Below are 57,671 nucleotides of genomic sequence, written 5' to 3'. Positions count from 1 at the left end.
CATTGAATTTAGTGACGGTTGTACCTACGTCTTTTACGGCTCCAACCACACTATTTAAACTATCGGATTTCTCCTTAATATCGTCAGCTAGAGCGTTTGTTTTTTGTAAAAGAATCGTGGTTTCTGCTGTAACACCCTCCAACTGTTTTTCTAATCCAGATAATGTCTTCGAAACGTTTGTAAGTGTAACCTGAAATGATTTGAGTGTTGTCGATAAAAATATGACAAGTACAAAAAACGCAATCGCTATCAAGGCTACGCTTAAGTATAAAATAATTTGCATCGTGCACCTCCGCCTTAATCCTATCAATATGTATTACCCATCAAGTATAGATATAAACCTCGCTAATTATCTTATACTACTTCCATAAAATTGTCTTCATTTCCTGCCGCTTCTAATAAAAATTTAATCTCGGATTGGGAGCAGAATTTTATTTTTCAACTTTCGGCCTTTATTCGGTTACAATATGTGTGTACTTACTTAATTCTGTTGGAGGCGTAAAAATATGAAAGATCCACGTATTGAGAAACTGGCAAAAAATCTAATTAATTACTCGGTACAGCTTCAGAAGGGAGAAAAAGTTTTAATTGAAAACTTTGGACTTCAGCGTGAACTTGTGACTGCCCTCGTGAAGGAAGCCTATCTAGCAGGGGGATACCCTTTTGTGCTCTTAAAGGACCACCAAGTGGATCGCTCTCTTTTATTAGGTGCACAGGAAGAGCAATTTAACATGATGGCAGAATTTGAAGCAAATGTGATGAGCAAAATGGATGCATACATAGGTCTTCGTTCGGGTGATAACATCAGTGAACAATCAGATGTTCCTGATGATAAAATGAAAGTCCATGGAAATACCATTGGTAAAAAGGTTCATCGTGACATCCGTGTTCCTAAAACCAAATGGGTTGTTCTTAGATATCCTACTTCGTCCATGGCCCAATTAGCAAAGATGAGTACGGAAGCATTTGAAAACTTTTACTTTGATGTTTGTAACCTTGATTATGGAAAAATGGATAAAGCAATGGATAGTCTTAAGGAGCTTATGGATCGTACTGACAAAGTACGAATTACTGGTCCAGGAACGGATCTAAGCTTTTCCATTAAGGATATCCCAGCCATTAAATGTGCAGGACGGTTAAACATTCCTGATGGTGAAGTTTATACTGCGCCTGTTAAGGACTCCGTTAATGGGGTTATCACTTATAACACTCCATCTCCGTATCAAGGTTTTACATTTGAAAATGTGAAGCTGACTTTTAAAGATGGGAAAATTGTAGAAGCTGAGTCTAACGATTCTAGCCGTATCAATAAAATATTTGATACGGATGAAGGGGCCCGCTATATTGGGGAATTTGCCATTGGGGTAAATCCTTTTATCCTCAATCCAATGCAAGATATCTTGTTTGATGAAAAGATTGCTGGCAGCTTCCATTTTACACCTGGACAATGCTATGATGATGCCTTTAATGGAAACCATTCAAATATCCACTGGGATATGGTTAATATCCAACGTCCTGAGTATGGCGGTGGGGAGATGTATTTTGATGAGGTATTAATCCGCAAAGATGGTCTGTTCGTTATTCCTGAATTAGAAGTGTTAAATCCTGAAAACCTTAAATAAAAGAAAGGATGCCAACATTTGCTGGCATCCTTCTTTTTATTTAGTTAATTGTTTTTCGTAAGATTCTTGGAATTTTTGAATATCTCCAGCGCCCATGAAAATAATTACACTGTTTTCATGTTCATTTAGTACGGATGTATTTTCTTCGGTAATTATTTCGGAACCTTCAATTCGGTCCTGGAGATCCTTGATTGATAGTTTTCCATGATTTTCACGAGCAGAGCCGAAGATCTCACACAAATAGGCTTTGTCCGCCTCACGTAAACTTTTCGCAAAGTCTTCTAAGAACGCTTGAGTGCGTGAAAAAGTATGTGGCTGGAAGACCGCCACAATTTTCCGATCCGGATATTTTTGCTTTGCTGCATCGATAGTTGCTTTAATTTCAGTTGGATGATGGGCGTAATCATCAATTAAAATCTGTGTCCCAATTCTTTTTTCGGAAAATCTTCTTTTTACACCTTGGAAGGTAGTTAATTGGTCCTTGACTATCTCTACATTTGTTTCTTCATAATGGCACAATCCAATAACAGCAAGTGCGTTTAACACACTATGATCACCAAAGGTTGGGATGGAAAAATTATCATAGAATGTATTGCGAATAAATACATCAAAGCTCGTTCCACTTGTTGTTTTAACAATATTTTTGGCTTGATAGTCATTCTCCTCGCCAAAACCATAAAACAAGACAGGGACCTTTGCTTGGATTTTTTGAAGCTGTTCATCATCGCCATAAGCGAATATTCCTTTTTTCACCTGAATGGCCATCTCTTGAAATGCCGAAAAGACATCATCAATATTAGCAAAGTAATCGGGATGATCAAAATCGATATTTGTCATAATCGCATAGTCAGGAAAATAAGACAAGAAGTGCCTTCTGTATTCACAGGCTTCAAATACAAAGTATTCCGAGCCCTCTTTACCTTTACCTGTTCCGTCACCAATTAAAAACGAGGTAGGTTTAGCCCCTTCAATCACATGGGCGAGTAAACCTGTTGTAGACGTCTTACCATGCGCACCGGTGACCGCAACACTAGTAAAGTTCTGCATAAAGTCACCCAAAAACCGATGATATCGCACAATAGGGAGACCTAGCTTCATCGCCTCTTGAATTTCCTCATGGGTATCTGGAAAAGCATTTCCTGCAATAATCGTCATTCCTGGCTTGATATTCTCCTTTTGAAAGGGAAGGATCGTTATCCCTGATTGTTCAAGGGCCAGTTGTGTAAAAAAGCGCTTTTCGACATCGGAGCCTTGCACTTTAAATTTCATATCATGTAGAACTTGTGCGAGTGCACTCATTCCAGACCCCTTTATACCTACAAAATGGTAAATAGTCATAGAAGAACCTCCAACAACGTCTATCTGTATAACAGTATATGACATCTGTCTGTATTTGCTAATAAGAAAAACTGAGTGCTATTGCACCCTAAAAAATTCAGTTACTTGTAAAAACATATTTAATAATTATAACATTGTTCATCCTGAAAAACTATTTGCGGACCTAAAATCTTTACGGCCGCACTAGTCAGTCCACTATATATTATTTGTTCCTGTCATTAAAGAATACTATAGATTAATTATTTACACTAGCATCTTGAATTGACTCTAAATCGGCTAAGGTAATTAAAACCTCACGTGCCTTGCTTCCATTTGCGCTGGTAATATACCCATGGGTCTCAAGCATATCCATTAACCTTGCCGCTCGGTTGTATCCTATTTTAAACCGCCTTTGCAGGCTTGAAGTGGAAGCACCGCCTTGGTCAATAATAAATTCACAGGCTTCATAAAAAAGTTCATCTTCATTTTCGGTTACTTGTGCCTTTTTTAATAGTTCTTCTTGCTCGAACAAGTACTCTGGCTCCCGCTGCTCTCTCACATGACCCACCACTAGATCAATCTCTTCATCCGATACAAACGTTCCTTGCAGACGGACGGGTTTAGAGGAGCCGTTTTCTAAAAATAACATATCGCCGCGTCCTAGCAACTTTTCAGCACCGCTAATATCAATAATCGTCCGCGAATCGACCTGAGAAGAAACAGAGAAGGCGACTCGTGTCGGAATATTGGCTTTAATTAATCCAGTTATCACATCCACCGAAGGTCTTTGTGTTGCCACGATGAGATGTATACCGCAGGCTCTAGCCTTTTGAGCAATCCTGCAAATTGCTTCTTCCACATCTGCTGGGGACATCATCATTAAATCGGCTAACTCATCAATGACAATAACAATGAATGGAAGTTTATCTGAATACTGTTTATGTTTTATAGCCAATTCATTAAAGCGGTTAATGTCACGAACGCCTGTATGGGCGAATAGTTCGTAGCGTCTTTCCATTTCATCTACAGCCCATTTTAATGCAGCTGTTGCCGCCTTTACATCTGTTATAACTGGACTAACAAGATGTGGAATACGGTTATATGGAGCAAGTTCCACCATTTTTGGATCAATCAGCAAAAGCTTTACATCTTCTGGGCTCGCCTTAAATAGCAAGCTAACCAAAATCGTGTTAATACAAACGCTCTTTCCTGACCCGGTCGCTCCTGCGATCAATCCGTGGGGCATCTTCTTTAAGTCAGTTACAATCGGTTTTCCGGCAATATCAAGGCCAAGTACCGCTGTTAATGGTGACGTAGATTCTTTAAAGATGCTGCTTTGAATAATTTCGTTAATGAATACAGGTCGCGACTTTTGGTTTGGAACTTCGATCCCAATGGTATGTTTTCCGGGAATAGGTGCTTCAATCCGAATATCTCTTGCGGCAAGGCTTAACTTGATATCATCACTTAAGTTAGTTATTTTATTTACCTTTACACCCGGCTCCGGCTGAACTTCAAAGCGGGTGACGGAAGGACCTTGTGTCACATTTACAACACTTGCACCTACATTAAAGTTTTGTAAGGTTTCGTTTAAAATCTCCTCTTGCTCTAGTAACCATTTGGTATCATTCACCACCGTAACAGGAGGGTTAAGTAAACTATCTGTTGGGAATACATAATAGCCATCATCCGTAGGTGTCAGACTTTCTTTTTCCTTGATTGGGAAGAGGTCAATTACTTGACTAACCTTCTCTGCCTGCTTATTCTCAGTGGGGACCTCAGACGGCTGTTCGAGCCCTCTTTTTCGTTTTCGCTCTTCCCATTTCTGTTTATCTTGTTTTAACATCATCACATTAAATGGCAAATTAGATCGCTTCGGTGCGGGCGGTTCAGATAAAGCCTCAACTACTTCCGCTTCCTCGATGGATTCTGTTGAAACTGCAATTAATTCTTTTACTTCCTCTATTGAATCTTCTTCCTGTGTTACTTCCTCTTCAACTTCAACCAATTCTATCTGAATTTCTGCCATTGGAATTGGAACAATCTCTTCGATCGTGTGTTCCAGCAGTTCAGATGAAGGCTTTTCTTCGTTAAGGCCCACTTGTTCTACTTGATTAATTTCTAACCAAGTTGTTTCCACCTCTAGCTCTTCATCGTTTACAAATGGTACAGTTTTCTCCGTTTTGGTCGTCGTTTCTTTTGAAACAACTAAACTATCAAACCGATTTTCAACATCATCGTTTAAAAAATGGCTTAATTCATGCTCGACTATGATATCCGTATTCTTAGGCCGCTGATTAAATCCAAAAACAGGCGAAGGAATTTCTGTTGGCTGGAAGGGACCCCTCTTTTTAGACAGCGGCTCTTGTTTGCTTTTAGGCACTTCCTTTTTGACTGTTTGAACCACAGACTTTTCCGTCATTTTTCTTTTTTCCGGAAGCCGCTCTGTTCGTTTTTGACGCAATGTTTCTTCCTTCACTTTCTGAGTTACCTTAGGAATGGGTGTATAAGAAGGACGATTGCTTCCCTTTGGGTATTGATAGGATATTTTTGTATCCAAATCCTTTAGATTTTCATATTTGTTTAGTAACGGCGGACCTTCATGTTTATGTATAATATAACTGTCAAATTCTTCATCATCTTCCTCTTTTTTTAATCTTTGAAAAAAGTTTTGGAACCAGCTCAAAACTATCACTCTTTCTACTTTCAACTTTCAATATCACTCTATTTTATCAGTTTTTCATATTTTTTCGACATATTTCTTTGAAATGAGTCAAAATACATAAAGACTAAATATCGTGCAATGAAAAAAGATCACCTTTCTTGATGTGATCCTTCTTCTATTTTAATTATTTATTTTTTCCTAAAATAAAAATAGGTTCTAATTCACCATTTTCATATAAAAATGAAAGGGCAGTGATTGGTACATGACCGTTTGCGAAAAAGCTCATTGCCATTTGCGCTAGAACATCGTAGCCTCTGTCATTTCGAATATCAGCGATAATTAATACATCCTGATGTGGAACAGCAAGTACCATCGTACCAGTAATTTGCTTCTCCATTTCATTTAAGAATCCCTTATTTAGGATCCTGCTTGCATCGTATCCATCATTTGTATTGAGGAAGTAAAAACTATTGCCAGCCACTTGGTCTTCTTTTAAAGGAGTCGAAAGGGATCTTACATTAAATAAGGCAATTTCCTTAATCCTTTTAGCTTCCCAGCCCTCTTTAGCCATGATACGTGAGTCAATTAGCCGATACGTACTGCCTTGATCATACGCATAATAAATTTTTGTTTCCGCTGTGTGGTCGTCAACTAAGAATGGCACACTCTCTTCTGCTTCTGATGGGAAAGAAGTGGAGCGGATAACGGGAAAGATTTTTTTCTCATGATTGGTTAATTGAATGTCGTCCTCCATCGCACGGAGCCCTTCTTCGATATAATAAACGACTTCATCAATGGCTTTTTCCTTTTCACTATGCCATTTGGCAATAATCCCAGGTAATGCTACTGTTATACCTTTACCGGACACTTTACTTTCAAATCGAAGTTGGTCCTTCTCACGGTCATAAGTTATTAAACGATCTTTTCTAGCCAAGCGCTGTTCTAATTCACTTTTCATTTTTCTGCTATCCATTTTCATCTTTTAATCCCTCCATTTTAGGAGCTGCACAGCTTATTTTACAATAAAAACCCTCCATCTCAAAAGGTGATGGAGGGTTTCGGACTTTTTTATTTCAAACCCGAAATAAAACCTTCAATTTCTTCTTGCGTTTTTCGGTCCTTACTTACGAATCGACCCAGCTCTTTCCCATTTTCAAAGGCAATAAAGCTCGGGATCCCAAAGACGTCCAATTGCTGACATATATCAATAAACTGATCACGGTCTACATGAATGAATGTATACTCATTAAATTTGGATTCTACTTCCGGTAGAACCGGCTCAATCACGCGACAATCGGGGCACCAGCCTGCAGAAAACATGAAGATCGTTTTCCCATGATCGCGCAGCTGTTCAAATTGTTCAACTGATTCTAAATTCTTCAAATTCAACGCCTCCATTTGAATATATGACCTTTTTCGTAACATCTTCACAAATCATATCAGTCCTGCAGCATTTCAGTCCAATTATTTGCTCCTTTGATATTGTCCCACTAAAAGGTTCATAACATGAGTAAACATTTCAGAACGATTCACTATTCCATTTGTAAAAATCCCGACTGCACCTTCTTGTTTCCTTACATTTTCCTTTTTCGCATAATCTTCCATAACCGGTCCGAGTTCTTCACCTGCCCTTAATCGAATGGCTATTTCTTCAGGCAGAGGGAGTCTTGCTCCACCTGCAATAATCGGCTCCCTCCCAATTGATACAAGAGCCCCCCAGTTACAAATAAGCAAACCGTAACTCGTTTCCTGGACGCCTCCCTCAAGTCCAATCCCAATATCCCCATTTCCCTGCTTTAAGGCAGTTGCCGCTCGATTAATGGCTCCTCTAATCGTTTCTTCGTCGGAAAAAGGCTGCTCGCTGACACCCGATGGGATATCTAAGGAAACAAACTCATCTTCATGAGAAAAACTGTTTTTTACTGCAGTAATTTTAGCTGGGTTCTTTGAACCAATGATAATTTTCATTCTAGTAACTCCTTTAGACATAGTAAAAGGAGGCATATTGTAAAATGCCCCCCATTAAATTCAGCTGTTGGCTTTAATGGAATCGACCGTTGTTTGGTCACAAGCCTTGACTAGTTTAACAATTAACTCTTTAGCCGCTGCATAATCATCAACATGAACAATGGAGGCATGCGTATGAATATACCGAGAACAAATACCAACGACAGCACTTGGAACGCCCTCATTTGATTGATGGACACGACCGGCATCTGTTCCACCCTGTGAAACAAAATATTGGTAACGGATATTATGTGTTTCCGCTGTATCTAGTACAAACTCTCTCATCCCGCGATGGGTGACCATAGACCGGTCAAGGATCCTGAGCAAGGCCCCTTTGCCTAATTGGCCAAACTCTTGTTTATCTCCTGTCATATCATTGGCAGGACTTGCATCCAGTGCAAAAAAGAGGTCAGGTTTAATCATATTGGCGGCAGTTTGGGCACCACGTAAGCCTACTTCTTCTTGCACCGTTGCACCTGAATAGAGGGTATTTGGCAAGGTTTCGTCTTTAAGTTCTTGAAGCAATTCAATCGCTAAACCACAGCCGTAGCGATTATCCCATGCTTTAGCTAATATTTTTTTCGGATTAGCCATTGGAGTAAATGGACAAATAGGCAAAATCGCCTGTCCTGGCCTAATCCCAATTCGTTTTGCATCTTCACGGTCATCTGCGCCGATATCGATCAGCATATTTTTAATTTCCATTGGTTTGTTGCGTTTTGCATCGTCCAATAGATGTGGTGGAATGGAACCAACGACACCAATCACCGGACCATTATTTGTCATTACTTGAACCCGCTGGGCAAGAATAACCTGACTCCACCATCCGCCAAGCGGTTGAAAACGAAGCATTCCATTATCCGTTATAGAAGTAACCATGAAGCCCACTTCATCCATATGACCGGCCACCATAACAGTTGGACCAGTCACCGTACCTCTTTTCACCCCAAAGATGCTGCCAAGATTGTCTTGAACAATTTCATCTGAGTATTGTGACAGTTGTTCTCTCATGAATTTTCTTACTAAGTGTTCATTTCCAGAGGCACCTGGAAGCTCTGTTAACGTTTGAAAAAGCTTTAAGGTTTGTTCATTCATTTTTTTGAGGCTCCTTTGGATTTCTTTGGTAGTTTATGTAGATATTTTTATATTACAGAACTTCGATTTCTCTTTCCAACAATTGAATTTAATATTTGTCATATTATGTTCCTCATGGCAAATACGATATACTAAAGAAGAGAATTCCTGATAGTAATCTTTTCCAAATTTATTTTTTTGGAGGTCTTGTTATGAATTGGAAGTCGTTTTTCCTCGGTGCAGCAGTTGGTATTATCGGTGGATTTGCTGCTAAAGAAATGGTTAACTGTAAGACCCCTGTTTCACCTGAAAAAGTATTAGAGCAAGTCAAAAAACAATTTAATCAGAATGGGCCGATTAGCGGGTCATGGATACATATGGAAGCAGAGCCGTATGAAAAGCAGCAGATTAATTATCGTGTTTACAAAGGTGGTATTTCTAAAAACAACAATGGCACAAACGAACAATTTGAATTCATTGCAGATGCCCGAACGGGAACACTTTTGGACGTGCGTAATTTATCTAGTGTTTCTTAGTCAAAATAGCCGTTCCTTAAAAGGATACGGCTATTTTTCTTTATCTTTCCCTTTTTATGCTCTCCACTATTTGCTTTCCGTCAGCGTCCCACTTCACTGCCCGGTAATAGGCATCATGATAAAAGCTAAACCATGCATTTTTTTCAAAGCCGTATGGCAGCCATTTTTCCTTTGCCGCTATTGAGGTCATTGGGTAATCATCATAGGCCATTACCCATAATACCGGTTGGTGGGCATGTGTTGCCATCAGATCTGCCATATGAATTAACATTTCCCCCTCGTCCTCTACGACAAGGATAGAATGTCCATCACTATGGCCCCCCGTATGGACCATTGTAATCGCCCCTAAATTCCAGTTTTCCTTGAAAGGAACCACCTGTGATTCAATGGCTTCCCAGTTTTCTTTCCAGTATGTATTTTTCGAACGAATATTGGGGTTACGCATTTCGTCCCATTCTACTTGTGAGGTAATAATTTGTGCATTGGGAAATGCGGAAACATATTGATCATTTTCAAACTTGGTTAGGCCGCCGGCATGGTCAAAGTGCATATGGGTCATCAGGATGTAATCGATCTCCTCTGCTTTTAACCCTAATTTTATTAATGATTCATCAAGCTCCGATTCCTTGGTGACTCCAAAATTTCTTAATTGCTTTTCCGATAACTTTCCTTTTCCAATACCGGTTTCTACTAAGAAATTCTTTCCATCCATTTGAAGTAACATGGGATCTGTTGGCAATTCAATTTGATTTTTCTCATTGGGTGGATATTTCTTGGACCATAACCCTTTTGGCACAACCCCAAACATGGCACCACCGTCTAAATTGGTTACCCCTCCAGATAACCACGTCAATGATACGCCGCCTATTTTTAATGTTTCCAACTTTCCATCCCCCTTTGTACCTTTTTCTATATATTAACATTGACTAACTATTTAGAGAAACGAAAAAGGACAGTTCAAAATTGAACTGTCCCTAAAATTTAGTTTTGATACTTTACTTCACAACGATAAATGCGACTTCCTTTTTCTGAAAATTTCTCTTCATACTCTGTCATGATGTTACCTTCATAATCACTTTTATGAAGATCTAGACTAATGTACTTTAATAATAAACCGTACTCCGAAAAGCTCATTAAAGAATTTTCAAATAACCCTTGGTTGTCGGTTTTGAAATGGATTTCTCCACCATCAACCATAATATCCTCATAAAGCTTCAAGAAATCCTTATATGTTAATCTTCTTTTTCTATGACGATATTTTGGCCATGGGTCAGAAAAGTTTAAATAGACCTGATCCACATCATTCTTTGTAAAGTATTTTGCTAAATCATTTGCATCTACGTTAAGAAGCCTGAGGTTCGGTAAATCGGCTTCAATTAAGCGGTCCAATGCTGTAATGATGACACTGTCGTATATTTCAATCCCAATATAATTAATCCCCGGATTTGCTTTCGCCATTTCCGTAATAAATTGACCTTTTCCTGTGCCCACTTCAATATGAAGTGGATGATCGTTTTCAAATACTTCATGCCATTTTCCTTTATATTGTTCTGGATTGGCAACTATATATTGTGGATGCTGTTCTATTTTTTCCTTTGCCCAAGGTTTATGTCTGACTCTCATTTATGACACTCCTAAAAATAATATTGTTTACTACATATCATGCACCATTTGTCCTTACAAGTTTAACTATGTGGAAATAAGATGATGCATAAACAAAAAAAGAATTCACAACCTAACAGTGTGAATTCTTGTTTTTAAATAACACTTGAGAGGGTGTACATTCATGCCATTAAGTCATGATGACCAAGTTACATTATTAAAAGATATATTAAACAATCATCAAACAGATTGCTGCGGGTCCGTTTCAGAATGTGAACAACTGGAACGCTTAGTGAAATCCCTAATGGTTAATACACAGGTTGATCAAAATGTTAAAAACATCTTACAGGAAGTATATCAGTACAGCCAACATGGGGTTGGCACAGCAGATTTAGATCAACATATCTTATCAAACCAAGAAAATTTATCCAATTGGGTTAGCGATATTGGTCAGTTTTCTTAACTAGAGAATTCCATCTAAGAACTTTATCCATTTGTTCATTTCTTCTAAGCGATTTTTATTTTTATACCATTGGATAGAAGAAAGAGTTTGAATGGTCACATACCATTTCATGCGCAGTTTTAGGTTGTCTGTAAGCTTTTTTCCGTAAAGCTTAAGCCAATCCTGCCAATTTTCTTCTGGAATATACCAATAAAGGAGCAGCCCTAGGTCAATGGCGGGGTCGGCAATCATTGCCCCGTCCCAATCAATCAAGTACAACTGGTTGTCTTCTGCAAGCAGCCAGTTGTTATGGTTGACATCACCATGACAAACCACCTTTTCATCGCAATAAACATTTAAAGCTTCTTTTTTTAAAAAGTTCATTGCTTTTTGCGATTCAGGCATTAGGAGTACCTCTTCATCTAACTCGTTTGCAACTCTTTGCAATAACGGCTCAGGATGCATTGGAGAGCTCTCCAATCGACTTAACATTCCTAGCATTGGCTCGGAGCAATGAATTTTCTTAAGCAGTCTCGCCACGAGTTCTTGGTTCATTTCAGACGGCTTTAACTCTCTGCCGGGAAGCCACTGCTGTGCAGTTATGACGTCTCCACTTTCCAACCGTTTTGTCCAAACAAGCTTTGGGACGATGCCTTCTGCTGAGAGTACAGCAAGGAACGGAGAAGAATTCCGCTTTAAAAAAAGCCTTTGGTCTTTATATTTCGCATAAAAGGCTTCACCTGTTTTGCCTCCAGCAGGGGTAATTTCCCATTCTTGTCCTAGTATATGATCCAAAATTGCTCACCTTCAATTTATGCCGTTCTAATGGGCTTATTCCCCTTATTTCTAAGAGGTAAAACCTGCGCTGCCGGAAGGTCCTATATTACCACAGTTTCATTAACAGCTTTTTATTTTTTTAGAAATAAAAAAAAGCTATTGAAACCATTGCACACAATAGCCATCTTAATAAATTTTATCTCGGATTACCTTTTTTCGTCAAGTAAATCTGAAGAAACTATTTTTTTAGCAAAACATTTATGGAAACTGGCTCCATCAAAACTTTGCCACCATGCAAAATCTTTTTGGAGGAAATTTCAGCTTGTTCATGGTCAGCTAAAACAGCCCAGTCCCCTTCTGGTATCGAAATCGCTCGCTTCTTTGACGAAGGATTAATTAATAAGATTACATCATCTTCCCTTTTAAACAAATACCCCAACACCGGTGCAGCTAATGGTAATTGTCGTATATTTGCACGGATTTCAGCAGAAGTTCTCATTCGGAAAGAAGAAAGAGATTTACGGATTTGAATAAGTCCTTTAATATATTTTACGTTTTCTTTATATATTATCTTTCTATCCCAATCAAGTTGATTGATTGGATCAGGAGAACGATAACTATTTCCATCACCCTTTTTTGTTCGCAAAAACTCTTGGCCGCTGTGGAGAAATGGAATTCCTTGTGATAATAAGACAATACTCGTTGCGAGACGATGATATTTTATTCGTAAAGAATCCTCTGCATCAGGGAGACAAGCAATAAGTTTATCCCACATTGTATGATTATCATGGCACTCAACATAGTTCACTGATTGGAAGGGTTCATTAAAAAGGGCCACCCCCTGTTTCGTAAAACCGATACTGCCCGTTATAACCTCATTAGCGGCCTCAAAGTAGTGCTCATTTCCTAAGGCAAAACCTTTATCAAACAAGTTAAATGAACTACCTTTTATACAATCACGATATTTATCATTGAATTGAGCTATTTGTGGCATTTTTGCCTGATTTGCTATTGTTGCTTTCTGCTCAACTGGAAGAGGTGTGTTGAGACTCCAGCCTTCACCGATGATGATTGTTCCTTTTGACAGGCTGTCGCACACTTTCCTTACTTCGTTCATGGTCTCTACATCCAATATCCCCATCAAATCAAAGCGAAAACCATCGATATGATATTCCTCCAGCCAATAACGAATCGAATCAACAATATATTTTCTGACCATTTTTCGTTCTGATGCAATGTCATTCCCAACCCCAGTACCATTGGAAGGGAGTCCAATTTCGTTATGACGGAAATAATAACCCGGGACCACCTTTTCAAAGGAGGAATTCTCACGGATGTAAACATGATTATAAACCACATCCATAATCACTCGAAGTCCAAGACTATGAACGTGATCAATTAACTGTTTTAACTCCATGATTCTTGAATAAGGATCGGCAGGATTCGTTGAATAGCTTCCTTCAGGAGCATTGAAATGGAGAGGATTATATCCCCAATTATATTCACTATTTGGTTGCAGTTCATCGACACCAGCAAAATCATGGAAGGGGAGGAATTCTATATGGGTAATACCAAGGTCTTTTATATAAGATAATCCTGTAGGTTCATCGTCGATCCCTTTTGTATTTAGCTCGCCCGCACCTAGATAAAGTCCTTTATTCTTTACACCACTTTTAGGGTGAATCGTTAAGTCTCTAATATGTGTTTCATAAATGATTGCATCTACGGCATTTTCAATAGCGGGTAAGTTTGGACGCAGCCTATGTGTTTTCTCAAGCCTCACAATCACTCCAAGCTCGCCATTGACCGACACCGCCTTAGCATAAGGATCTGTAGCCTCTCGCCATTCTTGATTTACTAGGATGAGGAAACTATATTGATAGAATTCTAATTCACGGTTGACAGTAACAGACCATATGCCGCGATCCTCTCGTTTCATTTTTACAATTTCTGAAAAGCTGCTATTAGCAGGACGTAACTTTAATTTAACTTGGGTGGCGGTGGGGGCCCATAGCTTAAAACAGGTTTGGCCAGCATGAAAGGTCACACCAAGGTCATTACCGTCATAATAGAATTTCTCGTCAAAGGCGTCTGTTCGAATCACTGCACCAATATGCAGGTCTGTTTTCCCGCCATGTTCATCAATAATCACATATTGTTTTTCAAAGGAATAATCCTTTGAAAATTCACAAATATATTTCATATTATTATCTATTTGTCTCTTCTCGATGATTTTCAAGGGATGTTCTTGAAAATCACTAGAAATCAAGAAAGCGGATGACAAACCGTGATGATAGGAAAGTGGAAGAAGAATCGTAATGATCTTCATCTCATCTAGATAGGCAAAGAAATTTCGGTTAGTAGCAATCATTCGAGTCCCTCTCTTTCAACTCCACTTCTTCCGGACGTTTTATTCTCGACATCACTTCCAAAGCTCTTGCTTGAAGATGTATATTCAAAGGAGTAAATCCAATATGCTCCCCATCTGCGTGAACAAAAAGGGCTGAACGGGATTGGATAGAAACATCCTTTCCTGTATAAGTTTTCACTTCTTTAAAATAGATGTGCTTCCCCCAAAACACACTGATAAAAACGAGTAACAGCTTCCACCTTGATAATCGTTGAACAACGGTTATATCAAAAAGTCCATCATCAGGCTCGGCCACAGGGGCAATTTTCATACCACCGCCATAATATGGTTGATTGGAAACCGTTACAAACCATGTTTGTTCAAATATATGCTTTTCTCCGTCAATTGATAAATCAATTGTTGAGGTTTTATAAGTAAATAATTTTTTTAATAAAAAATAAACATAAACCAGCCTGCCCAACGAAAGTTTATTGAGTAATGCCTTCATCCGGGATTGATTAACTTCATAAGAAATAAGTGCATCAAACCCAGCACCCATATTGTTAATAAAATAGTGCTGATTCGAATCATCCATGGTAATTTTCCCTATATCAATAGGCAGACCCTTATGTTTCGCGAGGCGGAGAATCACTGCTAATGCTTCCACGGGGTCGACAGGAATTTGAAATCCTCTGGAAAAATCATTTCCAGACCCACCAGGGATAAATCCCAATGTAATATTATTATCCTTCACTGCTCCATTCACCACTTCATGCATCGTTCCATCTCCGCCAACAGCGATGATCATCTTTTGCTCAGGGTTCTTTAACGTAATTTGGCTGGCAAGGATATTGGCATGGCCTGGATATTCGGTAAAGAATGCAAGGTAGGAAACCTGTTCAACTTTGAGTTGCTGTTCCATCCGTTCCCAAATCTTAAAGCAGTGGCCATTTCCAGCTTTTGGATTAATAATAAAGTAAATTTGTTTCATATTACCAACCCTTATTTTAATTTTATGTTTTTGTGTAATTTAAAGGAAATACTTTTAGGGCTTCATACTTGGGTGTTTTGTTAAGGTTTGTCCGATATAATACTACTTCACTTGCTTCAAATGAGAGAGGGTTAGGCTGAAGATCTTCCCATAAATCAAGCATTTCCTTTTGGAAAGGATGGACCCCGCCCCACTTTCTAGCAAGTGTTATATGAGGTCGAAAGGGTCTGGTTTCAAGTTGAAACCCTGCATTCTCACAAGCAAAAAACACCTTTTTTCTGATGGCTTGTAATTGTTTGCTTTCATCGGTATCGGCCCAAAAAACACGAGGAGAATCAGCACTTCCGAAAAATCCAAGTTTGTTGATTTTCAGGGTGAAAGCTTTCTCATCTTTAAGGGCATCCTTAACATTATTTTCTGCAAGTGCAAGTTTATCAGGTGGAGCACTGCCTAGAAATGCTAGGGTTATATGCAAATCTTGATAATGAACCCAGCGGCTAAATGGGATTCGTTCCTTTATTTTTTCCATATGTTCTTGCATCGTTAATTTTGATTGTTCTGGTATTCTTACGGCAAAGAAAAAATGAGATCGATGTTCCATTGTTATCTTCCTTTCTTTAGTTAATTTTAGTCTATTTTGTCCTAAATGTATCTATTAGCAAACAGGCAATTACCCGATATTTTTTACATAGAGCATAAATTTATTTATTATTAGATAGGAAACTATAATTTTAGAACTTACTTCAAGGTATTGAAAGGAAGGTCCCTATGAAAGTAGTCAACAATATCGCTGAATTAATTGGGGATACACCATTAGTGAAACTAAATCGATTAGCACCAAAGGACGGGGCCTCGGTTTATTTAAAACTGGAGTACTTTAATCCCAGCAAGAGCGTTAAAGACCGGGCAGCTTTTAATATGATTATCGAAGCAGAAAAGGCTGGAAAATTAACAGCAGGTTCAACGATTATTGAGCCGACCAGTGGAAATACAGGGATTGGCCTTGCCATGAATGCTGCTGCTCGCGGCTATAAATCGATTATCGTGATGCCCGATACGATGACACAAGAACGAATCAGCATCCTAAGGGCATACGGGGCTGAGGTTGTCCTTACACCTGGGGCTGAAAAAATGCCAGGAGCCATCCAAAAAGCACTTGAATTAGCAAGTGAGATTCCAAATAGTTTTGTCCCCATGCAATTTGAAAATCACGCAAATTCAGATGCGCACCGATTCACTACTGCTGTTGAAATTATCAAAGCGATGAAGGAAATCGGTAAACCGCTGGCAGCTTTTGTCGCAACAGCTGGAACTGGAGGAACCATCACTGGCACAGGGGAAACATTAAAAGAGCATTATGAAAATTTAACGGTCCATGTTGTCGAACCGAAAGGCTCTCCTGTTTTATCAGGCGGAAAACCAGGTAAACACAAGCTGGTTGGGACAAGCCCAGGTTTTATCCCAGTTATTCTTAATCAAAATGTCTATGATGAAATCCATCAAATCAATGATGAAGATGCCTATGATATCGCACGTCGGTTGGCTGTCGAAGAAGGAATTCTAGTAGGACCATCCTCTGGCGGTGCTTGCTTCGCCGCATTAGAAGTTGCCAAACGTTTAACTCCAGATGATGTGGTCGTTTGTATTGCATGTGATACGGGGGAACGATACTTATCCAGTGATTTGTTTCAATATTAATTAGAAAAGACGTGGACACTCCTGTGTTCACGTCTCAGATTGTCGAGATAGGGTATTTTTCTCGGCAATTTTTTATTCTCAGCATTTAATTATTCATTGTACCTGCTAATGGGCCTGTTGATTTGCGCGGAAGGCACGCAGACTCCTGCGGGAGTACGGGGCAGGGGAGACCCCGCAGGTGCTTCAGCGCCGAGGAGGCTCCCCGGCACGCCCGCGGAAAGCGAAGTGCCTGGAGCTCAAATCAACAGACATGTTGCAAAGCCTATATATTAATAATATTATAATAAATTAACGCGGTGAATGGTTAAAGTTATTGTAGAAAATAAGAGGCTGTCGAAAGTTTCTCGACAGCCTGAGACGTGGACACTCCTGTGTTCACGTCTTTTTTCTAATTAAGGGTTTTATCTTTAAGTGCTCCGCATTGTTTTTCAATTTCTTGCTCAAATGCTTCTTGCAGCCTTCGTGTAACAGTGCCTGGTAAACCATCCGCAACTCTCTTACCATCCACTTCAATAATCGGCATCACCTCTGAAGTAGTACTTGATAGGAATACTTCATCAGCATTGGCCAATTCATCAAGTGTAAATGTTCGTTCCTTCACCACAATATTATTACTAGTACAAATCTGCAATATTACATCCTTTGTAATCCCTTTTAAAATTAGATTATCCGACGGATGCGTAATAACAACACCATTTTTGACAATATAGATATTCGACGAACTTCCTTCCGTAACATTGCCGTTGCGATGTTGGACCGCCTCAAAGCAACCTTCAACAGCCGCTTTTTGTTTTGCTAATAGATTGCCAAGCAAATTCAAACTTTTTATGTCACAACGCAGCCAACGAATATCTTCTGTTACGATTGTTTTTACTCCCTTCTTTAAACTTTCCAAAGGTCTGAGCGCTTCCTTTGTATAAGCTACAAGGCTGGGAGTTATATTTTCCGCCGGAAACGCATGATTACGGGGTGCGACTCCTCTCGTAATTTGCATATATATGGTCCCTAACTGAAGATTATTTTTTGCAACAAGTTCTTCTAGCAATTTCGTTAATTGCTCCATAGTATAAGGAAGTACAATCCCAATACTATCCAAGCTTTTCACAAAACGATTCATGTGTTCAGTTCCTGTGAACATTTTTCCGTTGTAGACACGGATAACTTCGTATACACCATCACCAAATTGATAACCGCGATCTTCCACATCAACCTTTGCTTCTGAACGCTCAATAATTTCCCCATTCAAGATTGCAAATTTCATTCTCCTATATCCCCTTTTTATTTGTTATTCATTCATGGCCAATTCAAAATAAATCCTGTGTGTCCGTAATCAGGGACTGTTTTCTTTTTTCTTTTTTCAACTTCACTCATCCAATCAATCTTCGTCAGATGTAAATCCCCCTATCGTTGATGAATTCACTTCCACCATAACAATATCATTATTGTAAATATTTTATCAATTTTGCTTCAATAAACGTTGTTTTTTTATTATACAAAAAATAAATCAACCAATTTAACTAAAAATTCAAATAATTAGTCATAATCCATACATTATCGCCCATAACCTATAGTAAGAGTATGGTAAGGGAGGGCGATAATCCGAACAATTTTTGTAAATTTTAGATGTTTATTTTGTAAATTTAAGTATATTGGTGGAAATTTTTTGATTTTGTGGTTACAATAAAGTTAGATGTAAGACATCTAAGTATCCACATTAATCATCCACGAAAAGGAGATGTCTGCGCGGAAAAGAAAACTACATATTCTTGAAGAGGAATCTTCAAATAGGCTGTCGGTAGCAGGGTATTGCCATGGGTTTGAAAAAAGGATAGGGAGTGGTTCTTTGAAACCTTCAACTAACCGGATGTTAAACCGCATCAAATGTATCTACATGTTTATCCGCAATAACGGCACTGTTTCTACGCAAGAACTTGTAGAGGAATTTGGTATCACTCCTCGCACCATACAACGAGATTTAAATGTCTTAGCCTATAATGACTTGGTAATTAGCCCAAGCCGTGGAAAATGGACGACAACAAAAAAGAGAGTAAAAATGTCTTCTTAATAAAAAAATAAATTAGCATAATTTCATAAAAAAGCACGCGAGCCCATCTCGCGTGCTTTTTGTTTGTCTAAAATCAATGGTGCTCATGTACTTGGTTCGTGATTTTTTGATATTCCTGTTCACTTAGGATCCCTAGTTTTCTAAAAACATAGGAATAAATGAAAATCCTCCGTTGCAATCGAGGGGTTACGAACATATTAATCATCTCCTGCCTTAATTAATTATATTCGCCATTTCAAACAATGTTTCCTTCAACCAAAAAAAATTCTTATGGATAATATTTTAACCCCATAGCAAGAACACGCTGGGAGGGAGCTGAGCCACTATACTTGTGTAGAAACAGTAATATGGGTTGATCTAAAATCTTCAACACTAATTGACAGTTTTCAATAGTATGGTAGTATATTAATATCAAAAAATACTTTAGCGCTTAAAAGCGTCTAAGCAAAAAAGATAAGTGGGTAGGAATAACATGAAAAATAATCATCAGAACTTACAAAAAGGATTATTACCGAGGCATGTCCAGTTTATAGCCTTAGCTGGTATGATTGGTACGGGGATTTTTAAAGGGAGCTCCGACACTTTGGCGATTGCAGGACCGAGTGTTGTAATTGCCTATTTAATTGGCGGCCTTTTACTATTTATCATAATGGCTGCCTTAGGGGAAATGGCGCTTGCTTTTCCAAATTTAAATGTACAGCATTTAGTAAACAAAGCATTTGGATTCCAAGTTTCGTATATCGTGGGATGGCTTTACTGGATCAACTGGATTCTTGTTACGGTTGTTGAATTATTAGCAGCGGGAAGTTTCCTACAATTTTGGTTTCCTACAATACCATTATGGGTGTTAAGTTTCCTTTGCGCAGTTATAATCGTAGGAATTAATTTAACTCAAGTAAAAAATTATGGGGAACTTGAATTTTGGTTTGCTGGAATTAAAATCATAGCGCTGATAGCGTTTATCATTTTAGGCTTTTCACTCCTATTAGGAATTATTCCAAGCTCGATACAGGATCCGCTCGCTAACTACACAGCACACGGCGGATTTTTCCCGCACGGAATGGGTGGAACTTTCAGCGCCTTTTTAGTTGTCATGTTTTCGTATGGTGGTGCGGAGTTAATTGGGGTCGCTGTTACCGAGACAAAGGATGCTGAGCGAGTATTGCCAAAGATTATTAAAGGAGCAGTTTGGCGTGTTATTATTTTTTATATATTACCAATTCTAATCATTTGTGGACTCATGCCTTGGGACAAGGTTACGGGTGCAGACAGTCCCTTCGTTCAAGTCCTCAGTACAACAGGGTTGCCTGGAGCAGCACATATTATGAATTTTGTCCTGCTGACAGCCGTACTGTCCGCTGCAAATTCAGGTATTTATGCGACATCCAGAACGCTGTTTTCTATGGCACAAAGTGGCGTTGCGCCTAGGGGGTTAGCAAAACTCTCTGCAAAGGGAATTCCATTAACAGGAATAATGGTTACAAGTATATGTATACTAGCAGGTGTTTACCTAGCCTATCTAACACCTAGTGAGGTAATCGGCTATCTCATGACCATTCCAGGGTTTACAGTCATGCTAATCTGGATTAGTATTTGTGCAGCACAGTTAAAATTAAGACCACTTTACAAAAATCAACCGGCATTTAACGTAAAATGGTTTCCATATACGACCATCTTCGCCATTGTATCTTTAAGTATTATCTTTATTGGATTTGTGTTTAATCCAAATAATCTAATTGGTACAACCGTTAGCTTGGTAACCATTGGCTTGTTAATCATCCTCTCATTTCTTGTTAGAAAAAATGGTTTGAATGAAATTACCGCTTAATAGATACAGAAAAGGCTCTCAATTTACTTGTTGGCCTTTTTTGCTTTTTCAAAGAGAAAGCTTTGAAAAGTACTCGATCACATACTGACGAAATTCTTGTCCCGCCTCAGATAAATAACGCCTCTTTGACCAGCCTAACCCAATGGTCCTTTGGCATTTTGGTTCAATGATTCTCAGTTTGTTTGGAAAGGGATTCGTATGATGGAGCCACGAAATTTCTGGAATAAAAGCAATCCCTAAACCTTGTTTAACTAAATCCCCTATCACCCCCGGCTCATCTCCTTCAAAAGCAATGTTTGGAACAAATCCTGCCTTACGACAAAATTCATCTGTTAAGTTTCTAAATCCGAAACCAGCATTCATACCGATAATAGGCTCGTCCTTTACTTCATTAAGAAAAATTTCTTTTCTCCTTGATAAACGATGTTCTGGGGGAACAATTAAGTAGATTTCTTCAGTCATTAGCGGTTCCCAGACGATATCCGTCCCCTCAATAGGCACGGATGAAATACCAAAATCAATCTCCGCCTTTTCCAGCCGGCTTTTCATTGAGGAGGTTGACTCTAGGACTTGTTGAAATTTAATTTCGGGAAAAAGCTTTAAAAAAGAACTCAATAACTCAGGAAGGACCCTTGGAATACTGACCGCTAAAGTAATTTGCGTTTGCCTTTGATGAGCTCTTTCAGCAATTTCTCTTTTCCCTTCATTTAATTCTAAAAATATCCGATTCACTCGATCTAAAAACAGTTTTCCGTAGTCGTTTAACCGGAGCTGTCGATTTTTCCGATCAAATAATGGAACACCCAAATCTTCCTCTAATCGTGCTATGGTCTTACTTAAAGAGGGTTGGGCAATTTGAAGTTCTTCTGCGGCTTTGGTCATATGCTCAAGTCTGGCAACTGTTTGAAAATACTGTAATTGTAAAAACTCCATCAATTAAGCCCCCTTATCAATAGCTTGAAAGCTACTAAATGATAACTAATTATATATTATACAATATACGTAAAAGTATTTATCATTGTGGTTATGTAAAAAACTTAAATGTAAAGGGGTCATTATGAAAGGAATTCACTTAGTATTTAGGGATTTAAAGATGATGTGGCATCATAAGCACGGAAGGATCGCCTTAGTGTTCCTATTAATCGTTCCGTTAATTTATTCTGGTTTCTTTCTTGCTGGTTACTGGAATCCCTATGGACGGTTAGATCAACTTCCTGTCGCTGTCGTCAATCTAGATCATGGATCGATGATGGATAACAAGTCGATTGAGGCAGGTCAGGAATTTGTCAAAAACTTAAAAGAAAACAAGGATCTCAAATTCTATTTCCTCTCTGCAAAGAACGCAAACCAAGGATTGAAAGACGGGAAATATTATATGGTTTTGACGATTCCAAAAGATTTTTCACAAAAAGTTAGTACATTAATGGATGAACATCCCGAGCAGGCAAAACTAAATTTTAAAATAAATCCAGGAAAAAACTTTGTTGCCTCACAAATTAGTACGACCGCAACGGAAGAAATGAAGACAAAAATAGCAGCTAGCATCACGAAATCCTACGCAGATGGCGTATTTTCAAAGTTTGTTGAATTAGCAGACGGCTTACGTGATGCCGGCGATGGTGCGTCAAAAATTAATCAAGGAACAATCGATGCTAAGAATGGAATGATCCAGCTGTCAGATGGTGTCGACCGCTTAAATGATGGTGCAAAAAAGTTAGAGGATGGGAGTCAGCGGCTTTCAAACGGTCAACAAAAATTGACTCATGGGCTTGCCGGTTTAAAAGAGGGCTCACTAGCACTTTCTAATGGCATGGAAAAGCTTTCTGAAGGTCATGCAAGTGTAGAAGTTGGGATTGAACAATTAACGGAAGGCATGCAATCTTTGGCTTTGAATAGTGAAAGGTTATCTCAAGGTCAAGCAGGGGTGAAACACACGACAGATGAATTATCGAAAACAGTAGAACTATTTTTACAAAATCACCCTGATATGAAAAATGATCCTACCTTCCAACAAATTGCTGCCATGTCAACCGGCCTATCAAAAGCAGCTGATTCATTGAGAAGTGGTCAAGTCCAACTTGCTCAAGGGGCAAACAAATTAGTTCAAGGACAAACAAAAGTCCAAGATGGTATGACAAAGCTTGGCGATAAAATGGATGATGCTGCCACCGGGGCAAACAAATTATCTGAGGGAACCGTACAATTTTCCAATGGTTTCGTTCAATGGAAAAATGGTTTTTCCTCTTTAAATAATGGAATAGTTGATTTAGCAAACGGTGGAAGTAAATTAAATAACGGCACCAATCAGTTAGTAGATGGTTTGGATCAATTGAGCGTTGGTTCAGACGAGTTAGCCACAAAATTAAATGATGCTGCTATGCAAACGTCTAGTATCCATAATAATAACCAATTAACCTCGATGTTCTCAGAACCAGTCAAATTAGTAGAATCGGATTTATCCGAGGTTCCGAATTATGGGACTGGAATTACCCCCTATTTTCTATCTTTAGCATTTTATGTAGGTGGAATAATGGCAGCTAACATCCTTCCATTAGGACGCAGACAAGATCTTAAGGTTAATGGAACAGAGCATTTTATTAATAAACTCGGACTTAAGTACTTAATCGCATTAATACAAGTGTTATTTGTCGATTTGGTAGTCCTTTTCGGATTCAAAGTACATGTGGTAAGTGTTCCCTTGTTTATTGTATCCAGTGTCATTGTCTCCTTAACCTTCATGACGGTCATCCTTATGTTAGTGACATTGTTTGGTGTTGCAGGGAAATTTATGGCTGTCACACTATTGGTTTTACAATTAGCTACATGTGGTGGAACATTCCCGGGTGAATTAAGTAATCCTATCCTAAGCAAGATCGGTAATGTTTTACCAATGGCCCATTCATTACGGAGCTTTCAAGATGTTATCTCCCTAGGGGATTGGGCCCAACTACAACAGCAAATACTAATCTTACTTTTCTACCTAGTAATTGCGGGGGGGATTGGATGGGTGACAAGTCATCTGCAACATTCCAAGATTGCCGTGGAGACCTCTCATTAAAAACTAAAAAAGTGATACCCAATATTTACATGGGTATCACTTTTTTAATCATTTTTGTCATCTGACTTTTCAATTGCCGGATGGAGATGTTTGATTTCCTTCACATCCGACTCAACAAATAGTCTAAGTGCTGAGAGCTTATTTTCCCAGAATAACTCAAAATATTGGAGCCAATCCTTTAGTTCGTTTAAGGGCTCCGGCTCCAGCTTGTACCTTGTTTCCCTGCCGGCTTTCCGTTCCTTAACCAGCCCGGCATCAGCTAATACACGTAAATGCTTGGACACAGCGGTTCGGCTTATCGGAAAGTGTTCACTTATCGCCGTGACAGGCATCTCTTCCTTGCTAAGAAGTTTTAACAGCTTTCGCCTTGTTGGATCAGCGATGGCTTGAAAAACATCATGCTTTGCCGATGAAGCCGCCATTTATGCCTCAACATATGCTTGCAATTTTTTCACAAGACCTGCCCAGCCCTGATTCATGTTATCGCGGATCGGAGTATGCGGAGCACCGAATTCTGTAACTTTGTTAGCGTCCCAGCCACCATGGATAAGAGTTAACTCTGTTTTATCATCCAGTTCTTTTAATTCAAAAGTTAGTGTCCAATCTTTTCCCCAATTATATGAAAGTTTGTTAGGCGGATCGACATGTGTTACCTTACATGGCGACATACCAAATTGCGCTGCATTTAAGTGAAATTCATGACCTTCAACTGGTTGAAGGTCATTAGGCATGAACCACGCACCCAGACCTTCTGCTGTAGCTACTGCATCCCATACTTTAGCAATTGGAGCATTGTAAACGACTGTATACTTTATATCTTCTAATGTTGCCTGTGACTCATTTCCCATGTTAATTGCCTCCTCGAATTGTGCTGCGATTATTACTTCATTACGAAACCATTTGGTTTCACATCAAGACTATATAACACCATTTGGTTGCACGTCAAGCATTTCTTTTTTAAAAGAAAAACGGTGACTTCACATTAAGTAAAGTCACCGTAATTTTCATTCAATATACTTTCATCCCATAATTATTACAAATCAATATATAGGATAAGCAGTAAAAATATGCTACTTTTAATATTAATCAATCTGCTAACTTTCATTATTATCATAAAAATTGGGGTAATAAATATGATAAATACTCAATATTTACGAAGAATTAATCTGAAAAGAGATGAAATTCCTTCTTTTAATAAATATCCCTTTAACCTGCCCAGTTTACGAGGCTTAGACGAACTAGCTTTTCATCCGAATGTTACTTTCCTGATTGGGGAGAACGGCATGGGTAAATCCACCCTGCTTGAAGCGATTGCGGTTGCTCTTGGTTTTAATCCAGAAGGCGGCTCTTTTAATTTCAATTTTTCAACTTATGATTCACATTCTCCTCTTGCAGACTATCTCAAAGTAATAAAGGGTATCGAAAAACCTAAGGATGGATTTTTCCTGCGGGCAGAAAGTTTTTATAATGTTGCTTCTAATATTGAGGATCTGGATAAAGGAGGCGGCGGGAGAAGGGTCATTGAATCATTCGGAGGTGTTTCCCTGCATGAACAGTCGCATGGTGAGGCCTTCTTTGCCACGTTTCTTCATCGGTTTGGCGGTAATGGGATATACATTTTAGATGAACCAGAAGCAGCCCTCTCCCCACTGCGGCAGATGTCGATGCTGACAAGGATTCATGATTTGGTGAAAGAGAACTCCCAATTTATTATTGCTACCCATTCGCCAATCATCATGGCTTATCCTAATGCAAAAATCTTTGAATTTACAGAAGAAGGAATTATTGAAAATACACTTGAGGAAACGAATCATTATCGGATCATGAAACAATTTTTTGATGATAAAAATAGAATGCTGCATCATCTGTTAGATGATTAAAAATTTGACTTTGAAAGGCTGGTTTCTCAATCACCATTCGTTTCGGTCACGTAGACACCTTCTACGTTACCCTATCCTTGGTTAGACCCCTGGTTTGGTCACGTAGACGCCTTCTATGTGACCCTATCCTTAGTTAGACACCTGGTTCGGTCACGTAGACACCTCCTACGTTACCCTATCCTTGATTAGACCCCTGGTTCGGTCACGTAGACGCCTTCTATGTGACCCTATTCTTGCTTCAACCACTGTTTCGGTCACGTAGACACCTCCTACGTGACCCTATCCTTAGTTAGACACCTGGTTCGGTCACGTAGACACTCCTACGTGACCCATTATGGACTCTGTTCCAGTAAGATAGATCCTTAATTAATGACTTTTCCTTCGGCTCCATTACTATTGGATAATATTTTTCCCATAAAAGATTTCATCCATCTCAATCTTTAATCGCTCCGTGATTTCAATATGTTCATCAGGTGAAAGCTTATCTTTTGTATATCCAAACAAATAGTTATTTAAATCGAATTCACGCAGCTTGCATTTTGTGTGAAAAATATGTTCCTGATAGACATTAACGTCAATCATATCGAATAATTCGCCGACATCTTCAGGGATGTAATTCTGAATCGAATTTATTTCATGATCAATAAAGAGCTTATGCCCTATCTTATCCCTTGTAAAGCCGCGGACCCGATAATCAATTGTCATCACATCTGTTTCAAATGATCGAATTAAATAATGAAGGGCCTTAAGGGGCGAAATTTCCCCGCATGTCGAAACATCAATATCTGCCCGAAATGTGCTTATTCCTTCATCAGGGTGGAATTCCGGATATGTATGAACCGTGATATGACTCTTATCTAACTGAATCACCACCGATTCCGGCAGCGGTCCCGGAGATTCCTCAAAGGATTCAGACGGGGCATTCGCAACTGGGCCCTCTGATACCAATAGAGTCACGCTCGCCCCGGCTGGTTCAAAGTCCTGACTCGCCACATTTAACACATGGGCACCGATTATATCTGATACATGGGTTAAAATTTTTTGCAGCCTGTCTGCACTGTATTGTTCATCTATATACTTCAGATAGGCTTCACGTTCTTCCCTCGTTTTTGTAAAACAAATATCATACATATTAAAGCTTAACGATTTCGTCAAGTTATTAAAGCCGTGTAACTCAATAGCCTGCTCGTGTGTAAGTCTCATGACAGTTCCCCCTTAAAATTAAGGTATCCTTTGCAAGTAAATATTATTAAGATACCCAGAGTTCTACCTAGTTACTAATTTTTAAAAAAAGTTTCCCTTTCTTAATTATAATTATTATCATTTAATATTTACTTTTAAATAATATGTGATATAATTAATTCAGATAAGAAATTAGGAGGAATGCTAAAATGACCGTTGAACAAGTAATCAACCAATAAATTGCAAACTGGAATATACTATATACTAAATTACATCGTTTTCACTGGTATGTGAAAGGTCCTCACTTCTTTACCTTACATGCCAAATTTGAAGAATTATATGAGGAAGCAGCAGCGACAATTGATGAGTTTGCTGAGCAATTATTAACTATTGGCGGCAGTCCCATTTCTACCCTTAAAGAATATCTTCAACTTGCAACCATTGAAGAAACCAGTGAAACATTAACTGCTGAAGAAATGGTTCAGACAATTGTCCATGACTTTTCCTTAATTATTGATGAATTAAAAGCTGGGATGGAAGTTGCTGAACAAAACAATGACGAGGTAACCAGTGATATGTTTTTAGGCTTACTCGGTAAACTCAATAAACATAACTGGATGTTACAATCTTTCCTACAGGCTTAATTGAAAATAAACGTTATATCTAGGACAAGCTGATTGCTTGTCCTTTTTTTCATGCGATTGAGTTTAATTTTTCCAAAATGGAAGGTCTTTGCTATTATTAAATCAAGTATAGATTAAATAAATTATGGGAAGTGAAACCCCTAATGAAGTTGTTAACACCTATCTTGACAGTCATTTTCTCTTTTTCTACACTATTAACTGCTTGTGATTCGGAACAGATTCATCCAAGTAATAATGTACAGCAAAAGCAAAATGGCCTACAGCCTAAGGAAATAAACCAATCCTATTTAAAAAAGCTCGATAATATTAAGGATTTGGCTCAAAAAGGAATGGTGAAGGATTGTCCATTTAATGCGCTTGATCGCACAATCGAACAAGTTAACTCTGAATGGGGTGAACCCGACAAGGTTGATCAGGCAGGTTCTGGCACCTATGCCACCTATGACAATAAAAATATCGTTTTAGGCTATAACAAGGCAGGAGAAATTTTCGACGTTCGTTCCTATGATGCTGACCTCAAAGAAATTACAGACAAGATGGTGATCAGATCATTCGGGCAGCCTACGGAAATACGAGACAATAATAATGAAAATATTTATGTTTATGAATTGAATCAGGAAATTCAGCTTAAGTTGATTTTTCCGAAAAGTAGTAATGTGATTGATCATATTTCTGTTTTTAACCCAAAAAGATCTACCATCACAGCATCAAATAACGAATACATCCTTGATATAAAAGGAAACTCCAATCAGTTATCAGAATCAGCTTGGGCTTCGATGCAAAAATGGCGGAAAGATATCGTCCTCTTTGCTAAAAACCAAGAGGGTGTTTATATTAATGGCCCTGATAAAAAACAGGTGGCCCTAACGTTTGATGATGGACCTGATGAAGTAATCACACCGGCAATCATTGAGATTTTGGCAAACCACCATGTAAAAGGAAACTTCTTTTTTATTGGCAGTAAGGTTAATAAGCATCCTGATGTTGTAAAGGATGCCTTTAAAAATGGAAACCTAGTCTTAAGCCATAGCTTTAATCATGTGGAATTAACCAAATTAGGCAAAAGCGCTACTAGACTCGAAATTGATCAAGCTGGGAAAGCAATTAAATCAGTTATTGGCAAGGAGCCGGCTATTCTTCGTACACCATATGGAGATACAAATGTACAGGTGGCAGAGGTTGCAAAACAAGAGGGCTATTCCATTGTCCTCTGGTCCATTGATACCCTGGATTGGTCCCAAATGGATTCAAAAAATATCATTCGCAATGTGATCGATAATCTTCGAAACGGTGACATTATCTTAATGCACTCCGATTCCGATAAGAGTGAGACCAAAAAAGCCTTACCACTCCTGATAGAAGAATTGCAAAAAAGAAATGTTGAAATTGTCGATTTAGAAACAATGTTGAATGTGAAGGCCTATCAATAATCAACCAATAAATGAGAATATGGATTCGCTGATTGAACTTATTAAAGGCAAGAAAATTTCATATTCACGCTTTAATAACGTTATTTCATAGCGAAATTTTTATTAAAAGGAAAAAGCAGCTATTTTTTTAGCTGCTTTTTCCTTTTTAAGATTATTTCACTTGATATTCTCGCAATAATTCTACTTCTTCGTCTGTCAGTTCCCGATATTCACCTAACTCCAGTGTCTCATCCAACGGCAAGGGGCCCATTGAAATCCGTTGGAGATAAACCACTCTTTTACCAACAGCTTCAAACATTCTTTTCACTTGATGAAATTTACCTTCCGTGATGGTTAGCTCAATGTCAGAACGGATACCGGATTTTATTATTTTCAACTCACCTGGCTTTGTTTCGTAGCCATCATCTAAGGTAACTCCATTAGCAAACGCCACCACATCTTCTTCCGTCACTTCACCATCGATGACAGCAAAATACGTTTTCGGAACATGCTTTTTCGGTGAAAGTAATCGATGTGCCAACTGACCGTCATTGGTGATCAGTAGTAAACCTTCTGTGTCCTTATCCAATCTGCCAACAGGAAACGGTTCATAGACCTGATCCTCAAGTTCTAATAAATCGATAACCGTTTCAGTAGAGCTATCTTCTGTCGCTGATAAGACCCCTTGAGGCTTGTTCATAATTAGATAGATAAATTCTTTATATTCAATAACCTCACCATTTAAAGTCACGGTTTGTTTGGTCGTATCCACATGCTGTTTTGCATCCTTGACTACCACATCATCAACCTTGACCGCACTACTTTTTAAAAGCTGCTTCACTTCTTTCCGGCTGCCATAGCCAAGATTAGCTAGCATTTTATCAATTCTCAACTGTCCCATCTCCTTTTTAAGAAGATTTTTAAAATCTTAACCTTAGTTTTTGCTTGATTCGATCGACCCTGTCACCAAATAAACGGTTCACTAGTCCTGATTTCAGGCCGAAGTAAAAATAGATGACGGCGCCCACTCCGGCACTTATCACGATAAGCAAGACGGATTGACCCTTTGATGCAGGAGAAAGGAATAGTAATAGTAATTTATAAACAATTTCTGTTCCTGCCCACATCAATCCTGCGAAGATGATAATTAATAAACTCCTCCGCCATACCAGCCGGAAACGATAGCCGGAGAATGTCTTAATCACAATTAAATTAATGACAATCGCTGCCGTATAACCAAGCGCGGTGGCGAGAACGGCCCCTCTTGTTTCAAACATTTTAATTAATGGAATGTTTAGCGCAAATTTTATTAATAAACCCACAAGCAAGCTTAAGATGGTAAAGCGCTGTTCGTTAATTCCCTGCAATATGGCTGCTGTGACAGAATAGAGTGAAAAAAGAATCGCAACAGGTGCATAGGCGCCTAATACTTGTGTCCCAAGATTATCATGCTCATAAAAAGCTGTGTAAACCGGTTCGGCCAATAACGAAAGACCGATAGCAGCCGGTAATGTTAAATAGAGCAAAACTTGAAAGGTTTGGTTTAATTGCCGGTCCATGTTTTTCTGATCATTCTCTACAAATGCCTTTGTAATACTCGGTATGAGTGTTAAAGAAAATGCCGTTGCAAGTGATACAGGAATGATGACAATTTTATGTGACTCGAAATTTAATATACCAAAGGCCGCATCAGCCACCTGCTTTGCATTGCCCATTGCGGACATCGCCCGGTTAAAGGTAATTTGATCGATAAATTGAAATAACGGATTGGCAATCCCGACAAAAACGAAGGGCGCTGCGTATAAAAGAATTTCTTTATAGATTTCCTTTAAAGAAATTTGGCTGGTCCCTTTATCATGTTCAAGTAGCTCGTCCAAATAGGGTTTTCTTTTATACCAATACCAAAATAAAACAACTAATCCTCCGATAGCACCGACAAATGCTGCAAAGGTGGCAACGCTAACTGCCGAAACAATAGTGCCATGTAAAAATTTCAGAACAACATAGGCTCCTGCAAGTGTAAAAATAATTCGTACGATTTGTTCAACAACCTGTGAAACAGCCGAAGGTCCCATTGATTGATGTCCCTGAAAGTAACCTCTGATTAAGCTCATAATTGGCACAACGATCAATGCAAAACTAACAGCCCGAATAACCGTCGTAACATTGGCCAGTTGTCCTTTACCAGGATGACTTAATTCAGCTAACATAGGTGCAGCGGAATACATCACTAAGAATGCCACAACCCCAGTCAACAACATAACCACTAGTCCCGATTTAAACAGCTTTCGGCCAACGGCATACTCTTCAAGTGCATTATATTTTGCAATGAATTTTGAAACAGCCAGCGGTACACCCGCCGTTGCAATACTAATAAAAATGGTATATGGGACATATGAAAATGAATAAAGCTGCGTCCCGTGTTTCCCAACAATTTGATAAAACGGAATAACATAAATTAATCCGATAACCTTAGATAGTATTGTTCCAAACGTTAAAATAAATGTTCCTCTTAAAAGCTTTGACTGCATAGAATCCCTTCCTACCCGAAGAAATACGTGCGCTTCTTCACAAATAATTCGACTTTTTTTGCACACTATTAGTAGTTTACAACTTCTTTCTCTCAGACGCTACTAACTTCCAAGTTAAATTTATGAAAAAAGGGCACATTCGTTTTATTTTGATGATAAATGTTTATAATGGAGTGACGGATTAAAGTAAAGTTGGTGGAAATATGGATTATGATGTAATTGTCATCGGCGGCGGACCTTCTGGGTTAATGGCGGCCATTGCAGCTGGTGAAAAAGGCGCAAAAGTACTATTAATTGATAAAGGAGACAAACTCGGCAGAAAGTTGGCTATTTCTGGAGGTGGTCGCTGTAATGTGACCAATCGCCTGCCAATCGAGGAAATCATCAAGCACCTGCCGGGGAACGGTAAGTTTTTATATAGTGCCTTTTCAATCTTTAGTAATGAAGATATTATAAAGTTCTTTGAAAAATTAGGTATCGAATTAAAGGAAGAGGATCACGGGCGGATGTTCCCCGTTTCCAATAAGGCTCAATCTGTCGTTGACGCCCTACTAAATCAGTTAGAAAAGCTTCGTGTCAGGATTTTCAAAAATAGCCCTGTAGAGGACCTTTTCTATGAAAATGGAACCGTTTCTGCCGTCTTGTTGAAAGATGGGCAAAAATTATCAGCTAAATCGATCGTGATTGCCGTTGGGGGAAAATCAGTTCCACATACCGGTTCAACTGGTGATGGGTATGCCTGGGCGAAGAAAGCCGGTCATACGATTACGGATTTATTTCCAACTGAAGTCCCTGTCACCTCGAGCGAACCATTTATTAAAAATAAAGCCCTACAAGGTTTATCACTAAGAGACATTGACTTAAGTGTTTTGAATCCGAAAGGTAAGCCGATTATCTCGCACCGCATGGATATGATTTTTACCCATTTTGGAATCAGCGGACCTGCCGTGCTGCGCTGCAGTCAGTTCGTAGTCAAAGCTATGAAAAAGTGGAATTTAAAAGAAGTAACCATAAGCCTTGATGCCTTACCAGACAAAAAAGAGGAAGAAGTTTTTCAAGAAATTCTTGCACTTGTTAAAAGTGAGCCTAAGAAAAGCATTAAAAATACACTAAAAGGGCTAGTCCCTGAACGATATCTTCTTTTTCTATTAGAACATAATGGGATTGACCCATCTGAGCAAGGCGGCACGATTTCCAATGAAAAAATTCGTAGTTTTTCAAAGAGCTGCAAGCAATTCCTGATAAAAGTAAATGGCACCTTGCCTCTTGAAAAAGCTTTTGTCACTGGCGGCGGTGTGTCTGTTAAAGAAATCGAGCCACAAACGATGGGTTCAAAATTAATGAACGGTTTATATTTTTGCGGTGAAATCCTTGATGTACATGGTTATACAGGCGGGTATAATATTACCTCTGCCCTTGTAACTGGAAGATTAGCTGGTACCAATGCAGCCCTGTCTGCAAAAAACAAAAAGGTCTGACTATTTGTCAGGCCTTGTAAATTATCATCGCGGAAAAACAATAAATCTGCTCCTCTTCTTCTTCCTCCGGCATTGCTGCCACATTATATTTAATATCGAGCAGGCTTGTTTCATCTATCCCTCTTAAAAACCGATTCATTTCCTTTTCTAAATCCTTCTCATGCTCCCGATCAAACAATTTAACCTGTATCACTTTTCTCTCTCCCTCTCTTTTTTACTATCATTATTAACAACTTATCTGAATTTTAAAAATAAGCAGACTGAAAAATTAAGGTTATTTTAAGATTCAACTTGTAAACTCCTTTTGAGAAAGACAGTTTCACCTATAGAAAGGAGCATTAAAAATGGATAAAAAACAAAAAATCTCTTGGGGCGTTAGTTTTGGGAGTTTGGCATTAGTAGCTGGAATGGTATCCTATCTTGGTCTATCAAATGGCGATCAAGCGGGCAATCAAGTCTCACTTACTCAAGGGCAATCCTCAAATAATAATTCTAATCAGCAATCACAGGATAGCTTTAATACACAACAACGTACTGACCATGGCAGCGGTTTTGATCAATCCTTTGATGACAGTAACTCATCGCAATACAATCAAAATGATAATTCTAGTAATCAGTACTCGAATAATAATGATCAATTCAATGGAAACAGTAATCAACAGGATCAATTTTCAAATGGCGGCGGACCTGAAATGGGACATCAAGGCGGCTTTGACACGACTACAGGTGGAACCTGATGTTTACCTACCAGTTCCCCTCCATGAGTACTATTGTGAAAATCTCTATTAATCATGAGTTATTTGCCAACGATATGATGCCCATCTACAAGCTATTTGAATTGATAGAGGATACGTGCAGCCGTTTCCGCTCCGATAGTGAACTATCAGGATTAAATCAACAAGTTGAAAAAGAAGTCATCGTTAGCAATGAGATGTTTTCAATCTTATCAGACGCTCTTCGATTTTTTGAAGAAACGGAAGGTATTTTTAATCCTAGCATTCTATCGACGCTTGAAAACCACGGCTATTCAAAATCGATTGAAATGATAAAGGGGAAAGAGTTAGCAGTAACTCCCCCTTCATCAATGGCTGCGATAAGTTCGCAACCTTTTATACTAAATGAAAGTAAGCGGTCCGTAACCCTATTATCAAAAATCGATCTTGGGGGAATGGCCAAAGGCTGGGTGATTGATCGTGCCGCACTGCTTTTAGATAGGTTGAGCTATGGCTTTATCAACGTGGGTGGTGATATCCGCATTTTCGGCACGTTGCCACGGCCATTAAATATCGGGATCGAGAGTCCATTTGCCGAACCAACGATGATTTCTTCGATTCAGGTTCAAAATGGGGCGCTTGCGACGTCCACAACCATGAAAAGAACATGGCGGATCAATGGAGAGTGGACGCATCATTTGATTGATACTCGAACAGGAAAACCTAGTAAAAGTAAGATTGTATCGGCAACAGTGACAGCCCCTACTGCTTTGGAAGCTGACGTTTGGGCAAAAACGGTTCTTTTACTTGGTAAACAGGCTGGTCAAGAGTGGATAAATAGAAAAGGTGTCCAGGCTGTGTTAATTACTAAAGACGGAGATATTTGGGGAGGAGGAGAGTAACTTGGAAATGTTTGAATGGTATATGATCCGCGCTACAGGTTTGGTAGCTTACCTTTTACTTTACTTGTCTGTCATCATTGGACTATACTCTCAAGTTCAGAAAAAGCGAAAACAAAAGGTCACTTCTTCCCTATTTTTGCATGAATCACTGTCTAATTGGGCCCTTTATCTTGTGGGTGGCCACGTTGGATTTTTACTAATCGATTCATATATCTCGTTACAATGGGTAGAGATACTCATTCCGTTTAATACGGACTATAAGCCCTTGCCAATGGCGCTTGGCGCACTATCCCTTTATTTCTTAATTATGACGATCGTTACCTCTAAAGCACGAAAAAAAATAGGCTATCAAAAATGGCGGAAATTACATGCATTGAATCCGATTCTATATATATTCGTTACGATACATGGTTTATTGATTGGTACAGATATTCAAGGAGCCGTACTTGCTGCAGTCAATATCCTGCCGATTATCCTTTTAGGAGGTATGTTGATGAAAGAAAAACCTAAGGTTGGGATTACTCACTAACAAAGAAAAGGGCTTATTTTCATAAAAAAAAAAACCGATTCCATCGTGGAATCGGTTATTCTGTATATTCTGTTTCTCCAGTCCATGCGAGCATGCCGCCAACCATATTTCTTACCTTATAGCCCTGTTCCTGTAGATAATAGCAAACATTCCCACTGCGGGCACTTGAGCGGCAAATAAAAATATATTCCTTATCCTTGTCAAAATAGTCGAGATTAGCAGGAATGTCGCCCATGCGAATATGCTTAGCCCCTGGTACCATCCCGAATACTACTTCTTCATTTTCCCTTACGTCTACAAGCTCAAGTTTTTCCCCTGCCTCAAGCTTCTTTTCTAATTCTTCTGGTGTAATCGTTTGAATTTCTTCCATCTAGTCCATCCCCTTCAGGAAAACAGCCCCAAGAAAGGGGCCGTTCTTTTAATTTGCTACAATATTAACAAGCTTTCCTGGAACTGTAATTACCTTGCGAATTGTTTTTCCTTCAATTTGTTCCTTTATATGCGCATCTTCCATCGCAATGCCTTCAAGTGACTCTTTGCTTGCATCTGTTGGTACCATAAGTTTTGTCTTTACTTTACCATTTACCTGGATGACAATTTCAACTTCTTCATCCACTAGTTTTGCCTCATCATATGCAGGCCATGCTTCGTAAGTTATCGTTTCACTGTGTCCCAACTTCTCCCAAAGCTCCTCAGCGATATGCGGGCAAACAGGTGCAAGCAATTTAACGAATCCTTCAATATACTCTTTTGGAAGTACAGTTGCCTTATAGGCTTCATTAATGAATACCATCATTTGTGAAATGGCCGTGTTAAACCTCAAACCTTCATAATCCTCAGTCACTTTTTTCACGGTTTGATGATACACTTTTTCCAAACTAGAGGTTTCTTCATTTGCTTGAATCCTTGGATTTAATTCTCCATTTTCCTCAACCAATAAACGCCAGATCCGATCTAAGAAGCGGCGGGAACCATCCAACCCATTGGTCGACCAAGCAATCGATGCATCAAGCGGTCCCATGAACATTTCATACAAGCGAAGGGTATCAGCACCGTGGCTGCCAACGATATCATCAGGGTTTACTACATTCCCTTTTGATTTACTCATTTTTTCATTTCCTTCGCCTAAAATCATTCCTTGGTTAAATAGCTTTTGGAATGGTTCTTTGGTAGGAACCACACCGATATCATACAAGAATTTGTGCCAGAAACGCGCATAAAGTAAATGTAATACCGCATGTTCGGCACCGCCAATGTAGATATCAACAGGAAGCCAATGATTTAACTTTTCCTGTGAAGCAAGTGCTTGATCATTTTTCGGATCAATATAACGTAAATAATACCAGCAGCTGCCTGCCCATTGCGGCATTGTGTTCGTTTCGCGGCGTCCCTTTTTACCTGTTTCCGGATCCACAACATTCACGAAATCAGAAATAACTGCAAGTGGTGATTCTCCTGTCCCTGAAGGACGAATTTCAGTGGTTTTTGGTAACATCAGTGGAAGCTGGTCTTCCGGAACTGCTGTCATTGAACCATCTTCCCAATGGATAATCGGAATTGGTTCACCCCAATAACGTTGACGGCTGAACAACCAATCTCTTAGGCGGAAGGTTACTTTCTTCGTTCCTATCCCTTTTTCTTCTAACCAAGCAATCATTTTTTGAATGCCTTCCGTTTTATCCAAGCCATTTAAAAATTCAGAGTTAATATGTTCACCATCGCCTGTGTAGGCTTCTTTGTCAATATCACCACCAGCGACAACTGCTTTAATAGGAAGGTTAAATTCTTTTGCGAATTCATAGTCACGCTCGTCGTGTGCAGGAACCGCCATAATCGCACCAGTTCCATAGCTTACTAACACATAATCAGCAATCCAAATTGGCATTTTCTCTCCATTGGCAGGATTGATGGCATAGGCGCCAGTAAATACGCCTGTTTTCTCTTTGGCAAGATCCGTACGTTCTAAATCGCTCTTCGTTTTAACTTTGTCTAAATAGGCGTCAACCGCAGCACGCTGTTCAGCTGTTGTTATTTTTTCAACAAAGGAATGTTCAGGTGCAAGCACGGCATACGTAGCACCAAATAAAGTATCAGGGCGAGTAGTGAAGACAGTGAATGTCTCCTCATGTCCTTCGATTGAGAAGGTAACTTCCGCACCTTCTGAACGGCCGATCCAGTTGCGCTGCATTTCCTTCAAGCTTTCAGGCCAATCAAGTTCTTCAAGGTCTTCCAGTAAACGGTCACCGTATGCGGTGATTCTTAACATCCACTGCTTCATCGGACGACGTTCAACTGGGTGCCCGCCGCGTTCACTTTTGCCATCAATGACCTCTTCATTTGCTAGTACCGTTCCAAGTGCAGGGCACCAGTTTACCGCTACTTCATCAATGTAAGCTAGACCTTTTTCAAATAGTTTTAAGAAAATCCATTGGGTCCATTTGTAGTATTCAGGGTCAGTCGTATTGACTTCACGATCCCAATCATACGAGAATCCTAATGATTTAATTTGCCGGCGGAATGTATTGATATTCTGTTTTGTAAATTCCGCTGGATCGTTACCCGTATCCAATGCGTATTGTTCCGCTGGTAGGCCGAACGCATCCCAGCCCATTGGATGAAGAACATTGTATCCCTGCATCCGCTTTAAGCGGGAAAGAATGTCGGTTGCTGTGTAGCCTTCAGGGTGTCCAACGTGCAGTCCTGCCCCTGACGGATATGGAAACATATCTAAAGCGTAAAATTTTCTTTTATCAAATTCTTCGCTTGTTTTAAATGTTTTTTCTTCTTCCCATTTCTTTTGCCACTTTTGTTCGATTTGATTATGGTCGAAACTCATAATGCTCTTCCTCCTAAAAAAAAATAAAAAACCCCTCATCCCAAAAAGGGACGAGAGGATTGTATGTATCTTCCCGCGGTACCACCCACATTAGTGCTGACTGCACTCGCTTCATTCATCCTTAACGCGGAAAACGGCAAGCCTTACTATTCCTTCACGCTTGCAACTCAAAGGCGAGTTCATGATGTACCCGGTTGACTTCCACCAGCCGTCAACTCTCTATTTGCGGGTATGAATCATTACTACTCCTGATCACTGTCTTTTCAATATTAATATAAAGTATTACGGTTATTGTATTAAATTTTCATTAAGTATGCAACCCAAACAATCGCCTAGATTCATGATAGACAAAATATCCACCTTTTAAACAAAAAAACAGTGGGAGCATATGAACCCCCACCGTCCTCCCCACACGGACAAATCCTATATTTGTCCATGGATGGTGCCTGACACCATTTTCGTTTTTAAACTTCGATCATATAGTAATGTTGTTATGATTGCGATTAGGAATAACACAATCAAAACTATGAATAGTGCTGACATGTTATACATGTCGACGATCATTCCTCCCATTAAGGGTCCAACCATTCTTCCACCTGTTGCTGTACTGTTGACGATTCCTTGGTAGAAGCCTTCACGGCCCTTTGGGGCTAAGTCGAAAGCAACTGTAGGCACAGCCGGCCAGATGAACATTTCACCGATTGTTAGGATGATCATCCCGACAAGAAATCCTGAGAATACCGTTGCCTTCCCTGCGACTAAAAATGAAACAATAAAAATACCAATGCCAATAATCATTTGTAGTTTGAGTGAGGCGGTTAGATGTTTCAACACACTATTTAAAAGCGGTTGACCAACGACAATGAGGGCTCCGTTTATCGACCATAATAAACTATATTGCGTTAAAGAGATATGGATTTCCTGTGTATACGACGCAATCGTCGTTGGCCATTGTACATAGGCAACCCAGCACAGCAAATAACCTGTGCACAGTATCAATAAGGCATACAGATTTTTTCTGTTCGTAACGGTTGGAACATTTATATCGATCGTTCCTTGTTTTCCTGAATCCACTAAGATTCCCTTATAGCCAAATACCGCTATGAGTAAAAAGAGGACGTACATGACTGTATTTGCAAGGAAAATTAGTTGAAAGGAATGAGCTGCAACAATCCCTCCAAGAGATGCACCCAAGGCTACTCCAAGGTTTTGGGCAACATAAATGGCGTTAAAGGCTTTACGCCCGCCTTCTTTCCAAACTGACCCTGCCATGGCATACATCGATGGAAAAATAATTCCCGTACCAAATCCAATAATGATTTGGAAGACAATATATGCTAGCCAGCCGTGCCAGAATGTTAAGCCAATAAGGGCTGCAAGCGTAATACTAATTCCTAAAATAATAGATTTGTAACCACCAATTTTATCGAATAGGCTTCCGCCATAAAGGTTTCCGATCACACTAGCGGCGGAATTTAACATTAAAACAATTCCAGCTACGGATAAGGACTTCCCTAAATGGTCGTGAATATAGATTGTATTTAAAGGCCATAAAAATGAAGAGCCTGTTACATTAACGATCATTCCAATTATTAAGAGCCATAAGGCACGTGGCATAAAAAACGCCCCTTCACATTTCACTTTTCAATTTCCAAAGATTTATTCTAATGCTTTTTCAAGTGGGGTGCAATTCTTTTTCTTTTCCATATTAAGGAGGCTATGATACGGCGTATAAGATAGAAAATTCGTGAAATCTGGAATAACTCTGTAGATTCTAAAGCTGATTCCGCCAAACTGGGCCGGGATGCCGCCAACTTTTGAAATTATTCCGCCAAACTACGATTCGATTTCGCCAAGCTTGCCATTTATTCCGCCAAATCCACGTTTATTCCGCCAAACCCTTTTTAAGTTACCTTTTTTATGAATATTATCGACCAGGACTCTATATGTTTTAGGATCAGCTCACTTCTTTGGGATTCCGCCAAACTGGGCCGGGATTCCGCCAAATCTCGAACTTATTCAGCCAAACTCCGTTTTGATTCCGCCATCCGTTCCATTTATTCCGCCAAATCCACGTTTATTCCGCCAAACCCTTTTTAAGTTACCTTTTTTATGAATATTATCGACCAAGACTCTCTCTGTTTTAGGATCAGCTCACTTCTTTGGGATTCCGCCAAACTGAGCCGGGATTCCGCCAAATCTCGAACTTATTCCGCCAAACTCCGTTTTGATTCCGCCATCCGTTCCATTTATTCCGCCAAATCCACGTTTATTCCGCCAAACCCTATAATTCAATTCCGACATTACTTGAATCGATAATTCCTCCCACACTTAAAATGCTTCTATTTTCAGCAAAGCTCTTAGCGGGAAATAGAAAGGCAAGGATTATACTGACAATCAATATGTATTTATTCATATAATTACTTCCTTTCACCACAAGGTAAAAAATGTGAATTCGATCACATAAAGTTCAAAAAAGGGAGGTTTTAGGCGAACCATTCTTATGCCGTATTTATCGAACAAAAAGTAAGATTTTGAGATAAATTTTGTTAATCCATACCTTATTTAAACCATGATATAAAAGGGGAAACTGTGACGGCACATCACAAATTAAACAACACTTGTTACCAAATTATGAACGAGGTTTTCCTTCTATTTTCAAGGTGCTTTTGTTGAAAAATTAGTATTTCAAGTGATTTTTAACACTTTTTAGTAATTTTCCGGTATATTATTCGCGAAAAAAAAGGAGCCCTCAATGAAAAAAAATGAGGGTTCCTTCTGTATTTTTAGGAGGACTGGTCTTTTTCTTGGTGAAATTTGGATTTCACGGGCTGCCCGCCTGTTTTTTCATAGTTCTTCTTTGCTTGTTTTACAAGATCGAAATCTTGTCCGAGTTCCAGATCTTGATTATTAATTCCATTCCGCGTTTTCTGTTCAGGGTTTTGTTGCTTGGAACGCTTTTTCAAAGATTTTCCCCCTCTAGAATCATTGTGTTCTGAAGCTGCTGAAGCTGGAGTCTCATTCTATGGAGTTGGTCCCTTTGCTGCGAATTAGCACTTTGGGCCATTTTAGCAATGTCCAGATAAGTATCTTCAAGCTGTTGCAGTGCCTTTGTGTAATCATCATCATTATAATGCTCTTGAAGGCTGCTTTGTTTGTACTGTTCCTCGGCATAGCGAATTGCATCCTCAACCTGCTGCATTAAGTTGTCCATTGAGTCGCGAGTAGCCATCTTTAGAACCCCCTTCTGTAATAACTCAATCCCCTTGAATCTATAGAAGCATAATGCTTCATTTCTTATTGTGTTCTCCATTCTTTTTCCTATAACATAAACAGTTGGATAAATTTTACCAACCCTGTCCGTTAATAATTACATTTGGATAAGCTTGTCATATCGTGATAAAATTGATGTTATGTCTTTTACTTTTTATAAAGGAGGTTTTCTGATTGATTCAGACTAGACCTTTTCCATATGCTTCTGATGATAAACGTTACCATACATGGAATTACCACCTTCGTGGGCAATTTGGTCATAAGGTGTTTAAGGTTGCACTCGACGGGGGTTTTGACTGCCCGAACCGTGACGGCACTGTGGCACACGGGGGATGCACATTTTGTAGTGCTTCCGGATCAGGTGATTTTGCTGGTAATCGCGTGGAAACCTTGGAAACACAATTTAACGAAATAAAAGAAAAAATGCACACGAAATGGAAAGATGGCAAATATATGGCCTACTTTCAGGCATTTACAAATACCCATGCACCTGTAGATGTTCTCCGCGAAAAATACGAATCAGTTCTAAATCAGGAAGGCGTAGTGGGTTTATCAATCGCCACTCGTCCTGATTGTCTGCCCGATGATGTGGTCGAGTATTTAGCGGAATTAAACCAACGCACCTATTTATGGGTTGAATTAGGGCTTCAAACGGTTCATGAGCGGACTGCCTCACTTATTAATCGTGCCCATGACTTTCAGTGCTATAAAGACGGCGTTACTAAGCTTAGGAAACATGGCATTCGCATCTGCTCTCACATCATTAATGGTCTGCCGCTTGAATCATATGACATGATGATGGAAACAGCGCATGAAGTTGCCAAGTTAGACGTGCAAGGAATAAAGATTCATTTGCTTCATTTGTTAAAAGGAACGCCCATGGTCAAGCAATATGAAAAAGGAATACTTGAGTTTCTGTCCCAAGAAGACTATGTAAACTTAGTATGTGACCAATTAGAAATTTTACCACCAGAAATGATTGTTCACCGAATCACAGGAGACGGACCAATTGACTTAATGGTTGGACCCATGTGGAGTGTAAACAAGTGGGAAGTCTTAAATGCGATTGATGCTAAAATGAAAGAAAGGAACAGTTGGCAGGGTAAATTTTATCAGGGGAACTTGGTGTAGTAACAATGAACATAGATAAGATTCTTCCATTTGCGAAAAGTCTACTCATTAAAGCGGTTAAACCTGGGGATGTCGTTATTGATGCGACAGTAGGAAATGGCTATGATACTGTTTTCTTAGCAGAGCTTGTTGGTGAATCAGGGCAAGTATTTGGATTTGATATTCAGAATGAAGCCATTGTTGCCAGCAAGGAACGTCTGAAACAGAAGTGCATGTTAGAGCGAGTCACGATTTTTCATTCAGGTCATGAACATCTATCCCAATTGATTCCCGACATCCATCACGGTAAGATTTCAGGTGCAATTTTTAACTTAGGTTATCTTCCTGGCAGTGATAAAGCAATTGTAACCCGTCCTAAAACAACGATTGCTGCCATTCAACAACTATTGGAGATCATGGCACCTGAAGGAATCATCGTGCTTGTTATTTATCATGGTCACAAAGGCGGTGCCGAGGAGCGTGATTCTTTGCTTGCCTATTGCCAGCAAATGGACCAGAAAACGGCACATGTGCTCCAATACCAATTTATTAATCAACAAAATCATCCAGCATTTATTATTGCGATTGAAAAAATATAACTAACCAGGCTCGCGCCTGGTTTATTTTGTGATTAACCTTGTTACAAATGCCGGTACTGATTTTTGCACAGAACGGTAGGCAAGACCATTGAAATAAAAGAAATAGCTAATCCAGCCGCCCGACTTGATAATGCCTTTTGCCAGTTTACGGACGTTTTTCTGTTTGCGGACCTTGGCATCTGATAAATAAATTCCTAACAGACCGCGATTAATCAGGCGATGGAAGTTCTTATGCGGAAGGTATTCCGTGTGCCGGTCAGCTTCAACCACAAAATGCTTCAACCGCTGAAAAAGTTTTTCCTCACTTTGATAATAGGAACAAAAATTCAAGTCCCCTCCCGCGATGTCCTCCTCTTGATCAATAAAATAATCCAATAAAATATGTAAGCCCTGAATATATGGAAAGTACCCCTTCCTGATATTTTCTGCATCACTCAGCTGAAAATCATCACGAAGCGCATAGGATATGAGGCAAAAAATTCCTAAGGTAGAACCGGAACATGCCGAGAATTCATACCATTCCATTTCAGGCAGCTGGTATTGGTTGGTTTTAAACCATTTTTCAAGACGAGGGACTCTCTCCTCTTGAGTTACATGCTTGTGAATTTGTAAATCACAATAGTATTGGCAAAGCTCAAGCAAGTAATCTTTGATTCCATCATAATTATTTACTTCTCTTAAGACAGAACGACAGGTTTCCGATAAATCATACAAATAATTATCATCATCCTGATCCGCGCGGAGCCGGTAATAGTTTTTTTTACCAGCCTGTAGAACAAATGCATCTGACATCGATTCATGGAGTGCTGCAAAATCCTCAGGATCAAGGGAGGTACTTCTGTCACAAAGATTATCTAGATAATCACTGATGGTTTGATAGGCAACGATAAATTTTATGGCTTTTTTATAGTCCTCTTTAGCAGTTAGTGCGAGGATGGCTCCACCTTCACAATGGAATGTTTTATGCTCAATGCTTGCAAGAGCTTGGGTTCTTAGCTCCGCATTCGGAATGTTTTCAGCACGGCTTTTCCAATAAGCCAATTCTTTGTGTACTGCTGGAAGTATTTTGCGATATACCCTAGACATAAGGGTGATTGGCATCATTGAAACCGACAACCTTTCTAAACAATATAACCTATTGCTTTTAATTGACTTAAAACAAAATCCTTTGCATACTCAAATACCTCTTCCCGCTCTGGTTCATTAAAGATTTCATGGTAACATTTCGACCATTCCTTAAATCTTTTTTCAGATAATGGAACATGATTGAACCATTCTTTTACGGTGCCTTTATTTACAATTTTGTCATCTCCACCTTGCATGACAAGCATGGGAATATCCTGTATTTTTTCAAGGTCTTGAAATGCCTCTTTTATCGCCCCTACCAGTTCCCGATACCATCTGATCGATACCTTGGTAATATAGAGAGTATCATTTGAATCGGCTTCCCTTACTTCTTCGTTTCTTGTCGCCATTTGGACTGTCAATCCGGAATTCATCCGTAGTGAAGGGAAAACCACATTCAGACCATGCGATAGAATATCTAAAAATTTTGAAGGGGTATGAACCAACCCTAAACATGGGGAAGAAAGAATGACTCCAGCAACATTCAATCTTTCTTCCTGTAATAGACGGATTGAGATCAAGCCGCCCATACTGTGACCAAGTAAAAAGACTGGTAAATCATAACGATAAGCAGTCTGTATCCAATCTTTCACCTCGAAAATATATTCATCGAAGGAATTAATATGGCCGCGGTTTGCTCTTGTTGTCATCCCTTGCCCTGGAAGATCTGCCATAATGATATGGAATCCAGCCGAACGCCACATTTCAATCAGCCAGCCATAACGGCGATGATGTTCCATAGCGCCATGGACGATCACGATTACAGCCTTCGCTTCTCCTTCTGCTTCCCACTTCCACATAGTTTTCCCCCCTGGAATTAGTAATTACCTATTGTTGGAAAAATTTCAAACTATCTTTAGTCCTTTTTTAATAAAAAAGACAAATTTTTTGTGAATCACTTCATACTTCCGATAAAATAGAATCATCATGTAAAAGGAGCGAGAATAATGATTTATCCATTTAAAGGGAAGTATCCCCGCATAGCTGATACTGCTTATATTGCCGACTATGTGACGATTACCGGTGATGTTGAGATTGGCGATGAATCAAGTGTTTGGTTTAACACCGTTATCAGAGGGGACGTAGCCCCAACCATTATTGGTAAGAAAGTAAATATACAAGATAATTCTATCTTACACCAAAGCCCCAATAACCCGCTAATTTTAGAAGATGAAGTAACGATTGGTCATCAGGTTATTCTACACAGTTGTATCATTCGAAAAAAAGCGTTAATAGGAATGGGTTCCATCATTCTTGATAATGCCGAAATCGGCGAGGGTGCTTTTATTGGAGCCGGCAGTCTGGTTCCGCAAGGGAAAAAAATTCCCCCTAATACCTTAGCATTTGGCAGACCGGCAAAAGTTATTAGAGAATTAACACCAGAAGACATAAAAGATATGGTAAGAATCTCTACAGAATATGCAGAAAAGGGACAATATTATAAGTCACTTCAAAAATAAAAAAGCAAAAGCACCCAAGAAATTTGGGTGCTTTTACGATTAATTTTTCGATGTTTGCAGGGCCTTTTCTAGTGCGTAATCACGTTGAAAGGAATAGACATCTTCAACATATACTTGATGCCATACCATGAACATCAGCACAGTCCAAATCTTCCTGCTGTTATCGGCTTTACCTTGGCAATGGTCTTCAAGCAATTGAAGCACATATGATTTATTGATCAAATGATCCGTATTGCTTTCGCGGATAATCTTCTTCGCCCATTCGTTCATTTCATCCTTTAACCAATGACGTATTGGTACAGGGAACCCAAGTTTCTTCCGATCAAGTACATGGGCAGGTACAACACCTTCGGCTGCTTTACGTAAGATATACTTCGTCGTTCCATGCACTGTTTTCAGGCTGGTCGGAATTTTTGATGCCACTTCGAAGACCGCTTTATCAAGGAATGGCACACGAAGTTCTAAGGAATGAGCCATCGTCATTTTATCGGCCTTCAGCAAAATATCGCCGCGCATCCATGTATGGATATCAATATACTGCATCCGGTCAACAGGATCATAACCAAGCGATTCAGCGTAAAGCGGCTTCGTTATATCAGTGTAATCTAATCCCTCACGATAGACATTTAGTAGTTCGCGCTTTTCTTCTTCGGTAAACATTTTCGCATTACCAATGTAACGTTCTTCCATTGGAGTTACACCGCGTTCGATAAAGCTTTTTCCTCTCATTCCCTCAGGCATCATACCCGCTATCCCTTTTAAAAGCACTTTTCCTGCTCTCGGAATTTTATTAAACACCTCTAAGGATTGCGGCTCGTGATAAATATTGTAGCCGCCAAATAATTCATCTGCACCTTCACCTGAAAGAACAACGGTTACGTGCTTTCTCGCTTCACGGGCAACAAAATAAAGCGGGACACAAGCAGGGTCTGCCAGCGGATCATCCATATGCCACATAATTTTTGGAATTTCATTCATATATTCCTGCGGTGAAATCACATAGCTGATATTTTCGACACCAAGCTTCTCAGCTGTCTCTTTTGCGACATCAATTTCACTGAATCCATTATGCTCAAAACCTACCGAAAAGGTTTTAATCGCAGGGTGATATTCTTTTGCAATCGATGCAATAATCGAAGAATCAATCCCGCCAGAAAGGAATGAGCCTACTGGAACATCACTGCGCATGTGCATTTTTACAGAATCGAACAGGACATCTTTAATTTCCTTGATAAAGTCAGGCTCTGATTTGTGAACTGGTTTAAAGTGTGCTTTCCAATATCTTTTGATTTCCATTGGTGAGCCAATCTTTTTGGTAAAAAAATGACCTGGCTCTAATTTCTTAATACCATCAGACATGGTGGTTGGTTCAGGAACAAATTGGTAGGTCAAATAATGCTGCAAGGAATCATAGTTAATAACATCATTTTCGAGCCCCAATAGAATACTCTTTTTCTCAGAGGCAAAAAATGTTCTTTCACCATCTTCAAAATAAAAAAACGGTTTAATCCCGAACGGATCACGCGCGCCATAAAGAGTTTGTTCTTGTTTATCCCAGATGACAAAGGAGAACATTCCGCGTAGTTTTTCGACGGCTTTTTCCTTCAAATGGCTGTAGAGTGCAATAATAACCTCGGTATCAGAGCTAGTTGAAAAGGTTAATCCTTCGCTCAATAGTTCCTCGCGCAGTTCTACATAGTTATAAACTTCACCATTAAAGATAATCCAATAGCGTTCATTTTCATACGTAAGCGGTTGATGACCACTCTCAATATCAATGATACTTAAACGGCGGAACCCAAATTGGATATGATCATCATAATAAAAACCATCATCATCCGGCCCGCGATGAGTTATAATATCGTTCATATTTTTAAATTGTTGTTTTTGCTCATCACTATAGTTTTGTGTTTTGTCGTGTACACAACCGATAAAACCACACATTATGTACTTCACCTCATTCTAAATATCCTTTAAAAGGACGTATTGCTCCAAAGCGCAAACGCCTTGCGCTAGTGCTAGACAGAAAAACATACTCTCTAATACTACCACTTTTTTTATTAAAATTGCACTGTGAACAATAGGCAAATTAATTATCATCATTTTTTACTTCTTTTGACCTGCCTAAACATTACATTTTATTCACTAATTGAATTACTATACAGGTAAATAGACGGAGAAATAAAAACGGGAGCTACATGTAGAATGTAACCCCCATAACGTTTTATAGATTTGCTTGTTGGCGTAATGTTTCTACTTTATCTGTGCGCTCCCAAGGAAGATCCACATCTGTACGGCCAAAATGACCATAAGCTGCTGTTTGTTGGTAAATTGGGCGACGAAGATCCAACATATTAATGATACCTGCAGGACGAAGGTCGAAGTTTTCACTTACTAAATCAACTAACACGTCTTCGCTCACTTTACCTGTCCCAAACGTATCAACTGCAATCGAAACGGGTCTAGCAACTCCAATTGCATAGGCAAGTTGAACTTCTACCTTATCAGCAAGGCCAGCGGCAACGATATTTTTGGCAACATAACGTGCGGCGTAGGCAGCTGAACGGTCCACTTTTGTAGGATCCTTACCAGAGAATGCACCACCGCCATGGCGAGCATATCCACCATACGTATCTACAATGATTTTACGGCCTGTTAAGCCAGCATCCCCTTGTGGTCCGCCAATAACGAAACGGCCGGTTGGATTAATAAAGTATTTTGTCTTTTCATCGATTAATTCTTTTGGAACTACCGGATTAATAACATATTCCTTCAAGTTACGTTGAATTTGCTCTAACTCAACTTCAGGATTGTGTTGAGTGGAAATAACAATCGTATCAATGCGTACTGGTTTATCGTTCTCATCATATTCAACCGTTACTTGTGTTTTTCCGTCTGGACGTAAGTAATCAAGAACCTTATCTTTACGTACTTCTGTTAAACGGCGAGCAAGTTTGTGCGCTAGTGAAATAGGAAGAGGCATAAGCTCTTTTGTTTCATTACAAGCAAAACCAAACATTAAACCTTGGTCCCCTGCACCAATTGCTTCGATTTGTTCATCAGACATTTGACCTTCACGCGCTTCCAAAGCTTGGTCAACACCCATCGCGATATCTGGAGACTGTTCATCAATAGATGTTAAAACAGCACAGGTTTCTGAGTCAAAACCGAATTTCGCGCGATTGTAGCCGATGTTTTTAATCGTTTCACGAACAATTTTTGGAATATCCACGTAGGTAGATGTGGTGATTTCTCCTGCTACTAGCACTAGTCCTGTTGTTACTGAAGTTTCAGCCGCAACACGGGCATTAGCATCCCTTGCTAAAATAGCATCTAAAATGGAATCAGAAATTTGGTCACAAATCTTATCAGGATGACCCTCAGTAACTGATTCAGAAGTGAACAAACGACGTTTTGTTGACATCTGAATTCCTCCTATAATATGAGATAATCGAGGTTTTAGAAAGGTTACAGGAATACTTCCTTAAACATCGAGAATTTGATACGGTACTCATTCCCTTAGTATGTAATAAACAAAGGATTTTTATTAGAGACTCTTTTCATAAAGGACTTATACAAAACAAAAAACCTTACCAGAGAGGAAAGGTTGTTCCGGGCCTTTCGCTCTTATCGTTCAAGGTCAAAGCCTTGCGTCAGATTAGCACCTTCGCATCCTGAAAAGGACCTTTTAAGTGGTCAATCTTTTCATACTGCAGGTTGCTGGGTTTCATTGGGCCTGTCCCTCCACCAGCTCAGGATAAGAGAGTATCCGTTCAAATTAGAATAATATCACACTGCCCAACAATGTCAATGAATTTTTTAAGAAATGTTTTTCAACAAAATGGGAAATATACGAAATATGTTAGTATCTTTTATAAATTTTTTTTATATCTTCAATTAAAGTTTTATAATATATAAATCCAGTTAAATAGGATACATTAATTCAGCTAATGTGTTATACTTTTTATATTATTAACAATCTAAAAACTAAATAAAGGAAGGTCTCATTAAATGAATTCTGTTGATACTCCTAATGAATTAAATCAATTGTTAAATGAAAGTCATGTTCATGTGCAATTATCTGTTCCTCAATTAGTTGAGAAAGTCTTAACCCGTCATGAAGGAGCATTAACTTCTACGGGAGCAATTAGTGTCGCTACTGGAAAGTATACTGGCCGGTCTCCACAGGATAAATTCATTGTTTTAGAAGATTCAACTAAAGACAAAATTGAATGGGGCACGACCAATCAACCAATTTCAGAACCGGTTTTTACAAAGCTTTATCAAAAGGTCATTAATTATTTACAACAGAAAAATGAGATCTTTGTTTTTAAAGGATTTGCGGGTGCTGATAAAAAATCACGTTTATCCATCCAAGTGGTAAATGAATTAGCGTGGCAAAATTTATTTGTACACCAGTTATTTATTCGCCCGTCGGATGCTGAACTACTTACCCATGATGCTGGATTTACCGTTATTTCTGCACCTAATTTCAAGGCAGATCCGGCTATCGATGGTACCAACTCGGAAGCATTTATTATGATTTCTTTTGAAAAAAGAATTGTTTTAATAGGTGGTACAGAATACGCAGGGGAAATGAAAAAGTCGATTTTTTCTGTAATGAATTATTTACTGCCTGAAAACAATATTTTTTCGATGCACTGTTCTGCCAATGTTGGGATTGAAGGCGATGTTGCTTTATTCTTTGGCTTGTCTGGAACTGGCAAAACAACCTTATCAGCGGATTCCAATCGTCGATTAATTGGTGATGATGAGCACGGTTGGTCCTCTAATGGTGTCTTTAATATCGAGGGGGGCTGCTACGCAAAATGTATCAATCTTTCTCGTGAAAAGGAGCCGCAAATCTTTGATGCCATCCGCTTTGGAACTGTCCTAGAAAATGTAACATTGAATCAGGAATCAAGAATCCCTGATTATGATGATGGAACGTTGACCGAAAATACACGTGCCGCTTATCCGATTGACGCAATTGATAATATTGTTCAACCAAGTATCGCTGGCCACCCAAATACGATTGTCTTTTTAACCGCTGATGCATTCGGAGTCTTGCCTCCAATTTCAAAATTAACAAAGGAACAAGCAATGTATCACTTTTTAAGTGGCTACACCTCTAAACTAGCCGGAACAGAGCGTGGAATAACGTCACCACAAGCTACCTTCTCCACTTGCTTTGGTGCTCCATTCCTGCCGCTGCCTGCGACTCGTTATGCAGAAATGCTCGGTGAAAAAATACTTGAGCACAATGCCAATGTTTTTCTTGTCAATACTGGCTGGACCGGCGGCGAATATGGGGTCGGTAATCGAATGAAACTTTCCTACACGCGCGCTATGGTTGAAGCCGCTCTTGAGGGAGAATTAAACCATGTGGAGACTGTCAAGGACGCGATCTTTGGATTAAATATCCCGCTCCATATTGCAGGTGTACCAGACGAAGTCCTACAGCCGATTAAAACTTGGTCGGATTCGCAGGCATATGAAAAGAAAGCAAAGGAATTAGCCGCAAAGTTCCGCGAAAACTTTAAAAAGTTCACTAATGTTTCACGTGATATTGAAGAAAAAGGCGGACCAATAGCATAATATCGAAAGCCCATATCGATTCGATATGGGCTTTCTAATCTCATTAGTTAGTCGAATTTAATGAAATTAATTGATAGGTTATGGTCGTGCTGTTATTTTGCAACTCGACTTTTTTTATCAATGCGGTACCACTTGAATCACTATCGATTGTTTTTCTTACATCAATCGGAATCTCAATTGGATAAAGTCTGTACCCTTCTTTTTCTAGCAAAAAGACGTTTTCTTCCACTCGTTTTTCTCTACCTTTAGTTACAATCATCGTATTTAACTCAAGAGGCATACCCATAAACATCCGCTCCTCTACTTGTAATACCTATATATTATCATCTTTTACGGTGACTTTTCATCCACTTCGTTAAATCATTCACGACTTTTCTATTTACTGCTGGTGGGAAGTAATGTGTAAATTCGTTAAAATACCATGCTTCGACTGGTTTTTCTACTAACCTCAGCCTTCTTTCAAGTCGATATGCGTGCTCCACCGAAACATTTCCGTCTTTAGCACCATGGATAATCAGGACAGGGGCTTTGATCTTTTCTATTTGATAAAGAGGGGTCCTGTCTTGATACCGTTCCGGAAATTTCTGAGGGGTTCCGCCAATGACCCTCTTCATCATTCTCCGTAAATCTTTACGTTCCAAATAGGTGAGAGACATATCACTGACCCCGCCCCAGCTGACAACAGACGCGGTCTCAGGGAATTCAATTCCTGTCAAAAGCGCCATTACACCACCCCGCGAGAACCCAAATATATGTATTTCACGTACTCTGGGCATAGATTTTAACAGCAAAAAGGCGGAAAAGGCGTCTTCCCTGTCGTCCCCGGCAAAATCCTCATTGCCTTCCCCACCTTGATTTCCACGATAATAAGGTGCAAAAACAACAAAGCCCTCAGCTGCGAACTGAGCAATCCTTGCTGGTCGAACTTTACCAACATTTTTAATGCCGCCGCGTAAATAAAGGAATCCATCATACTCACCTTCCCCAATCGGTTCCGCAAGCATGCCTTTCACTCGTAATCCATTGGAAAGGTAAGTAATTACTTTTAATTCAATATTGGGATTTGGAGAAGGAAAGCGTGTGATATCAACAATCTTTCCATCATTGTATTGGCTCATCAGCAAAACTTCCCTTTTTTTATAAAATTTATTCTCTCTAGGCATTCACATATTTTTCTCCTCTTCATACGATATCTTAGGTAATTAGCCCAGATTTTTTATGATAAATAAGGAGGCCCGCTTCATGAAAAAATCGTTAAAGTTCAGTTTCTCCTTTCTGCTCATCACTATACTTATGTTTTCACTTGTCGCTTGTAATAGCTCTACAAAAAATGAAACAAAGAAACTTGAGAAAGTTCGAATCGCTGAAGTTACCCGGTCCATTTTCTATGCCCCGCAGTATGTTGCCCTAGCCAAAGGATTTTTCAAAGCTGAAGGTTTAGACGTCACGCTAACAACAACACCCGGCGGCGACAAAACCATGACCACTCTGATTTCTGGGGGGGCCGACGTTGCCCTAGTTGGTTCAGAAACATCGATTTATGTTTATGCCCAAGGCGCAAACGACCCCGTCATCAATTTTGCACAATTAACCCAGACCGATGGTACTTTCCTCGTTGCTAGAGAAAAGATTGATAATTTTTCATGGGACCTCTTAAAAGGAAAAACCTTCTTAGGGCAACGTAAAGGCGGCATGCCACAGATGGTTGGCGAATTTGTTTTAAAGAAGCATGGGATTGATCCTCAAAAGGATTTGAACTTAATCCAGAACATTGATTTCGCCAATATTGCCAATGCCTTTGCTTCTGGAACGGGCGAATTTGTGCAATTATTTGAGCCAACGGCAAGTATTTTTGAAAAAGAAGGAAAAGGTCATATTGTTGCTTCCTTCGGTAAAGAGTCTGGCCACGTACCATATACAACGTTTATGTCCAAGGAAAGCTATATGAAAGAAAATAAGGGAACGATTGAAAAGTTCACACGAGCAATTTACAAAGCTCAACAATGGGTAGAGTCGCACAGTGCTGAGGAAATTGCAAAAGCGGTGGAACCGTTTTTTCCAGATACAGATTTAGAAATTATGACCACTGTTGTTGAGCGTTATAAAAATCAAGGATCTTTTGCAACAGATCCTATCCTTGACCAAGAGGAGTGGAACAATCTACAAAACATCATGAACGAAGCAGGAGTACTGCCAAAAGAAGTAGATCATCAAACACTTGTAAATACAGAGATCGCTGACAAGATAATAAAAGAATAAAGGAAAGGGAGGCCGTTCTTATGAGCTTTTTGACCGTTCAAAATATTCATCACACCTATTTTACTAAAGCCTCTGCCACCACGGCCCTCTCCGATATTTCATTAACAGTGGAGGAGGGCGAGTTTGTCTCCCTCCTCGGCCCCAGCGGCTGTGGTAAGACGACTCTGCTTTCCATTATTTCTAGTTTGCTTAAACCAACGCAAGGTACTGTCTTGTTAGAAAAAAAACCGGTAACTACCGCAAAAAACCAAATCGGTTATATGCTCCAACAAGATTATTTGTTCCCTTGGAAAACGATTGAAGAGAATATCCTGATCGGTTTGAAGTTATCAAAGCAGTTGAACCAAAAAACAAGATTGGCTACCCTTGGCCTGTTAAGCCAAATCGGATTAACCGGGGTGGAAAAACAGCTTCCTAGGCAGTTATCAGGGGGTATGAGGCAGCGGGTGGCTCTCGTCCGGACGCTTGCCACAGAACCAAAACTGCTTATGCTTGATGAGCCTTTTTCCGCTCTCGATTATCAAACTAAGCTTAAATTGGAGGATTTAGTATCACAAACATTAGATAAATTTGGAAAAACAGCTATTCTCGTTACTCACGATATTGGTGAGGCTATTGCCATGAGCGATCGCGTTTTTCTGCTTTCACCAAGTCCCGGGAGAATCTATAAAACATTTACGATGCCGGAGGAACTAAGAAATATATCCCCATTTGAAGCAAGAAATCATGAGGCATATTCAAGTATCTTTCAAACCATATGGAGGGAGTTGGAGTCACTTGAGCGAGAAAAAGAATAAGCTGGAACTCCTCCATAAAAACTATATTCAATCACTTCAGGTTGAAAAAAGATGGGTCGGATTTTATCAGGCGATCATTTTTATCGTCTTTTTCTCTAGTTGGGAATTGTTTAGTCAAAAACAGTGGATTGACCCGCTTCTTTTCAGTTCTCCCTCAAAGATATGGAATTTACTCCTGGAAAAAATTCAGGATGGAACTTTAGTTAGCAATATTGGCGTAACCTTAACGGAAACCGTCCTAGGATTTATTCTAGGCACACTACTGGGTACGATATTAGCTGCTATCCTCTGGTGGTCACCAATGATTTCAAGGGTGCTTGATCCTTATCTTGTTATTTTAAATGCTATGCCGAAAGTCGCATTAGGGCCCATTTTGATTGTGGCGCTAGGTCCTGGGTATTCATCGATTATTGCCATGGGTGCGATTATCTCAATTATCATTACCACCATTGTGGTATATACCTCATTTAAAGAGGTGGATCCGAATTATCTTAAAGTACTTCAAACTTTCGGAGCAACTCGTTGGCAATGCTTTAAAGAAGCTATCCTCCCCGCGAGTTTTCCAACGATTATTTCTACTCTTAAGGTAAATGTCGGTCTGTCTTGGGTCGGTGTGATCGTAGGAGAATTCCTTGTATCCTCTAGAGGACTTGGATACATGATCATTTATGGCTTCCAAGTATTTAATTTTACACTTGTTTTCTTATCACTTTTGGTTATCGCGGTATTTGCTACCATTATGTACCAGCTTGTTGAATTATTAGAGAAAAAAATTATCAAAGAATAGTGGATTGTCATGTACTTTCTGCTATTCTTTTTCGTTTGGCCGTGTTAAATTTGTCTGTTGATTTCCGCTCCATGCGCGTGCGGTTCGCGGGCGTTCCGGGGAGCCTCCTCGGCGCTAAGCGCCTGTGGGGTCTCCCCTGCCCCGTACTCCCGCAGGAGTCTCGCGCATTCCGCTCCAATCAACAGGGTGTGTATAACTCCATTTAGCTTTAACAAAGCTTTTCGTTTTGTACCTTTTGAATGAGTTTAACACATTGCTCGACGACTTGGTCTTTCATAATAAAGCTGTAATCATCCTCAAATCGCTGTTGCAATATATCTCCTTTAACAACAACAGGACCATTGGTTTCGTGGTAACTAGTCGTTTCTTCAACCCTAGCGACCTTTCCCCAAAAGACAGCCTTCACATAAGACCTCATCGGGTCGGTAAATTTATACTCAGCAATAAATTTTAGCTCACCTAGGATTGCACCTGTCTCTTCATAAGTTTCTCGGTGGGCTGCCTCCTCAAGAGTTTCCCCTGATTCCATTTTTCCACCCGGAAATTCAAGTCCTCTTTTTTTATGGTTCGTCAATAGCCACTCTTCCCCATACTGGCAAATGACTAACACATGTTTTGCTTCCTCTTCGAAAGCATTTGGTAAAAAAGACAATTCTACTGGATTCCCATTTTCATCTAAAAATCGCATCATCTAATTTCCGCCTCAACTATTTTATACTTAATTATAATAAAAAAAAGAAAAATCCTAAAGTTAGGATTTTTCTTACAGGTGAAAATTTTATTTTGGTAGTATATTCATACTTTCAATATGATTTTTTGCTTCCGCGTCACCAAGTTTATGCAACATCCCATATACTTGCTGAATCGTACCGTCATATGCATCGTTTTCACGGTCATAATGATACTCAACATAAGGCACATGGGCTCTAATGAAGTTTTTCCACTCGGTGGAATAGTTTTGGTCAAAAAGCTCGCGCAGCTGGGTTATTTCTTCATTATCTGCCTGTATTTTATAGCTCCAGGTTGAACTTGTTGCACTTTGAGATATTTCACCGCTTCCAACATCTATATAATAGGTCTTCTTTTGCTGATCCATTATGTCATCCCCTTTTACTCATTAGTAATTTGCAAATAGAAAAAATTTATTCTTTGTCAAATTTCGATTAATTTTTTAGAAATGAATACGCTATAATAAACATACAATCAAAGAAACAGATTTTTCTGTTAATTTACAAACGGTTAAGGTAGAATTATTTTATACTTATAAGGGAAAAGAATAACTAGGAGGTGTATCGAAATGAAATTAGTTGATGAGTTGTACGAAATGTACCGAAACAAGCTAACCGGTGATGAAGAGGATATCGACATGCTGGCATTTGCCTTTTTAGAAGAGATGTCACATGAGGATCTACTTGCTTTAATCCAAGAAATGGATAAGCAGGAATTATACAATTTAATGGGTATTTATTTAATTGAAAGTTTGAAAGGTAAATTTGCCCAAGAAGAGTACGGACAACATCGCACAAATACTTATCATCCTCGAAATATTCATTGATTGTACATAAAAACATAAGGAAGGAAGCTCAAACACGGGCTTCCCTTTTTCTTTTCTCAAAAAAGCATCCATTTATGCTACAATAAAGAAAAAAGGAGGCATTCACACGAATGTATGTAGTAGCTGTTATTTGTATTATTATTGTTATCATTGTCCTGCTTCTAGCCGTGGGCACCACTTCTAAAGCCTACACGTATAAACATACTGTGGACCCAATAGAAAATAATCCATATCTTGACCAAGAGAAGGACCAAGAACATAATCAGGATCAAAACAAAGCTTAAAAAAATTCCTATTCAAGTAGAATAGGAATTTTTATTATTTGTCTAGCTTCAGCTTTTCTAATTAAGCAAATACCTGTTTAAGGTCTTCCTTGCTTTGTTCAAGCCAGAAACGCATTAAACGTTTAGCGCCTTCCAAATCATGCAGTTTTGCTTGGCCGCATTGTCGTTCATTTGCCGCAGGAATTTCGACGATTTCAACTGCAGCCTTCATTGTATCCTCAAGTAGATCAATGATTTCCTCCACAGTCGGCTCGCCGCTGACAACAAGGTAATAGCCGGTTTGGCAGCCCATTGGTGAAATATCGATAATATCAAAGTGATTATACTTCTCGGAGTGCTCACGAAGATTAAAAGCAAGCAAGTGTTCTAGTGTATGAATGACATCAGGTTTCATCGCCTGTTTATTGGGCTGGCAAAAGCGAATATCATATTTATTAACTACACCGTCACTTCCAACTTTGTGGACCCCGCAATGTCTCACATAAGGGGCTTTAACAGCGTTATGATCTAAATCAAAGCTTTCAACTGAAGGCATCGATATCACTCCTTTTTTTATCTACCATTTATCATACAATAAATTCCGAGTTTTTTCATCCACTTACATACAATTAACAATTTAGACGATATTATTTATTTATGGTATCTTTTAGTTAATTGTAGTTAAGGAGAGAATGACATGTTAAAAAAA

Annotated in this window: 60 protein-coding genes, 1 riboswitch and 1 other annotated feature (2 of these 62 running past the window's edge); of the genes, 24 read left to right on the top strand and 36 right to left on the bottom strand. The window is 39.2% G+C overall.

The genetic code is table 11. The features are described from left to right. Positions 1-283, bottom strand: partial view of a DUF948 domain-containing protein gene (locus QF028_RS02940; protein ID WP_215010612.1) — the 5' portion only. It extends 179 nt beyond the left edge of the window; only the first 283 of its 462 coding nucleotides appear in the window; it begins with the start codon at positions 281-283; its stop codon lies off the left edge, out of view. A 223-nt stretch (positions 284-506) separates the two neighbouring features. Between QF028_RS02940 and QF028_RS02935 the strand changes: the two genes are divergently transcribed. Further along, a complete protein-coding gene (locus QF028_RS02935; protein ID WP_088089281.1) occupies positions 507-1,622 on the top strand; it encodes an aminopeptidase in 1,116 nt (371 codons plus the stop codon). Positions 1,623-1,658: 36 nt separating this feature from the next. On the opposite strand, the gene murC is transcribed toward QF028_RS02935, so the two are convergent. The 6 genes from murC to QF028_RS02905 form a co-directional block, all read right to left on the bottom strand. Further along, positions 1,659-2,960: a UDP-N-acetylmuramate--L-alanine ligase gene (gene murC / locus QF028_RS02930; RefSeq protein WP_215001120.1), complete on the bottom strand. Its 1,302-nt coding sequence runs from the start codon at positions 2,958-2,960 to the stop codon at positions 1,659-1,661. A gap of 235 nt (positions 2,961-3,195) precedes the next feature. After that, positions 3,196-5,625 carry a DNA translocase FtsK gene (locus QF028_RS02925; protein WP_429464029.1) on the bottom strand — a complete coding sequence of 810 codons (2,430 nt, stop codon included), beginning with the start codon at positions 5,623-5,625 and terminating at the stop codon, positions 3,196-3,198. A gap of 163 nt (positions 5,626-5,788) precedes the next feature. Continuing rightward, positions 5,789-6,577, bottom strand: a complete 789-nt coding sequence (locus QF028_RS02920) for a DUF1444 domain-containing protein (protein WP_429472165.1) — start codon at positions 6,575-6,577, stop codon at positions 5,789-5,791. Positions 6,578-6,672: 95 nt separating this feature from the next. Continuing rightward, complete coding sequence (locus QF028_RS02915) at positions 6,673-6,987, bottom strand: thioredoxin family protein (protein WP_214719066.1); 315 nt, start codon at positions 6,985-6,987, stop codon at positions 6,673-6,675. A gap of 81 nt (positions 6,988-7,068) precedes the next feature. Next, the gene (locus QF028_RS02910) at positions 7,069-7,572 is read right to left on the bottom strand and encodes a DUF84 family protein (RefSeq protein ID WP_429464026.1); all 504 of its coding nucleotides are present in this window, start codon (positions 7,570-7,572) and stop codon (positions 7,069-7,071) included. Positions 7,573-7,632: 60 nt separating this feature from the next. Beyond that, a complete protein-coding gene (locus QF028_RS02905) occupies positions 7,633-8,706 on the bottom strand; it encodes a M42 family metallopeptidase (protein WP_429464024.1) in 1,074 nt (357 codons plus the stop codon). A 191-nt stretch (positions 8,707-8,897) separates the two neighbouring features. Here QF028_RS02905 and QF028_RS02900 point away from each other — a divergent pair, with 191 nt between their 5' ends. Then, positions 8,898-9,221 carry a PepSY domain-containing protein gene (locus QF028_RS02900; protein ID WP_215010617.1) on the top strand — a complete coding sequence of 108 codons (324 nt, stop codon included), beginning with the start codon at positions 8,898-8,900 and terminating at the stop codon, positions 9,219-9,221. Positions 9,222-9,261: 40 nt separating this feature from the next. Here the strand turns inward: QF028_RS02900 and QF028_RS02895 are convergent, their stop codons facing one another. Continuing rightward, positions 9,262-10,104 (bottom strand): YtnP family quorum-quenching lactonase, encoded by an 843-nt coding sequence (locus QF028_RS02895; RefSeq protein WP_429464023.1) that lies wholly within the window; start codon positions 10,102-10,104, stop codon positions 9,262-9,264. A 98-nt stretch (positions 10,105-10,202) separates the two neighbouring features. Then, a complete protein-coding gene (trmB, locus tag QF028_RS02890) occupies positions 10,203-10,844 on the bottom strand; it encodes a tRNA (guanosine(46)-N7)-methyltransferase TrmB (protein ID WP_429464022.1) in 642 nt (213 codons plus the stop codon). A gap of 163 nt (positions 10,845-11,007) precedes the next feature. Between trmB and QF028_RS02885 the strand changes: the two genes are divergently transcribed. Continuing rightward, a complete protein-coding gene (locus QF028_RS02885; RefSeq protein WP_214719059.1) occupies positions 11,008-11,286 on the top strand; it encodes a YtzH-like family protein in 279 nt (92 codons plus the stop codon). Here the strand turns inward: QF028_RS02885 and QF028_RS02880 are convergent, their stop codons facing one another. The 4 genes from QF028_RS02880 to thpR all read right to left on the bottom strand — a co-directional run bounded on the left by QF028_RS02880 (position 11,287) and on the right by thpR (position 15,984). Further along, complete coding sequence (locus QF028_RS02880; RefSeq protein WP_168245362.1) at positions 11,287-12,060, bottom strand: phosphotransferase family protein; 774 nt, start codon at positions 12,058-12,060, stop codon at positions 11,287-11,289. 220 nt (positions 12,061-12,280) lie between these two features. Beyond that, positions 12,281-14,413, bottom strand: coding sequence for a type I pullulanase (gene pulA / locus QF028_RS02875; protein ID WP_429464020.1), 2,133 nt, complete (start codon positions 14,411-14,413; stop codon positions 12,281-12,283). Then, the gene (locus QF028_RS02870; RefSeq protein WP_429464019.1) at positions 14,400-15,383 is read right to left on the bottom strand and encodes a diacylglycerol/lipid kinase family protein; all 984 of its coding nucleotides are present in this window, start codon (positions 15,381-15,383) and stop codon (positions 14,400-14,402) included. The genes pulA and QF028_RS02870 overlap by 14 nt, the downstream gene beginning before the upstream one ends. Before the next feature lie 22 nt (positions 15,384-15,405). Further along, positions 15,406-15,984 carry an RNA 2',3'-cyclic phosphodiesterase gene (thpR, locus tag QF028_RS02865; protein WP_429464017.1) on the bottom strand — a complete coding sequence of 193 codons (579 nt, stop codon included), beginning with the start codon at positions 15,982-15,984 and terminating at the stop codon, positions 15,406-15,408. A 167-nt stretch (positions 15,985-16,151) separates the two neighbouring features. On the opposite strand from thpR, the gene cysK reads away from it, so the two are divergent. Next, positions 16,152-17,081: a cysteine synthase A gene (cysK, locus tag QF028_RS02860; protein ID WP_429464015.1), complete on the top strand. Its 930-nt coding sequence runs from the start codon at positions 16,152-16,154 to the stop codon at positions 17,079-17,081. Between the two features lie 388 nt (positions 17,082-17,469). On the opposite strand, the gene dat is transcribed toward cysK, so the two are convergent. Then, on the bottom strand, positions 17,470-18,342 hold the full coding sequence (gene dat, locus QF028_RS02855; RefSeq protein WP_429464014.1) for a D-amino-acid transaminase: 873 nt from the start codon (positions 18,340-18,342) through the stop codon (positions 17,470-17,472). Between the two features lie 582 nt (positions 18,343-18,924). On the opposite strand from dat, the gene QF028_RS02850 reads away from it, so the two are divergent. Both QF028_RS02850 and QF028_RS02845 read left to right on the top strand, forming a co-directional pair. Next, entirely contained in the window at positions 18,925-19,146 is a 222-nt protein-coding gene (locus tag QF028_RS02850; protein ID WP_429464012.1) for a DeoR family transcriptional regulator, read from the top strand. A 472-nt stretch (positions 19,147-19,618) separates the two neighbouring features. After that, entirely contained in the window at positions 19,619-20,974 is a 1,356-nt protein-coding gene (locus tag QF028_RS02845; protein ID WP_429464011.1) for an amino acid permease, read from the top strand. A 48-nt stretch (positions 20,975-21,022) separates the two neighbouring features. Here QF028_RS02845 and QF028_RS02840 read toward each other — a convergent pair whose 3' ends face one another. Then, positions 21,023-21,907, bottom strand: coding sequence for a LysR family transcriptional regulator (locus tag QF028_RS02840; protein ID WP_429464009.1), 885 nt, complete (start codon positions 21,905-21,907; stop codon positions 21,023-21,025). A 124-nt stretch (positions 21,908-22,031) separates the two neighbouring features. Between QF028_RS02840 and QF028_RS02835 the strand changes: the two genes are divergently transcribed. Further along, positions 22,032-24,032 carry a YhgE/Pip family protein gene (locus QF028_RS02835; protein WP_429464007.1) on the top strand — a complete coding sequence of 667 codons (2,001 nt, stop codon included), beginning with the start codon at positions 22,032-22,034 and terminating at the stop codon, positions 24,030-24,032. Positions 24,033-24,076: 44 nt separating this feature from the next. On the opposite strand, the gene QF028_RS02830 is transcribed toward QF028_RS02835, so the two are convergent. Then, complete coding sequence (locus QF028_RS02830) at positions 24,077-24,454, bottom strand: ArsR/SmtB family transcription factor (protein ID WP_429464006.1); 378 nt, start codon at positions 24,452-24,454, stop codon at positions 24,077-24,079. Next, positions 24,455-24,880: an SRPBCC family protein gene (locus QF028_RS02825; RefSeq protein ID WP_429464004.1), complete on the bottom strand. Its 426-nt coding sequence runs from the start codon at positions 24,878-24,880 to the stop codon at positions 24,455-24,457. Between the two features lie 285 nt (positions 24,881-25,165). On the opposite strand from QF028_RS02825, the gene QF028_RS02820 reads away from it, so the two are divergent. Further along, entirely contained in the window at positions 25,166-25,912 is a 747-nt protein-coding gene (locus QF028_RS02820; protein ID WP_429464002.1) for an AAA family ATPase, read from the top strand. Positions 25,913-26,305: 393 nt separating this feature from the next. Here the strand turns inward: QF028_RS02820 and speD are convergent, their stop codons facing one another. Next, positions 26,306-27,115, bottom strand: coding sequence for an adenosylmethionine decarboxylase (speD, locus tag QF028_RS02815; protein WP_215001141.1), 810 nt, complete (start codon positions 27,113-27,115; stop codon positions 26,306-26,308). A 218-nt stretch (positions 27,116-27,333) separates the two neighbouring features. On the opposite strand from speD, the gene QF028_RS02810 reads away from it, so the two are divergent. Both QF028_RS02810 and QF028_RS02805 read left to right on the top strand, forming a co-directional pair. Further along, positions 27,334-27,738 carry a Dps family protein gene (locus QF028_RS02810; RefSeq protein WP_429472163.1) on the top strand — a complete coding sequence of 135 codons (405 nt, stop codon included), beginning with the start codon at positions 27,334-27,336 and terminating at the stop codon, positions 27,736-27,738. A 143-nt stretch (positions 27,739-27,881) separates the two neighbouring features. Continuing rightward, positions 27,882-29,168: a DUF4309 domain-containing protein gene (locus QF028_RS02805; protein ID WP_429464000.1), complete on the top strand. Its 1,287-nt coding sequence runs from the start codon at positions 27,882-27,884 to the stop codon at positions 29,166-29,168. A 151-nt stretch (positions 29,169-29,319) separates the two neighbouring features. Here the strand turns inward: QF028_RS02805 and QF028_RS02800 are convergent, their stop codons facing one another. Further along, complete coding sequence (locus QF028_RS02800) at positions 29,320-30,048, bottom strand: 16S rRNA pseudouridine(516) synthase (protein WP_429463998.1); 729 nt, start codon at positions 30,046-30,048, stop codon at positions 29,320-29,322. A gap of 19 nt (positions 30,049-30,067) precedes the next feature. Beyond that, positions 30,068-31,678, bottom strand: a complete 1,611-nt coding sequence (locus QF028_RS02795) for a putative polysaccharide biosynthesis protein (RefSeq protein ID WP_429463996.1) — start codon at positions 31,676-31,678, stop codon at positions 30,068-30,070. A 203-nt stretch (positions 31,679-31,881) separates the two neighbouring features. Between QF028_RS02795 and QF028_RS02790 the strand changes: the two genes are divergently transcribed. After that, the gene (locus QF028_RS02790) at positions 31,882-33,156 is read left to right on the top strand and encodes an NAD(P)/FAD-dependent oxidoreductase (protein WP_429463994.1); all 1,275 of its coding nucleotides are present in this window, start codon (positions 31,882-31,884) and stop codon (positions 33,154-33,156) included. A 7-nt stretch (positions 33,157-33,163) separates the two neighbouring features. On the opposite strand, the gene QF028_RS02785 is transcribed toward QF028_RS02790, so the two are convergent. Beyond that, entirely contained in the window at positions 33,164-33,349 is a 186-nt protein-coding gene (locus QF028_RS02785) for a sporulation protein Cse60 (RefSeq protein WP_168245378.1), read from the bottom strand. Between the two features lie 151 nt (positions 33,350-33,500). Between QF028_RS02785 and QF028_RS02780 the strand changes: the two genes are divergently transcribed. The 3 genes from QF028_RS02780 to QF028_RS02770 are packed head-to-tail and all read left to right on the top strand — an operon-like array spanning position 33,501 to position 35,300. Beyond that, positions 33,501-33,893 (top strand): hypothetical protein, encoded by a 393-nt coding sequence (locus QF028_RS02780; protein ID WP_429463991.1) that lies wholly within the window; start codon positions 33,501-33,503, stop codon positions 33,891-33,893. After that, positions 33,893-34,771 (top strand): FAD:protein FMN transferase, encoded by an 879-nt coding sequence (locus tag QF028_RS02775; protein ID WP_429463989.1) that lies wholly within the window; start codon positions 33,893-33,895, stop codon positions 34,769-34,771. Before QF028_RS02780 ends, QF028_RS02775 begins: the two co-directional genes overlap by 1 nt. Positions 34,772-34,778: 7 nt before the next feature. Beyond that, on the top strand, positions 34,779-35,300 hold the full coding sequence (locus tag QF028_RS02770; protein ID WP_429472161.1) for a ferric reductase-like transmembrane domain-containing protein: 522 nt from the start codon (positions 34,779-34,781) through the stop codon (positions 35,298-35,300). Positions 35,301-35,355: 55 nt separating this feature from the next. Here QF028_RS02770 and QF028_RS02765 read toward each other — a convergent pair whose 3' ends face one another. The 6 genes from QF028_RS02765 to QF028_RS02740 form a co-directional block, all read right to left on the bottom strand. Beyond that, entirely contained in the window at positions 35,356-35,670 is a 315-nt protein-coding gene (locus QF028_RS02765) for a rhodanese-like domain-containing protein (RefSeq protein WP_215001165.1), read from the bottom strand. 48 nt (positions 35,671-35,718) lie between these two features. Further along, positions 35,719-38,136, bottom strand: a complete 2,418-nt coding sequence (gene leuS / locus QF028_RS02760) for a leucine--tRNA ligase (protein WP_429463987.1) — start codon at positions 38,134-38,136, stop codon at positions 35,719-35,721. 43 nt (positions 38,137-38,179) lie between these two features. Further along, positions 38,180-38,401, bottom strand: a binding site (T-box leader). A gap of 158 nt (positions 38,402-38,559) precedes the next feature. After that, positions 38,560-39,753, bottom strand: coding sequence for an MDR family MFS transporter (locus tag QF028_RS02755; protein ID WP_429463985.1), 1,194 nt, complete (start codon positions 39,751-39,753; stop codon positions 38,560-38,562). A 537-nt stretch (positions 39,754-40,290) separates the two neighbouring features. Continuing rightward, entirely contained in the window at positions 40,291-40,467 is a 177-nt protein-coding gene (locus QF028_RS02750) for a hypothetical protein (protein ID WP_410888716.1), read from the bottom strand. Between the two features lie 455 nt (positions 40,468-40,922). Then, on the bottom strand, positions 40,923-41,102 hold the full coding sequence (locus tag QF028_RS02745; protein WP_088089318.1) for a glycogen biosynthesis protein GlgD: 180 nt from the start codon (positions 41,100-41,102) through the stop codon (positions 40,923-40,925). After that, the gene (locus QF028_RS02740) at positions 41,099-41,368 is read right to left on the bottom strand and encodes a YtzC family protein (protein WP_088089319.1); all 270 of its coding nucleotides are present in this window, start codon (positions 41,366-41,368) and stop codon (positions 41,099-41,101) included. The genes QF028_RS02745 and QF028_RS02740 overlap by 4 nt, the downstream gene beginning before the upstream one ends. 215 nt (positions 41,369-41,583) lie before the next feature. Here QF028_RS02740 and QF028_RS02735 point away from each other — a divergent pair, with 215 nt between their 5' ends. Further along, positions 41,584-42,540: a TIGR01212 family radical SAM protein gene (locus QF028_RS02735; RefSeq protein ID WP_215001172.1), complete on the top strand. Its 957-nt coding sequence runs from the start codon at positions 41,584-41,586 to the stop codon at positions 42,538-42,540. Positions 42,541-42,545: 5 nt separating this feature from the next. Further along, a complete protein-coding gene (locus QF028_RS02730) occupies positions 42,546-43,118 on the top strand; it encodes a tRNA (mnm(5)s(2)U34)-methyltransferase (RefSeq protein WP_215001174.1) in 573 nt (190 codons plus the stop codon). A gap of 21 nt (positions 43,119-43,139) precedes the next feature. Here QF028_RS02730 and QF028_RS02725 read toward each other — a convergent pair whose 3' ends face one another. Together QF028_RS02725 and QF028_RS02720 are read right to left on the bottom strand one after the other, a co-directional pair. Then, the gene (locus QF028_RS02725) at positions 43,140-44,222 is read right to left on the bottom strand and encodes a tetraprenyl-beta-curcumene synthase family protein (protein WP_429463979.1); all 1,083 of its coding nucleotides are present in this window, start codon (positions 44,220-44,222) and stop codon (positions 43,140-43,142) included. A gap of 17 nt (positions 44,223-44,239) precedes the next feature. Continuing rightward, a complete protein-coding gene (locus tag QF028_RS02720; protein WP_429463978.1) occupies positions 44,240-45,043 on the bottom strand; it encodes a lysophospholipase in 804 nt (267 codons plus the stop codon). Positions 45,044-45,190: 147 nt separating this feature from the next. Between QF028_RS02720 and QF028_RS02715 the strand changes: the two genes are divergently transcribed. Then, positions 45,191-45,703: a gamma carbonic anhydrase gene (locus tag QF028_RS02715; protein ID WP_215001180.1), complete on the top strand. Its 513-nt coding sequence runs from the start codon at positions 45,191-45,193 to the stop codon at positions 45,701-45,703. 39 nt (positions 45,704-45,742) lie between these two features. Here QF028_RS02715 and asnB read toward each other — a convergent pair whose 3' ends face one another. Together asnB and metK are read right to left on the bottom strand one after the other, a co-directional pair. Beyond that, positions 45,743-47,647 carry an asparagine synthase (glutamine-hydrolyzing) gene (asnB, locus tag QF028_RS02710; RefSeq protein ID WP_429463976.1) on the bottom strand — a complete coding sequence of 635 codons (1,905 nt, stop codon included), beginning with the start codon at positions 47,645-47,647 and terminating at the stop codon, positions 45,743-45,745. A gap of 280 nt (positions 47,648-47,927) precedes the next feature. Further along, positions 47,928-49,127 (bottom strand): methionine adenosyltransferase, encoded by a 1,200-nt coding sequence (metK, locus tag QF028_RS02705; protein ID WP_098933280.1) that lies wholly within the window; start codon positions 49,125-49,127, stop codon positions 47,928-47,930. Between the two features lie 200 nt (positions 49,128-49,327). After that, positions 49,328-49,467: riboswitch (SAM riboswitch) on the bottom strand. 247 nt (positions 49,468-49,714) lie between these two features. Here metK and pckA point away from each other — a divergent pair. Then, positions 49,715-51,301 carry a phosphoenolpyruvate carboxykinase (ATP) gene (gene pckA, locus QF028_RS02700; RefSeq protein ID WP_410888729.1) on the top strand — a complete coding sequence of 529 codons (1,587 nt, stop codon included), beginning with the start codon at positions 49,715-49,717 and terminating at the stop codon, positions 51,299-51,301. A gap of 43 nt (positions 51,302-51,344) precedes the next feature. On the opposite strand, the gene QF028_RS02695 is transcribed toward pckA, so the two are convergent. Together QF028_RS02695 and QF028_RS02690 are read right to left on the bottom strand one after the other, a co-directional pair. Then, the gene (locus QF028_RS02695; protein WP_168245394.1) at positions 51,345-51,587 is read right to left on the bottom strand and encodes a DUF2584 domain-containing protein; all 243 of its coding nucleotides are present in this window, start codon (positions 51,585-51,587) and stop codon (positions 51,345-51,347) included. Between the two features lie 37 nt (positions 51,588-51,624). Further along, positions 51,625-52,419 carry an alpha/beta hydrolase family protein gene (locus tag QF028_RS02690; protein ID WP_410888731.1) on the bottom strand — a complete coding sequence of 265 codons (795 nt, stop codon included), beginning with the start codon at positions 52,417-52,419 and terminating at the stop codon, positions 51,625-51,627. Between the two features lie 175 nt (positions 52,420-52,594). Here QF028_RS02690 and QF028_RS02685 point away from each other — a divergent pair, with 175 nt between their 5' ends. Genes QF028_RS02685 through QF028_RS02675 form a run of 3 tightly spaced genes read left to right on the top strand, consistent with a single transcriptional unit; the run spans position 52,595 to position 55,144 of the window. Further along, positions 52,595-53,560, top strand: coding sequence for an ABC transporter substrate-binding protein (locus QF028_RS02685; protein ID WP_410888757.1), 966 nt, complete (start codon positions 52,595-52,597; stop codon positions 53,558-53,560). 20 nt (positions 53,561-53,580) lie between these two features. Further along, positions 53,581-54,357 carry an ABC transporter ATP-binding protein gene (locus QF028_RS02680; RefSeq protein WP_429463972.1) on the top strand — a complete coding sequence of 259 codons (777 nt, stop codon included), beginning with the start codon at positions 53,581-53,583 and terminating at the stop codon, positions 54,355-54,357. After that, the gene (locus tag QF028_RS02675) at positions 54,338-55,144 is read left to right on the top strand and encodes an ABC transporter permease (protein WP_410888733.1); all 807 of its coding nucleotides are present in this window, start codon (positions 54,338-54,340) and stop codon (positions 55,142-55,144) included. Before QF028_RS02680 ends, QF028_RS02675 begins: the two co-directional genes overlap by 20 nt. 208 nt (positions 55,145-55,352) lie before the next feature. Here QF028_RS02675 and ytkD read toward each other — a convergent pair whose 3' ends face one another. Both ytkD and QF028_RS02665 read right to left on the bottom strand, forming a co-directional pair. Further along, the gene (gene ytkD, locus QF028_RS02670) at positions 55,353-55,835 is read right to left on the bottom strand and encodes an RNA deprotection pyrophosphohydrolase (protein WP_429463970.1); all 483 of its coding nucleotides are present in this window, start codon (positions 55,833-55,835) and stop codon (positions 55,353-55,355) included. A gap of 87 nt (positions 55,836-55,922) precedes the next feature. Continuing rightward, on the bottom strand, positions 55,923-56,240 hold the full coding sequence (locus tag QF028_RS02665; RefSeq protein ID WP_429463968.1) for a hydrolase: 318 nt from the start codon (positions 56,238-56,240) through the stop codon (positions 55,923-55,925). Between the two features lie 201 nt (positions 56,241-56,441). Between QF028_RS02665 and QF028_RS02660 the strand changes: the two genes are divergently transcribed. Further along, positions 56,442-56,699, top strand: a complete 258-nt coding sequence (locus QF028_RS02660) for a DUF6154 family protein (protein WP_066258317.1) — start codon at positions 56,442-56,444, stop codon at positions 56,697-56,699. A 110-nt stretch (positions 56,700-56,809) separates the two neighbouring features. After that, a complete protein-coding gene (gene ytzI / locus QF028_RS02655; protein ID WP_214733186.1) occupies positions 56,810-56,983 on the top strand; it encodes a YtzI protein in 174 nt (57 codons plus the stop codon). A gap of 61 nt (positions 56,984-57,044) precedes the next feature. Here the strand turns inward: ytzI and QF028_RS02650 are convergent, their stop codons facing one another. Beyond that, entirely contained in the window at positions 57,045-57,518 is a 474-nt protein-coding gene (locus QF028_RS02650) for an S-ribosylhomocysteine lyase (protein ID WP_429463965.1), read from the bottom strand. A 141-nt stretch (positions 57,519-57,659) separates the two neighbouring features. Between QF028_RS02650 and yidD the strand changes: the two genes are divergently transcribed. Beyond that, positions 57,660-57,671: the 5' end (the start) of a membrane protein insertion efficiency factor YidD gene (gene yidD / locus QF028_RS02645; protein ID WP_214717689.1), read on the top strand. The gene runs 216 nt beyond the window's last position; only the first 12 of its 228 coding nucleotides appear in the window; it begins with the start codon at positions 57,660-57,662; its stop codon lies off the right edge, out of view.

Source organism: Neobacillus sp. B4I6, from assembly GCF_050434045.1.
GTDB lineage: Bacteria > Bacillota > Bacilli > Bacillales > Cytobacillaceae > Neobacillus.
Note: the sequence above shows the minus strand (reverse complement) of the source record. Positions and strands in the feature narration are given on the sequence as shown.

What these genes read in the sequence shown, in the direction of transcription:
- QF028_RS02935 (WP_088089281.1), top strand. Translation starts at nt 507, where the DNA reads ATGAAAGATCCACGTATTGAGAAACTGGCAAAAAATCTAATTAATTAC.
- murC (WP_215001120.1), bottom strand. Translation starts at nt 2,960, where the DNA reads ATGACTATTTACCATTTTGTAGGTATAAAGGGGTCTGGAATGAGTGCA.
- QF028_RS02920 (WP_429472165.1), bottom strand. Translation starts at nt 6,577, where the DNA reads ATGGATAGCAGAAAAATGAAAAGTGAATTAGAACAGCGCTTGGCTAGA.
- QF028_RS02910 (WP_429464026.1), bottom strand. Translation starts at nt 7,572, where the DNA reads ATGAAAATTATCATTGGTTCAAAGAACCCAGCTAAAATTACTGCAGTA.
- QF028_RS02905 (WP_429464024.1), bottom strand. Translation starts at nt 8,706, where the DNA reads ATGAATGAACAAACCTTAAAGCTTTTTCAAACGTTAACAGAGCTTCCA.
- QF028_RS02900 (WP_215010617.1), top strand. Translation starts at nt 8,898, where the DNA reads ATGAATTGGAAGTCGTTTTTCCTCGGTGCAGCAGTTGGTATTATCGGT.
- trmB (WP_429464022.1), bottom strand. Translation starts at nt 10,844, where the DNA reads ATGAGAGTCAGACATAAACCTTGGGCAAAGGAAAAAATAGAACAGCAT.
- QF028_RS02885 (WP_214719059.1), top strand. Translation starts at nt 11,008, where the DNA reads ATGCCATTAAGTCATGATGACCAAGTTACATTATTAAAAGATATATTA.
- pulA (WP_429464020.1), bottom strand. Translation starts at nt 14,413, where the DNA reads ATGATTGCTACTAACCGAAATTTCTTTGCCTATCTAGATGAGATGAAG.
- QF028_RS02870 (WP_429464019.1), bottom strand. Translation starts at nt 15,383, where the DNA reads ATGAAACAAATTTACTTTATTATTAATCCAAAAGCTGGAAATGGCCAC.
- thpR (WP_429464017.1), bottom strand. Translation starts at nt 15,984, where the DNA reads ATGGAACATCGATCTCATTTTTTCTTTGCCGTAAGAATACCAGAACAA.
- cysK (WP_429464015.1), top strand. Translation starts at nt 16,152, where the DNA reads ATGAAAGTAGTCAACAATATCGCTGAATTAATTGGGGATACACCATTA.
- dat (WP_429464014.1), bottom strand. Translation starts at nt 18,342, where the DNA reads ATGAAATTTGCAATCTTGAATGGGGAAATTATTGAGCGTTCAGAAGCA.
- QF028_RS02845 (WP_429464011.1), top strand. Translation starts at nt 19,619, where the DNA reads ATGAAAAATAATCATCAGAACTTACAAAAAGGATTATTACCGAGGCAT.
- QF028_RS02840 (WP_429464009.1), bottom strand. Translation starts at nt 21,907, where the DNA reads ATGGAGTTTTTACAATTACAGTATTTTCAAACAGTTGCCAGACTTGAG.
- QF028_RS02835 (WP_429464007.1), top strand. Translation starts at nt 22,032, where the DNA reads ATGAAAGGAATTCACTTAGTATTTAGGGATTTAAAGATGATGTGGCAT.
- QF028_RS02830 (WP_429464006.1), bottom strand. Translation starts at nt 24,454, where the DNA reads ATGGCGGCTTCATCGGCAAAGCATGATGTTTTTCAAGCCATCGCTGAT.
- QF028_RS02825 (WP_429464004.1), bottom strand. Translation starts at nt 24,880, where the DNA reads ATGGGAAATGAGTCACAGGCAACATTAGAAGATATAAAGTATACAGTC.
- QF028_RS02820 (WP_429464002.1), top strand. Translation starts at nt 25,166, where the DNA reads ATGATAAATACTCAATATTTACGAAGAATTAATCTGAAAAGAGATGAA.
- speD (WP_215001141.1), bottom strand. Translation starts at nt 27,115, where the DNA reads ATGAGACTTACACACGAGCAGGCTATTGAGTTACACGGCTTTAATAAC.
- QF028_RS02805 (WP_429464000.1), top strand. Translation starts at nt 27,882, where the DNA reads ATGAAGTTGTTAACACCTATCTTGACAGTCATTTTCTCTTTTTCTACA.
- QF028_RS02800 (WP_429463998.1), bottom strand. Translation starts at nt 30,048, where the DNA reads ATGGGACAGTTGAGAATTGATAAAATGCTAGCTAATCTTGGCTATGGC.
- QF028_RS02795 (WP_429463996.1), bottom strand. Translation starts at nt 31,678, where the DNA reads ATGCAGTCAAAGCTTTTAAGAGGAACATTTATTTTAACGTTTGGAACA.
- QF028_RS02790 (WP_429463994.1), top strand. Translation starts at nt 31,882, where the DNA reads ATGGATTATGATGTAATTGTCATCGGCGGCGGACCTTCTGGGTTAATG.
- QF028_RS02780 (WP_429463991.1), top strand. Translation starts at nt 33,501, where the DNA reads ATGGATAAAAAACAAAAAATCTCTTGGGGCGTTAGTTTTGGGAGTTTG.
- QF028_RS02775 (WP_429463989.1), top strand. Translation starts at nt 33,893, where the DNA reads ATGTTTACCTACCAGTTCCCCTCCATGAGTACTATTGTGAAAATCTCT.
- QF028_RS02770 (WP_429472161.1), top strand. Translation starts at nt 34,779, where the DNA reads ATGTTTGAATGGTATATGATCCGCGCTACAGGTTTGGTAGCTTACCTT.
- QF028_RS02765 (WP_215001165.1), bottom strand. Translation starts at nt 35,670, where the DNA reads ATGGAAGAAATTCAAACGATTACACCAGAAGAATTAGAAAAGAAGCTT.
- leuS (WP_429463987.1), bottom strand. Translation starts at nt 38,136, where the DNA reads ATGAGTTTCGACCATAATCAAATCGAACAAAAGTGGCAAAAGAAATGG.
- QF028_RS02755 (WP_429463985.1), bottom strand. Translation starts at nt 39,753, where the DNA reads ATGCCACGTGCCTTATGGCTCTTAATAATTGGAATGATCGTTAATGTA.
- QF028_RS02740 (WP_088089319.1), bottom strand. Translation starts at nt 41,368, where the DNA reads ATGGCTACTCGCGACTCAATGGACAACTTAATGCAGCAGGTTGAGGAT.
- QF028_RS02730 (WP_215001174.1), top strand. Translation starts at nt 42,546, where the DNA reads ATGAACATAGATAAGATTCTTCCATTTGCGAAAAGTCTACTCATTAAA.
- QF028_RS02725 (WP_429463979.1), bottom strand. Translation starts at nt 44,222, where the DNA reads ATGATGCCAATCACCCTTATGTCTAGGGTATATCGCAAAATACTTCCA.
- QF028_RS02720 (WP_429463978.1), bottom strand. Translation starts at nt 45,043, where the DNA reads ATGTGGAAGTGGGAAGCAGAAGGAGAAGCGAAGGCTGTAATCGTGATC.
- QF028_RS02715 (WP_215001180.1), top strand. Translation starts at nt 45,191, where the DNA reads ATGATTTATCCATTTAAAGGGAAGTATCCCCGCATAGCTGATACTGCT.
- asnB (WP_429463976.1), bottom strand. Translation starts at nt 47,647, where the DNA reads ATGTGTGGTTTTATCGGTTGTGTACACGACAAAACACAAAACTATAGT.
- metK (WP_098933280.1), bottom strand. Translation starts at nt 49,127, where the DNA reads ATGTCAACAAAACGTCGTTTGTTCACTTCTGAATCAGTTACTGAGGGT.
- pckA (WP_410888729.1), top strand. Translation starts at nt 49,715, where the DNA reads ATGAATTCTGTTGATACTCCTAATGAATTAAATCAATTGTTAAATGAA.
- QF028_RS02695 (WP_168245394.1), bottom strand. Translation starts at nt 51,587, where the DNA reads ATGGGTATGCCTCTTGAGTTAAATACGATGATTGTAACTAAAGGTAGA.
- QF028_RS02690 (WP_410888731.1), bottom strand. Translation starts at nt 52,419, where the DNA reads ATGAGCCAATACAATGATGGAAAGATTGTTGATATCACACGCTTTCCT.
- QF028_RS02685 (WP_410888757.1), top strand. Translation starts at nt 52,595, where the DNA reads ATGTTTTCACTTGTCGCTTGTAATAGCTCTACAAAAAATGAAACAAAG.
- QF028_RS02680 (WP_429463972.1), top strand. Translation starts at nt 53,581, where the DNA reads ATGAGCTTTTTGACCGTTCAAAATATTCATCACACCTATTTTACTAAA.
- ytkD (WP_429463970.1), bottom strand. Translation starts at nt 55,835, where the DNA reads ATGATGCGATTTTTAGATGAAAATGGGAATCCAGTAGAATTGTCTTTT.
- QF028_RS02665 (WP_429463968.1), bottom strand. Translation starts at nt 56,240, where the DNA reads ATGGATCAGCAAAAGAAGACCTATTATATAGATGTTGGAAGCGGTGAA.
- QF028_RS02660 (WP_066258317.1), top strand. Translation starts at nt 56,442, where the DNA reads ATGAAATTAGTTGATGAGTTGTACGAAATGTACCGAAACAAGCTAACC.
- ytzI (WP_214733186.1), top strand. Translation starts at nt 56,810, where the DNA reads ATGTATGTAGTAGCTGTTATTTGTATTATTATTGTTATCATTGTCCTG.
- QF028_RS02650 (WP_429463965.1), bottom strand. Translation starts at nt 57,518, where the DNA reads ATGCCTTCAGTTGAAAGCTTTGATTTAGATCATAACGCTGTTAAAGCC.